The organism is Nitrosomonas sp. TNE100, from assembly GCF_055387135.1.
On record NZ_AP040997.1, the window covers coordinates 2,371,003 to 2,428,673 of the forward strand.

Genomic DNA, 57,671 nt, shown 5'->3' on the forward strand with positions numbered 1-57,671 from the left:
TGGTATTCAATGCCTTGCCGATCTTTCATTCTTTTGGCTTGACGGGTGGCACATTGCTGCCAGTGTTGTCCGGTATCCGGGTCTTTTTGTATCCATCACCGCTGCATTACCGGATCATTCCCGAGCTGATCTACGATACCAACGCCACCCTGATGTTTGGCACAGATACCTTTCTTGCTGGCTATGCGCGCTATGCCAATGCTTACGATTTTTACAGCATTCGTTATGTATTCGCCGGTGCTGAAAAATTGCGGGAAAGCACACGCAGACTATGGTCGGAAAATTTTGGTGTACGTATTTTTGAAGGCTACGGCACGACGGAGACTGCCCCTATCCTCAGTTTAAATACGCCGATGCATAACCATCCCGGCTCAGTGGGTCGCCTGTTGCCAGGTATTCACAGCAGACTGGAACCGGTTGCGGGAATCAGCCAGGGTGGCAGATTGCTGGTATCTGGCCCGAATGTGATGCTGGGCTATTATCTGGCCGCCAATCCCGGCATGATCGTACCGCCCGCCGAAGGCTGGCATGATACAGGCGACATCGTTGAAATCAACGAGGAAGGTTATGTTTTCATTAAGGGGCGCGCCAAACGGTTTGCCAAAATTGGTGGAGAAATGATCTCGTTGACAGCGGTGGAGGAAGCCATCAATCGGCTGTGGCCAGGTTATGGTCATGCCGTAATCCAGCGTCCTGATGCGAAAAAAGGTGAGCAGATTGTGCTGATTACCACCCGCCAGCAAGCAGATCGAAGTGAAATCATCACTTATTTCAGCAAAAATGATCTGGGCGAACTGGGAATCCCACAGAACATTTTGTACATTGACAAACTGCCGTTACTGGCGACGGGTAAAATCGATTATGTACTGTTGCACGAATGGGTGCAGCAGCCAGGCACAAGCCCTGGTTAGAGATTTATTGATAAAACAGATCATCCTTTCATTATGCGGTACGCCCGGATCGTCGGGAATATAGCTGTTTTATAGCGAATCATGCTATGAACAACAGATATCTGGCCAATTATGGCCGTACTACCTGCTCTTCCGGCAAGTGCTATTTGTTTCAGCTTGTTTGAGCGCTATAATCAGCGGCTTGAAAAAATCCTGGCCGGACAGAGTGCAGCCAGCGTTGCTTGCTTACAGTGCTGTACAGCAACGAAATGAAGGCTTGGCAACGTGACCGGCGACACGCCTTCCTGTCTATTTACATGCTACAAAAGTTACATAGCAAGCGGATAACGAATTTCGTGCTGCAAAAAGCTTGCTGGTTCTGCTGACCAAGTAAAAGAAAAGGGAGTTATATCCATGAATACTATGATTACCGTTACATCCATGCCATCTACCGTTAAGCGCAGTGCAATGGGTTTGCATTTGATTGGTGATTTATACGGTTGTTCATGCGATGAACGCTTGATGCTGGATGCTGATTTTCTGGAAACGTTCTGCAAGCAATGCGTAACTGCAGCTGGTTTAACCATCGTTGGCAGTCTTTTCCACAGTTTTGGCGAAGGAGGCGGTGTGACTGGTGTAGTGGTACTGGCAGAATCCCATTTATCCATTCACACCTGGCCGGAATCCGGTTATGTGACCCTGGATGTGTATGTCTGTAACTATTCATCCGACAATCGCCCCAAAGCACAGCAACTGTTCGACAGCATTCTGGAAGCCTTCAATCCGGCTGATCCGCATCTGCACCGGGTTGAGCGTGCGTGATGGAAGAATCCGGCAATGCTTATAAAGCGCGTTATGTAGCAGAGCGTCTGAGCCCGGATTTTGGTTTTTATCTGCGTGCAAGCCGACAACTGGCAAAGGTAAACTCAGCCTGGCAAAAAATTGAGATTTTTGAGAATCCACTGTTTGGCCGGGTGATGCGCATCGATGGCTGTTTCATGACCTCGGAGCGTGATGAATTTTTTTATCATGAACCCATGGTGCATTTGCCTGCCATCAGCCATGGTGCACCGCGCCACGCCCTGATTGTTGGTGGTGGCGATGGCGGCGCGGCAGAAGAGTTACTCAAATATCCCGGGGTGCAGCGCCTGGTACTGGCTGAACTGGATGGTGAGGTGATCCGGATGGCGCGAGAATGGTTGCCAACTATTCATCGCGGGGCATTTGATGATCCGCGCCTGGAGCTGCTCCTGGGCGATGCGCTGCCTTTTATTGAAAGTAGCGTTGAACGCTTCGATCAGATCATTCTCGACTTGACCGACCCGTTCGGGCCAGCAACCGATCTTTACACAGTTGAATTTTATCGTGCCTGCCAAAAGCTGTTGAATCCCGGTGGGGTAATTTCGCTGCATATCGGATCACCCATTCATTTGCAGATACCCATGGCAAGAATTGCCGCTTCGTTACGGAAAGTGTTTGCCATCGTTCGGCCCTATTTGCAGTATGTCCCGCTCTACGGCACGTTATGGTGTATGGCCATGGCTTCCGACACGACTGATCCTCTACTTCTGAGCTCAGAAGAAGTTAATGCACGTCTAGATAAACAGGGATTGCAGGATTTGCAGCTCTACAACGGAGCGACTCACCATGCCCTGCTCGCACAACCTAATTTTGTACGCGAGATCCTGCAGCGACCGGTTAAATTAATTCACCGGGGTGAAATACTTGAAGGAATCAACGACCCCGAATCGTTGCCTGGCGTTACCGTCATCCCGGACTGAACATACTGGACGTGCTGTATATCGCTACCAGCGGCAGTAACAGAATCATTTTTTGCTGTTTTTCGCAGGCGGAGTGTGCTTCACCCTCTGCATAGCCGTCAGGTAAGCAATAATTTCTTCCAAAACTTTCTCTCGCTCCGGTATTTCTGCAGCTAGCGCCGGCATGGTCGTGTTGTAGCGTAGACTGGCCGGATCATCAATCCAGCGTTTCAGGTATTCTGGTTTGAAGTATTCGGTTACGCTGATGGGATAATTTAATTCAGGCGCTTTCCCTCCTCCTTGCCCGTTGATGGTATGGCACGCCATGCAATATTTGCGGAAATGTAAAAAACCACGTTTGACCTCAGCAGAAACACGCGCTGGAGGAAACATTCCCGGGAAACGGGTGGCAAAAGCAGCGAGCTCAATGCCAATGATCTGATACGGCATATCGGCAGCGCCTTCTGCAAGCAGGATGGGGAATTTCAGGTTGTCCCATACCAGATAAACCGGCCCCAATTCCACCACTTCATGATTTTGCAGTGTGTTATCCAGTATAAAAGGGGAACCATCTGCGCTGGCAACAGCAAGATAGGCGTCATAAGTGAGAAACTTCGCAACCGGAATACTGGGCTGATAGCCATCTTTGCAGCTAAAAACAATCTCGTCCGCAGCTCTCCAGCCTTGTCCAAAAATCTGATCCAAAACGGGCCGCACAGGATAAGCCTTATATTGACGTTCCCTATGCTCGTGCACTTCAAAAACATTCAATATTGTCCGCCTGGTAAAGGTATCGAGCTCCTCTGGTTTTAGCGATTGGACGATGCTATCCTGATTTTTGAATTTGATGAGGGTATCCATTGCATCAGCTTGTGCATGCGCCGGATGGATAAGGCCGATCATCAAACACACACTCAGTATCAAGCATCTGCAATAGAGCATAATGCGAATATGTTGATTGCAATACCGATTAAGAAAATGTTTGGGATCTTGTTCCATTTATTCAACCAGAAATCCGTTTGTCTGCCGGGTCCACAATTGGGTGTAGGCGCCATTGGCAGCCAGCAGTTCGGCATGGCTGCCGTCTTCAATAATACGCCCGTGGCGGAACACCAGAATGCGATCCAGGTGTGCGATGGTGGAAAGGCGGTGAGCGACTACGATAACGGTTTTGTTTTGCATGAGTGTATCCAGGCTGTTCTGGATGGCTTGTTCGGTCACCGAATCCAGGCTGGAAGTGGCCTCATCCATGATCAGAATCGGCGCATTTTTTACGATCACCCGGGCGATGGAGATACGCTGCCGCTGGCCACCAGAGAGCTTTACACCACGCTCGCCCACCAGTGATTCATACTGGCTGGGCATGCGCTCGATAAATTCATGCGCATCTGCGCCGCGTGCCGCCAGTTCAATTTCTTCCTGGTTGGCATCAGGGCGACCATAACGGATGTTCTCCAGCAGTGTGCGGTGAAACAGTCCCGGATCTTGCGGAATCAGGCTGATTTGTGCATGCAGGGATTGCTGGGTAATGTTCCGGATATCCTGGCCATCAATCAGAATACTGCCTTGCTGGGGATCGTACAGCCGCAAAATCAGGTTCAGCAAGGTAGATTTACCGGAACCGGAATATCCCACCAGCCCAACACGCTGCCCGCCTTCAATCCGCAAATTGAGATTTTCAAATACCGGGCTGCCAGGAACATAACTGAAATTGACATCACGCAATTCAATACAACCCTGGGTAACCTGCAGTGGTTTTGCTCCGGGGGAATCGGTAATTTCGTGTTCGCGCACGATGGTATACACCCCATTGGTGATATTACCGATGTATTCAAACAGATCAATAAAACGACGACTGATGTTGCGCACTTCATTGATGATCAGCAATGAAAGGCTGATGCTCATCACAAAATCAGCAACTGATATTTGATCCTGCTGCCACAGCCATAGCGCAAACAGCAATGTCCCCACTTTGAGAATCAGCGCTAGCGAATATTGAAACCAGAGGATTCTCTCGTTGGACCAGAGCCAGCGTCGCGCCGCAGTAATTTCATTATTCAGAAAATTTTTCAGATAACTGCGCTCGAAGCCCAGCATGGCAAACAATCGCACACTGGCAAGATTGGTAACGGCATCTACCACTTTGCCAATTGTAATACTGCGTGCCTCGGCCGATTTATGCGCCAATGGCCGGCAACGTCGCGCCAGCCGGTAAGAAACACTCAGAAAGAGTAATGCCCATACCAGCGTAAACAAGGCCAGCGGTATGCTGGCATACCACAGCAGAGCAACTGATACCGTCAGTGTGACGACAATCGGCAGAAAATCAAATACCAGCGTCCACAATGTCATGTTAACGCTGGTGGAAGTTTCTGAAATACGGCTGGCCAGCGCACCGGCAAAATTGTTGCTGAGAAAACGATGCGAATGATGTTGCAGGTATGCATACAGCTCGCTGGTTACCTGTGCACGCAAACGCGGGGCAACAACAATCCGGCAAGAGGCGCTGGCACGGCTGAACAGCACTTCACTCAAGTTAAGCACGATGTAAAGCCCGAGTGGGAAGGCAACGGCGGTAAAGATCTGTTCCCGCACATTGATCGCATCCGTTACCCCGCCGACAATCTGTCCGATGGCATACGGCGTCAGAATACCGCTGGCCGAAGAACCGATTTCCAACAGCACAACCAGCGCACACCAGCCGGTGTAATGCCTGAAAAAATGCAGCAGAAAAGGAATCGGTTCGCCCGGCAACGCTGGTGCATGCGGGGAAAAGTGGGTTTCATTCATCAGAAACGACAGGAAAAGAGTATTTGGGCCTCATGGTAATAAGATATGAGGCTTGTACAACTGACAAAGCAAGATGGCGATGTACAGATGCAGTGATCAAACCAACTGACACGTTAGGGTCAGTGTGTGGAAGATAAAAACCGGAGCCCGGACGAGCGATAAGTTTGCCCGGGTTTATTTGCATTTACCTGATAGGTACTGGCTAAAACGGGATATCGTCTTCCATATCGTCAAAACCTGTGCTGCTACCTGTAGTGCCAGTTTTAGCAGGTGTGTTACTTGAATATTCGTTACCTTGGTCGGCTGGTGGATCATAGTTACCACCGCTGCCACCACCTGAGCGGCCACCAAGCATTTGCATACGGTCGGCAACGATTTCGGTGGTATAGCGTTCCACGTTGGATTTATCAGTCCATTTGCGCGTTTGTAAGCGACCTTCGATATAAATCTGTGAGCCTTTTTTCAGATATTCTCCAGTAATCTCAGCCAGCTTGCCAAACATAACGATCCGGTGCCATTCGGTGCGCTCCTGTTTCTCGCCCCCCTTGTCTTTCCAGGTATCGGTAGTGGCAATATTCAGATTTGCCATGGCATCGCCGCTGGGCATGTAACGGATTTCCGGATCGCGGCCAAGATTGCCAATCAACATAACTTTATTTAGTGAAGCCATTTATCTATTTCCTTCCAATAACTGAACCACTTTTTCTTCATCAAAACCCTTGAGATCAACCTTCAGGTAAGCCACCTGTTCATTGGCCAGTACAAGCGCCTCATATACTCCCGGCAGGGCTGCCAATTCGCGTGATAAGGCATTGGCCTGTTCGGAATTCATTTCTCCAACCTGATACATTTTGGAACGGACAGCTGCCGGTGCCTGCATGGTGGTGGCCAGTATCAACCAAATAATCAACAACCCGCTGCACATGATCGCCATGGCGTAAAAGCCAAAATGCTGGAACAAGTAACCGCCCAAGGCGGAGCCAACAAACGCACCTAGAAACTGGGTGCTGCTGTAAACGCCAATGGCAGTTCCCTTGGCACCAACGGGTGCAATTTTAGAGATCAGTGAGGGCAGTGTTGCTTCGAGCAGATTAAACGCGGTGAAAAAGACCAGTAACGCGAAAACCAGTCCCCAAAAGGAAGTGTTGAAGATCGCCAGTAACACCTGTGCCAGTAACAATAACGCCACAGCAGCGATGAAAACCGGTTTCATCCGGGCTTTTTTCTCGGCATAAATAATGGCAGGCACCATCAATATCACCGCGCCTACCATGACGGGCAAATAAACTTGCCAATGGTGGGCAGCGGCCAGGCCGGTTTCCCGCAGGGATACTGGTACCACCAGCCAGAGTGCCATCAGGACCGCATGCAGGGCAAAAATGCCATAGTTCAATCGCAACAGTTGCGGATCACGCAACACGTTACCAAAGCGGCTGGTAGTAACCTCGGTGTCCGAGTGAAAACGGCTGATAACCGGATCAGGTACTACCTTGTACATGACCAGCATTGCCAATATGGCCAGACAGCCGGTAATGGCGAAAATACCCGGGACACCGACCCATTGATTCAGGATAGGCGCAGATATCAGTGACAGTGCGAATACTGCGCCGATGCTGACTCCAATCATTGCCATCGCCTTGGTGCGATGTTCTTCCCGTGTCAAATCAGCTGCCAGCGCCATGACTGCGGCTGAAATAGCACCGGCACCCTGGATGACGCGCCCGAAAATAACCCAATAAATATCGGTTGCTGATGCTGCGACAAAACTGCCCACGGCAAACAAGATCAGGCCGAGATACACCACCGGCTTGCGCCCGATGCGATCAGACAGCCAGCCGAATGGAATCTGCAGAATCGCCTGCGTCAATCCGTAAGCACCCAGCGCGATACCGATCAGTGTGTAACTGTCTCCTCCTGGCAGATCTTTGGCGAAAAAAGTAAAAACCGGAAGAATAATGAACAGACCGAACATGCGAAGTGCATAGACGCCTGCCAGACTGATGGATGCGCGCAGCTCCACCCGGGACATTTTTTCAGGAAGTTTGGTTGCTGTTCTGGATGCAGATGTTGCGGACATGAAGCGTAATTGTGAATTGTGATAAAAGCGGGAAGTTGGGTATATTATCAGGTTGACTCTTTCTTAGGTAGCCGATGGAATTCATCAGGATCCGTGGTGCACGGACACATAATCTTAAAAACGTAGACCTTGATCTGCCGCGCAACCGGCTGATTGTGATCACAGGGCTATCCGGCTCCGGCAAATCTTCGCTGGCTTTCGATACGCTGTATGCGGAAGGCCAGCGGCGTTATGTTGAATCACTTTCTGCGTATGCACGGCAGTTTTTGCAATTGATGGAAAAACCGGATGTCGATCTGATCGAAGGGTTATCACCCGCCATTTCCATCGAGCAAAAAGCCACTTCGCACAACCCGCGCTCCACCGTGGGGACAGTCACCGAAATACATGATTATCTGCGCTTGCTGTTCGCCCGGACGGGGGAGCCGCATTGCCCAGAGCATGGCATTGCGCTGGCGGCACAAAGTGTTTCGCAAATGGTTGATCAGGTACTGGCATTACCGGCAGATACCCGGTTGATGATTCTTTCACCAGTAATAACCGGGCGCAAGGGCGAGCAGCTGGAATTGTTTGATCAGCTGCGTTCGCAAGGGTTTGTGCGCGTCCGGCTGGATGGGGAAGTGCATGATATCGACGCCCTGCCGAAGTTGCAGAAAAATAGGAAGCATACGATCGAAGTGGTGATAGATCGTCTCAAGATTTCACTGGAGATCAAACAGCGCCTAGCAGAATCTTTTGAAACGGCCTTGCACTATGCTGAGGGCAAGGCAATAGCGGTAGAAATGGATACCGGTAAGGAATACCTATTCTCTGCCAGATTCAGTTGTCCGGTATGTAGCTATGCCTTATCCGAGCTTGAACCGCGTCTATTTTCCTTCAATAATCCTGCTGGTGCGTGTCATCGCTGTGACGGGCTGGGGCAGATCACTTTTTTCGATCCGGCGCGGGTGGTGGCTTTTCCGTATTTATCACTGGCCACAGGCGCTATCAAAAGCTGGGATCGGCGTAATCAGTTCTATTTCCAGATGTTGCAGGCAGTGGCAACGCATTACCACTTCAATCTTGAAGTTCCATTCGAGCAATTGAGTGAGGCTGCACAACAGGTTGTGTTGTATGGTTCCGGCAAGGAAAAAGTTACCTTTACTTACTTCAATGAGCAAGGCAAAGCCAATCAGCAAACGCATGTGTTCGAGGGCATTATCCCCAGCCTGGAGCGCCGTTATCGGGAAACTGAATCACAAACTGTACGCGAAGAGCTGGCCAAATTTATCAATGCGCGCGTCTGCCCGGAATGTGAAGGTACACGCCTGCGCCGTGAGGCCCGCCACGTTACAGTGAATGGTGAGACAATTTTTGCAATCAGTGCCTGGCCGTTGCGGCAGGCCAAACAGTTTTTTGATGAAATGAAGCTGGAAGGCCATAAGCAGGCCATCGCAGAGCGTATTGTCAAGGAAATATCCAGCCGTCTGCAGTTTCTCAACAATGTCGGGCTGGACTATCTTTCACTTAATCGATCCGCCGATACGCTTTCCGGCGGAGAGGCGCAGCGTATTCGCCTTGCCAGCCAGATCGGCTCTGGCTTGACCGGTGTCATGTATGTGCTGGATGAACCTTCGATTGGTCTGCATCAGCGTGATAATGAACGTTTACTGGAAACCCTCAAACATCTACGCGATCTCGGCAATAGCGTTATCGTGGTGGAGCATGATCAGGACGCCATCCTGCTGGCAGATCATGTCGTCGATATGGGCCCCGGCGCCGGTGAACATGGTGGACGTGTGGTTGCGGAGGGCACGCCCGCAGCTATTCAGGAAAATCCTGCCTCATTGACCGGGCAGTATCTTTCCGGAAAGTTAGCCATTGCTATCCCAGCTGCGCGTACACCTCCTGATCCGGAAAGAATACTGATCATACGCGGAGCAAGTGGTAACAATCTCAAACAGGTTGCGCTTGATTTGCCGGTCGGACTGCTGGTGTGTGTGACGGGTGTTTCAGGCTCGGGAAAATCCACTTTGATTAACGATACGCTGTATCGCGCTGTGGCGCGGCATTTGTACGGCAGCTTGACTGACCCGGCGGCTTACCGGGAAATTGATGGGCTGGGCTTTTTCGATAAGGTGATTGATATCAACCAAAACCCGATCGGACGTACCCCCCGTTCCAATCCCGCCACCTACACCGGCCTGTTCACCCCAGTGCGTGAATTATTCGCCGGTGTGCCGCAAGCCAGAGAACGTGGTTATCTGCCAGGCCGATTTTCGTTTAATGTCAAAGGCGGACGCTGTGAAGCCTGCCAGGGGGATGGTGTCATTAAGGTGGAAATGCATTTTTTACCGGATATTTATGTTGCCTGCGATGTGTGTCATGGACAGCGTTACAACCGGGAAACATTGGAGATTCAATACAAGGGTAAAAATATCCACGAAATTCTGCAAATGACCGTTGAAAACGCACATATATTTTTTGAAGCAGTGCCGGTGATTGCCCGCAAGCTGCAAACCTTGCTGGATGTGGGACTGGGATATATCACGCTGGGACAATCTGCCACCACGCTATCTGGTGGTGAGGCGCAGCGCGTTAAACTTTCTCTGGAATTATCCAAACGTGATACTGGCCGCACACTCTATATTCTGGATGAGCCAACGACTGGTCTGCATTTTCAGGATATCGATCTGTTGCTCAAAGTGCTACACCGCCTGCGTGATAACGGGAATACTGTGGTTATTATCGAACATAATCTGGACGTTATTAAAACGGCTGACTGGATTATTGATCTTGGTCCGGAAGGTGGTGCCGGAGGCGGTAGAATCATCGCCGAGGGCACACCGGAAGCCGTGGCAGCGATGCCTGGCAGTTTTACCGGACAGTTTCTCCAGCCATTGCTTTCCAGTACTACCCAAACCTCTTCATGAATCCGCGCGAACTTCTGCTTGATAGTTTTCATGCTGCTGTTAATGCAGCTGATCCGCTGAAAATTGTGCCTTGTCATCTGCCTGAACCGCCACGCGGGAACACGCTGGTGGTTGGTGCTGGCAAAGCGGCTGCCGCCATGGCGCGCGCAGTGGAAGAGAACTGGCCAGCAGATCATCCCCTGGAAGGGATTGTGGTGACGCCTTATGGTCATGGTCTGGCGACGAACAACATCATGGTGATTGAGGCCAGTCATCCGGTACCGGATACACAAGGTGAAATGGCAGCGCGCGCCATGCTGGAATCGGCACGCATACTCACGCCAAATGATCTGCTGCTGGGACTGTTCAGTGGCGGGGGGTCCAGTCTGCTGTCTGCGCCCATTCCCGGAGTAACGCTGGATGAACTGAAATCAATTACCCGCCAGTTATTGCGTTGTGGCGCGGCAATCCAGGAAATCAATATCGTGCGCAAGCATTTATCTGTCGTACTGGGTGGCAGATTGGCAGCCGCCAGCCGGGCACCGGTACACAGTCTGATCATCTCGGATGTCACCAATAACGATCCTTCCTCCATCGCATCCGGACCCTGTGCGCCAGATCCCTCCACCTGGCAGGATGTACTGGCACTGATAGAGCGTTATGCAATTAACATTGCTCCGCAAACCATGGGAATCCTGCAGAAAAATGTCAATACAGGCAGTAACGAAACCCCCAAACTAGGCGATCCGGTTTTCAGGAACGTGAAAAACCGGATAATCGCTACGGCGCGGCAATCACTCGCGGCGGCTGCACAGTTTTTTCGTGCACAAGGCATTACACCGCTGATTCTCGGTGACACCGTAACTGGGGAGGCAAAGGAAATCGCCAAAATGCATGCAGCCATTGCGCGGGAAATACGCCATTACAGCAACCCGTTTAAACCGCCTGTAGCCTTGATTTCCGGTGGAGAAACCACGGTAACGGTAACAGGTTCTGGCAGGGGCGGGCGCAATGCCGAGTTTCTGCTCTCGCTCGCCATCGCACTCAATGGACTGGAAGAAGTTTACGCATTGGCTTGCGATACTGACGGAATCGACGGCAACGGAACCAACGCCGGTGCAGTAATCACACCAGATACCCTCAATCGAGTAGAGCAGGCCGACGTTAATCCAGTAAGATTGCTTGATGACAATGATGCCTGGACTTTCTTTGACCAACTGGATGATCTGATTGTCACCGGCCCAACCCGCACCAATGTTAATGACTACCGGGTTGTTCTGGTTTTGTAGCCCTAAATATTGGATAGGTTTATGTCTTGGTACATGAATCAAGTATCCGGCCCACTGGAAAAAGGGCTGGATACCCAGGATATCAAATCCTGTAGAGATACCTACTGGTTTTAAAGCAATTTACGCGTAAGTTTTTCTTAACACATACTGCAAAATGCCGCCGTGACGATAATAATCCACTTCAATCGCGGTATCGATACGGCTGCGTAATCTGACTTCCCGGCGCGAACCATCCTGGCTGTGAATGACCAGTGTAATTTCTTGTTGCGGTTGAAGATCACCCAGCTCCAGAATATCAAATCGTTCATCGCCCTGAATACCCAGAGAAGCCATGCTATCCCCTTCTTTGAATTGCAGCGGGAGCACGCCCATGCCAATCAGGTTGCTGCGGTGGATACGTTCGTAACTCTCCGCGATTACTGCTTTGACGCCCAACAATTGTGGGCCTTTAGCTGCCCAATCACGGCTTGAACCAGCGCCATATTCTTTACCGGCAAATACTATGGTTGGTATGCCATCCTGAATATACTGCATGGCTGCATCAAAGATACTCATTTCCTTCCCGTCACGATCACCATCGTTATAGTACAACGTAACGCTGCCTTCACTGCCAGGCACCATCAGATTTCTGATACGCACATTAGCAAATGTGCCGCGCATCATGACGCGATGATCCCCTCGACGCGAGCCATAACTATTGAAATCTGCCCGGGCAACGCCATGTGCCAGTAAATATTGCCCTGCAGGCGAAGATTCCATGATGGCGCCGGCAGGGCTGATATGGTCGGTTGTAACTGAATTACCGAGAATTGCCAGCGTACGTGCGCCATGAATGGCATCTGGTGCTTTGGTTTGATCTATTTCCAGGGAAAAATCTTCAAAAAAGGGTGGTTCGGCGATGTAAGTGGAATCCGGCCAGTCATACAACTTACCGGTAGCCGAGGTGATATCGTTCCAAAGTGTATGATCCCGAGTGAAATCGCTGTATAAGCGACGGAAAGTTTCCGCCTGGGTCGCAAATTTCATCATGGATTCGATTTCTACGTTAGTTGGCCAGATATCGCGCAACCAAACAGGTTTGCCATCTTTATCCTCTCCCAGTGGTTCGCTTGTCGGATCCCTCAGTACCGTTCCAGCAATAGCATAGGCCACCACCAGTGGAGGAGATGCAAGAAAGTTGGCGCGAATATTGGAGTGAATCCTCGCCTCGAAATTGCGGTTACCGGATAATACCGCTGCGCATACCAGATCATCCTTGACAACGGTTTCTTCGATCACTTTTCGCAGTGGTCCTGAGTTTCCGATACAGGTTGTGCAACCATAACCGGCCACGTTAAAACCGAGCTGTTCAAGATAAGGTAACAAACCGGCAGTACGAAGATACTCTGTAACGACACGTGATCCAGGTGCAAGTGAAGTCTTGATATGTTTTTTGACTGCCAGGCCTTTTTCCACTGCCTTTTTTGCCAGTAAACCGGCAGCAATTAGCACACTTGGATTGGAAGTATTGGTGCAGGAAGTAATGGCAGCAATCAGTATGTCACCGTGGCGCAACTCGATTGGTTGGATCGGTGTGCCGTTGGTGGCAGTTTGAGGGGTAGGGCGGTTATTGGCCATCTCGACCACATTGCGCGCACTTCCAGGTAGTAATGCAGATTCACTTTGACTGCTGTCGGGTGCAACGCAAAGGTTGGATTGTGCATGCTTGTCGCGGGTGGTATAAGTATTTCCCAATACTTCTGCCGCTTTGCCGTAGCCATTTTCCTTGATAGGTTTGCTGAATAATTCAGTGAAAGTAGATTTTAGATCTTTGAGTGCAATGCGATCCTGCGGGCGCTTCGGCCCAGCCAATGAAGGTGTGATAGTACTTAGATCCAAGGCGAGCTCCTGGCTGTAATCGATATCCCCATGACGTGGCATGCCGAACAGCCCTTGCGCCTTGAAATAGCGTTCGAAAGCATCGATTTCTTCTTCTGTACGACCGGTATATCGGAAATAGGCAAGTGTTGCATCATCTACTGGAAAAAAGCCCATGGTTGCACCGTATTCAGGAGCCATGTTGGCAATCGTGGCGCGATCCGGCAAACTCAGCAAAGTAACACCTTCACCAAAAAATTCAACAAACTTGCCCACTACATTGGCTCTCCGTAGCATTTCTGTGACTGTCAGCACTAGATCAGTCGCGGTAACTCCCTCCTGCAGATGCCCTGTTAGATTGACGCCGACTACATCTGGCGTCAGGAAATAGATCGGTTGCCCAAGCATACCCGCTTCGGCTTCGATTCCTCCCACCCCCCATCCCACCACGCCAATACCGTTGATCATTGTGGTGTGTGAATCAGTTCCAACCAGTGTATCCGGATAAATAAATCCATCCTTTTGATGTACGCCACGCGCAAGATATTCCAGATTGACCTGATGTACGATACCAATTCCGGGAGGAACCACGCCGAATGTATCGAATGCTTGCATACCCCATTTAATGAACTGGTAGCGTTCCCGATTGCGCTGGAATTCGATTTCCATGTTCCGTGCGAGTGCTTGGCTATCACCGTAATAATCTATCTGAATTGAATGATCCACCACCAGATCTACCGGTACTAGCGGTTCGATCAACTCCGGATTTTTTCCCAATCTCTTGGCTACACTGCGCATTGCGGCCAGATCAACCAACAACGGTATCCCGGTGAAATCTTGTAATACGATACGCGCCACGACAAACGGTATTTCCTGAGTGCGTTCTGCTCTTGGCTGCCAACTAGCAAGTTGTTTGACATGAGCCTCAGTGATTTTCTTGTCATCGTAATTACGCAGAATAGATTCCAGTATGATCCGGATGGAAACTGGCAAACGCGAGATGGTTCCCAACCCGGCTGCCTCAAGCGCAGGAAGCGAATAAAACTGGATTGTTTCACCGTTAGATAGAGGTAACGTACTTAAGCTATTGAATAAATTGTGGGCCATGATGATTCCTTGAGTAAGAGACGACGGGCATTTTGTATTTATGCAGTAACCGTTTAAGTTTATCATTCGCCACTGGCTGCGACCAAATACTTGACCTGACACCGATGGTTACAGCTTTTTTGTATTTTTAAACGGGAGAATAATGAATATCGAACAACTAAATCAAAAATACGGAATTGGGGAGCAGGTAGTTTTTAAAGAGGGGGAAGGGGGTTTACCCTTTATTCATATCAAGAATGAAAAGGCCAATGCACTGATCTCGATTTACGGCGGACAGGTGCTTGCATTCCGGCCGATACATGCGCAAGATGATCTTCTGTTTTTAAGCAAGCGCGCCTATTATCAACAGGGCAAGGCAATCAAAGGCGGTGTGCCGATTTGCTGGCCATGGTTTGGCCCGGATCCGGAAGGTAAAGGGCGATCAGCACATGGTTTTATGCGCAATCGCATGTGGGATATCATCGAAACATCCACAACCCCGGAAAACGGCACTCGAATCGTACTGGGATCAACCGATACCGAAGAAACACGATCCATCTGGCCACGCGCATTCATTTTGAGACTGGAAATTACCATTAGCGATACGCTCAATCTAGAGCTGATCACTCGCAATCCGGGCTCACAAGTATGTACGATCACACAGGCTTTTCATACCTACTTCAACGTAGGGGATATTCGGCAGACACATGTATCCAGCCTGGAAAACACTCGCTATATTGATAAAGTGCACGATAACCTGGAAAAAAACCAGATCGGTGCTGTCACCATTGAGGCGGAAGTGGACCGAATTTACCAGTCAGTCGATAGCAATCTCATCATTCACGATACAGCTCGCAAACGCCGTATCCGCATCACTTCTAAAGGGAACAGAACCGCCGTTGTGTGGAATCCCTGGGCAAAGATCTCGACAGAAATGGCAGATCTGGAAGATGATGATTACCTGCGTTTTATTTGTGTGGAAACCACCAATGCCGCGACAGACCGGGTTCATATCCAGCCCGGCAGTGAGTTCCGGTTGGTTGCCAATTACCGGATTGAGCAGGACTGACAGAAAATCTCCAGAATTTTCTGTTTGAAAACAAGGAAAAACAATGGCTCTAAAACTTAACATTATCACCTGTAGTACTCGCCCCGGGCGCATCGGGCCTCATGTCGCACAATGGTTCTGCGAAGCCGCTGTCCAGCATGGCAAATTTGACGTGGTACCGGTAGACCTGGCGGAATTTAATCTGCCGGTGTACAACGAGCCGGAACACCCAGTACGCCAGCAATATCAGCACGCGCATACCAAAGACTGGGCAGTCAGTGTCCACGCAGCTGATGCCTATGTATTTGTGACTCCGGAATACAATTTCGGCCCACCGCCCTCACTGCTCAACGCGCTCAACTACGTTTACAAGGAATGGAATTACAAACCTGCTGGGATTGTGAGTTATGGCGGTGTATCAGGCGGATTGCGTGCGGCCCAGATTCTGAAACAAACGCTGACTACCCTGAAAATCATGCCAATAGTGGAAGCCGTCACCATCCAGAATGTTTCCACACACGTTGATGAAAGCAAACACTTCATCCCAATTGATTCTCATCTCCGTGCTGCGACAACCTTGCTGGATGAACTGTACAAATGGGCGCAGGCGCTTAAAACACTGCGGTAATACCGCTTGCTGCCAGCAGTCTCTGTTCAGGGTGGACCTGATCTGCTCTGAATAACTAGCTGGATGCGCGGCAGCTGGTGATGAATCTCCCTTGACATCGTCGTCAACCTTCCATTTTGGGAATATCCCAGCCCGCTTCTCACGCCAACCCAAAATACCGCTCGAAGAAGGCTGCCAGCCTGTCGAGCACCGTCCGCTTTTTGGCCGCGTGGCCGTTGTTCTTGGTGAATCGCGATACCGGCGGCAGAATCCTCGTGATAGCCGTGCCCGAGGTCGGGATGCTCCCGTCGCGGAAGGCGTTGTCGATGAAACTGCGCGCGCCCTCGGCGTTGAGGTTCTCCTCGGCGATGATGCGCTCCAGTTCCTCCACCTTCTTCGCTGCCACGAAGGCCTGCCACTGCGCATCCACCTTGGCCTTGGTGTTCACCGAATCGACGAACTGTTCGATTAGGTCTTTCTTGTTGCGCAAGGATGGACTGGAATTGATGGCGCGCTCGATGGTGGCGCGGATTTCTTTGTCGTCGCCGCTGCCTTTTTTCTTCAGGTACTGCTCAACCAGCAGCAGGATGTAATCGACGTTGATTTCCACCTGCTTGATGAGCTCGATCTCGAACACCACATCGTCGTTGATCGATTCCTTCTCAGCAGCCGACGTGGCGCGAAACTCCGCGTACAGGTTCAGGTACAGACTCTGGTAATCCTGAAACTCGCGCTCGGTCAGGATTTCGTGCCCGGCAAAATCGTCGAAGGCCGTGAGGATGTTTTTCAGCCGCAAGATCGAGCCGAACAACTTGATGAACGCCTTCTGCGCCGCCTCGCCAACGATGGCTTTGCCAAGAGGGAAGCCTGCCACCAGCTCACCCACGTGCTTCTCATAATCCTTGTAGTACTCGGCGTAGGGCTTGAGCAGCACGATCCCCTTGGCGTCCTTGTTGCCGAACAGGGCAAGCGCGTCGTTGGTCTCCTGCTCCAGATTGCGGAAGGAAACGATGTTGCCGTAGGTCTTGACCGAATTGAGGATGCGGTTGGTGCGCGAATAGGCCTGGATCAAGCCGTGGGCCTTCAGGTTCTTGTCCACCCACAGGGTGTTGAGCGTGGTGGCGTCAAAGCCAGTCAGGAACATGTTGACCACGATGACGATGTCCAGCTCACGTTTTTTCAGGCGCTGCGACAAATCCTTGTAGTAGTTCTGGAACTTGTCTGCCGAGGTGTCGAAGGAGGTAGAGAACAGCCCGTTGTAGTCCTGGATCGCGGCTTCCAGGAAATCGCGCGAGCTGGCATCCAGGCCATCGGTTTCAAACGCCTCCTCGCCCAAGAGGCCATCGGATTCCTCCTCGTTGGCGGCAAAGCTGTAGATCAGGCCAACCTTGAGCCTCTGCGCCTCGGGTACCGATTTCTGCTGCTCGGTGAACTCTGCGTAGTAGCGTTTGGCCGCGTCGATGGAAGCACAGGCGAACAGTGAGTTGAAGCCGATCAGGCGCTTGCCATCAAAGCGGTAGCTGCTGGCACGCTTGGTTTTCTGGTCGAAGTGCTCGCGGATGTAGCCCGCGATTTGTGTGATGCGCTCGGGTGCCAACAGCGCCCGTTCGGTGTCGATGGCCGATACCTGTTTGTCCTTGATCCCCGCAGGCAGTTTGATCGTGTTGATGTAGTCGATGCGAAACGGCAGCACGTTCTTGTCGTTGATGGCGTCGACAATGGTGTAGGTGTGCAGCTTGTCGCCAAACGCCTGCTGCGTGGTGCGCCGCCGTGGGTCGCCACCCGTGCCCGAGTTCTCGGCAAAGATGGGCGTGCCGGTAAAGCCGAACAGGTGGTAGCGCTGGAACACCCGGGTGATTTCGGCGTGCATGTCGCCGAACTGGCTGCGATGACACTCGTCGAAGATCACCACCACATGGGCCTCATACACCGGGTGCTTCTTGTTCCTGGCGACGAAGCGGGAAAGCTTCTGGATGGTGGTGATGATGATGCGGGTGTTGGGGTCTTCCAACTGCCGTTGCAGCACCGCCGTAGAGGTGTTCGAGTTGGCCGCGCCTTTCTCGAAGCGCTCGTACTCGCGCATGGTCTGATAGTCCAGATCCTTGCGATCCACCACGAACAGCACCTTGTCGATGTCCGGCAAGCCCCGGGCCAACTGCGCCGCCTTGAAGCTGGTCAGCGTCTTGCCGCTGCCCGTGGTGTGCCAGATATAGCCACCCGCCGCCACGGTGCCGAGCTGCTTGTGGTTGGTGGCCGTGCCGATGCGCTGCAAGATGCGCTCGGCCGCCACGATCTGGTAGGGCCGCATCACCAGCAGCTTGCGATCCACATCGAACACGCAGTATTTGGTAAGGACGTTCAGCAGCGAATGCTTGGCGAAGAAAGTCTTGGTGAAGCCCGTCAGCTCGGTGATGGGCTGGTTTTTCGCGTCGGCCCACCAGCTGGTGAAGGCGAAGCTGTTGGAGGTTTTGTTCTTGCTGCGCTTACTGGACTGCTCCTTCAAATGCCCGTCGCGCACGGTGTTGCTGTAGTACTTGGTCAGCGTGCCGTTACTGATGACGAAAAGCTGCACGTACTCGAACAAGCCCGTGCCCGCCCAGAAGCTATCGCGCTGGTAGCGATTGATCTGGTTGAAGGCCTCGCGGATGTCCACACCCCGGCGCTTCAGCTCGACGTGCACCATGGGCAGGCCGTTGACCAGCACCGTCACGTCATAGCGGTTGGCGCGCGCCCCTTCGACTTCGTACTGGTTGATGACCTGCAAGGCGTTGTTGTGGATGTTGGCCTTGTCTACAAGATAGATGTTCTTGGTGCTGCCGTCGTCGCGCTTCAGTACCTGGATGTGGTCTTCCTGGATGCGTGCGGTCTTTTCCAGAATGCCATCGTTGGCTCCGGCGATGCTGGCGTTGAAAAACCGCTCCCACTCTGCGTCGGAGAAGGCGATCTTGTTGAGCCGCTCCAGCTGACGGCGCAGGTTGACCAGCAGTTCAACTTCCGAGGTGATGGTCAGGTAGTCATAGGCCTGCATCTGCAAAGCTTTGATGAAGGACTTTTCCAGCTCGGCTTCGGACTGGTACGCAGCCTCACGCACACCCGGTGCATCGGGCAGAAACTCGGCGACAACGGTGCTCTCGTTGGACAGCGCAATCGGTTCATAGCGAAATGTGCCCGGCTGGTTATTCATATCCAGTGTCAGATTCTATCAAGGGTGATTTAGTGCATCAGGAATAAATCCTTCAGAATACAAGGCTGAAATAACACCGCGAATCAAAACATTGTTGGCAAACCCGATGGTATATTGCCGTGCGCCTTCACGCACTGGCATCAGCATACCGCACTCAACCAGCTTGCCAAGTTGATAAGTACGCTGGCGCTCTGTCAGGTGAGACATGGCAGATTTCAGGTCGCTAGCCTTGGCAACACCCAGCTTGGCTGTTGCCTGCAACACTCGCGCCTCTTGTTCTGTCAGTAATTGGCGATTTTGGGCGTAGTTCAGTGCGGGTATCAGTATGTGCTCAAGCAGGTAGTCCGCACGAGTGAGTTGATCCACCTTGCGCAACTCAGCTAGCATGCCGCTAAGCACATACACACACCAGGTTTCCAACCCTTGCGGCGTGCCTGTATCCGCCTGTCCAAGCATTGCGTAATAGCGATCACGGTCATTGCAGAACACAGCGGTAGGGTTCAGTACGCGGCCACCCGCTTTCACATTAAAGCCATACTTAATCAGTAATGCGTAAGTCAATAACCGCACGGTGCGGCCATTGCCATTGCCAAAGGGGTGAATCCAGGCAAAACGATGGTGCGCTAACGCCACCTTGATGAGGTCATACTTACCCGGATCATTTTGATTGATGAAGCGCACCAGCTCGGCCATATAATCTGGCACGAACAAAGCCTCGGGCGGCAAGTGTTCGGCCTGTGCAATTTTTACATTGGTTGTGCGATAGCTACCGGGAGTGGAGTCACCCTCGCGCTCAAGATTTTTGACTGCCAGCGCATGCAGCTCGCGGATAAAGTGCTCGGTTAACTCTTGGCTCGGCTTAAAATCCGTCTCGATATAGCCCATGGCTGCTTCAATATTGGCCATTTCTCGCAGCGCATCATTCTCCGGTGCGCTTGATGCCCCCATGCGGCTTTCCACATAATCAGCCAGCGTGGTGTGGTTGCCCTCAATGCGTGCCGATCCCAGACTTTCTAGCATGTGAAAGATATGCTTTAGTTGGAAAAATACCGGTGCCGGGGTGCTGCCTTCCAGGCGCAGGCGCCGCAAATGCTCAAGCTCAGTTACCACATCTACCAGCGGTGAGTCAAACGCAGGATTCAGCAAAATAAGATCGTGGTGTTGAAAGCTTGGCATCAGCAACCCCTGAACCGTGAAACAAGAAAGGTTAATTACAATATGAATTGGTATTATCTACGATAATTTGAATTTATTTAAACAAAAACATATGTTTACTTAATTTAAGCATAATTTATATCTACAAAATACAGATATGAACATCTCCAAATAGAGAAACCAAAACAGTTGAGCGCCAGTCGCCACAACCTACGAAATGTCAAGACGCCTCCTGAAAGCTCAGCAACCGGTCGCGATAATGCGCGTACTGCTGGCGGCGGGCCTTGATCTCGGCAGGCAGGCCGCTGCTGATGTCGTTTACCAGAGCGTCGAATTTGTCGAGAATGGCGACGATGCGGGCTTGTTCTTCGAGCGGTGGAATTGGTATTTCATATCGAAGGATTGCTTCTTTATCGCCGCGTGGCATCTTGGCACCCTTGGTATATTGCATGTTGTATGCAAAAAACTGTTCAGAAGCCAAAAGGTGATACAGAAATCTTGGTTTGATGTCATTGCGCGATTCATCTCGCAAGCGAACAACCAAGACATCTTGATTGGTACCACCAGCTGCCACAGAATGCCAGATTTTTTTGAGGTACGGACGAATGTTGCCAATCAGAATGTCATTAGCTTCATAGCCAATAGATGAGCCAGTTGTTGGCACATAGCTGGATTGAGTACGCCCACGCATCTCTGGAAGTAAGTTATCTACGCCAACATAAGAATCTGCATCAAGCTCTGACGATGCGATTCGTGTATTCGAATAGATTGCAACTTTACCCAAGGTCGTCCACCTTATATTTGCTTGCTTGCTTGCTTCAGCGTCGGTGCGCTCGCCGAAGGTCAAGAGTGCGTCGCGGTAGTACTGGTACTGCCGCCGGCGCGCCTCCAGTTCCGCCTCCAGTTCCGCCTCCAGTTCCGTGAAATTGTCAAGAACTTTCACGATTTCGCGCTGCACTTCGAGTGGAGGTAACGGGTAACGGAATTTCTTGAATCCATTCATCTCGACCGACGCAAAACTGGATGTGGTTGTGTTGCTGCGACACCAGTCATCGAGCACGAAGCAATAGTAGAAGACAAACTTCATGTCGAGTCGCCCGGCGAACTCCGACTTCAGCGCAAGCGACGTGAACCTTTGGTTCGACAGATGTGGAATTGTGATAAGCGCGTGCTCGCCGATGGTTGCCGAAGTTGCAACGATGATTGAGTTGGCGGGAAATAGCCTGCCGCCCTTTACGGCTTCTTCGGTAATCTGCTGCAACGATTCGCCGAGGATTCGCCCATTTTCGCGGATGTCCTCCATTCGGAACCACGGCACGGTTCCGTCAGTCCAGTAGGCTTTGTTCGACGTCGAAGGCGTGTAGCCGTTCTTCGTAATGAAAAGCTCTTGAAGTTCTTTGAACTCCACTCCCTCCGGGCAAAGCTCGGCAATCAATTGCTCTATCCGGCTCATGCCTGCTCCCCTTCCAGCTCGGCCACGATGGCGTCGATGGCGGTACGCAGCTCGGCCTGGCGGGCGACGATGCGGGCGATGTCGGCGTTGAGCGCGCGGATGTCCACCACCTCGCGGGTGTCTTCCTGCGCGACGTAGCTGCTGACGGCGACGTTGTAGCCATTGGCGGCGATGTCGGCGTTATCGACCAGCGTGGCAAAGTGCGGAATGTCCTTGCGCGCGGTGAAGGCGTCCAGCACTTTCTTCTGGTTGTCGCCGGTGAGCTTGTTTTTGTTGCCGCTGCGCACGAATTCTGCAGACGCATCGATGAACAAGGTGGCGTTGTCGCGCTTGGATTTCTTCAGTACGATGATGCAGGTGGCAATGGTGGTGCCGAAGAACAGGTCGGGCGGCAACTGGATGACGGTGTCGACGTAGTTGTTGTCGATCAGGTACTGGCGAATCTTGGCTTCGGCCCCGCCGCGATAGAGCACGCCGGGAAACTCAACAATCGCTGCTGTGCCGTTGACCGCCAGCCACGCGAGGATGTGCAGGGTGAAGGCCAGATCGGCCTTGCTCTTGGGGGCGAGCACGCCCGCTGGGGCAAAGCGCGGGTCGTTGATCAGCAGCGGGTTGGCATCGCCATCCCATTTGATGGAGTACGGCGGATTGGAGACGATGGCTTCGAAGGGTTCGTCATCCCAGTGCGCCGGATCGGTTAGCGTGTCACCGTGGGCGATGTGGAACTTCTCAAAGTTCACATCGTGCAGAAACATGTTGATGCGGCACAGGTTGTAGGTGGTGAGGTTGATCTCCTGCCCGTAGAAGCCCTGGCGCACCGCATCGTGGCCCAAGACCTTGACGAAGTTGAGCAGCAGCGAGCCCGAGCCACAGGCCGGGTCATAGACCTTGTTGACCTCGGTCTTGCCGACCACGGTGATGCGCGCCAGCAGTTCGGAGACTTCCTGCGGGGTGTAGAACTCGCCGCCGGACTTGCCCGCCGTGGAGGCGTACATCTGCATCAGGTATTCGTAGGCGTCGCCGAACAGGTCGATGCTATTGGCGGAAAAATCGCCGCTGGATAGCGGTAGATCGCCGATGGCGTCGAGCAGCTTGACCAGCTTCTCGTTGCGCTTGGCCACGGTGGGGCCGAGCTTGCTGCTGTTGACGTCGAGATCGTCGAACAGCCCCTTGATGTCATCCTCGGAATCACTGCCCGTGGCCGAGCCTTCGATGTCGGCAAAGATGTTGCTCAGTGTCTCGTTGAGGTTGGCGTCATGCCGGGCGCGGGCGCGCACGTTGGCGAACAGCTCGGAAGGCAGGATGTAAAAGCCCTTTTCCTTCACCGTTTCGGTGCGGCCGAACTCGGCATCGGTATCGGTCAGCTTGGCGTAGTCGAAGTCGGCGCTGCCCGCACGGCGCTCCTGCTCGTTGAGGTAGCGGGTCAAGTTCTCCGAGATGAAGCGGTAGAACAGCATGCCGAGCACGTAGGTCTTGAAGTCCCAGCCATCGACGCTGCCGCGCAGGTCATTGGCGATGCGCCAGATGGTTTTGTGCAGCTCAGCGCGTTCGGTTTCTTTGGTGTTGTTATTCATGGAGCCGGATTTACAGACATTGCTGTCGCCTCAACGGTTTTATGAGCAATTTTGCTGTCAGGGATCATGCCCGCCATTGTGCTTATTTTTCTTCGCAAGGCAGACAGGTGAAGCAGGTTACCCGGACAACGCCGGGTATTCTGTGTATTTGTGCAACGATATCATACCAATTGCATGAAAACTGCAGGCGATCTACCGTCTTTTCGGCTTGGCCCGCTTTCAGAGGGGATTATTTATCCCGCAGGCGAGTTCTTAAACGCGAGATGGCCTGGGTGTGAAGCTGACAGATGCGTGATTCGCTGACGCCCAGCACATTACCAATTTCGCGCAGGTTCATTTCCTGTTCGTAGTACATACCCATGACCAGTTTTTCCTTGGCAGGCAATTTTTCAATGGCGGCGACCAGCAGTTCTCTCAGATTTTTTTCCAGCAATTGGTCTAGTGGCTCATTACCCTGGTCATTACATAGATGATCAAGAAAATGATCTTCTTCATCTACCTGAAAATCCTCGTAATAGATCAGTTGCCCGCCCCCCGCTTCTTGCAGCATTTCCTGATACTCGGCTAGTGGCAGGTTAAGTTCATCCGCGATTTCCTGTTCGCTGGGCGGGCAGCCAAGGCGTTGTTCCAGTGTGCGCATAGCGGTTTCGATCTGACGCATTTTTCTACGCAAGCTGCGAGGCAGCCAGTCCGCTTCGCGCAGTTCATCCAGCATCGAACCACGGATACGCTGGGCAGCGTAGCTTTCAAACTGACGTCCGTAGGAACCTTCGTAACGATTGATGGCATCCAATAGTCCGATCATTCCTGCCTGAATCAGATCATCCACCTGAACGCTGGCTGGCAGTCTGGCCATCATATGGTAGGCAATCCGTTTGACCAGGGGTGTAAATTCAATAACAAACTGGTCTTTATCAATGGTTCCTGCTTCGGTATACATAGATTCACTCACACCGTAAAATCTGCCGTATCAAGATGACTGGTTCGTATCAGTCTGCGCATGAAATTTTCCACACCGTCGTTATCTGTCCAAACGCCCGTGCATTGCATCAGTTTCTCAGCCAGTTGCCGGTAACCTGCAGCTGATTTGGATGCCGGGAAAATTTCCACTACCGGCTGGCAAAGCTGGGTGGAGCGGCGTAGTTTGTCATCCAGCAGAATGCATCCCATCCACTCCAGTCTGACAGCCAGGTTTTTTTGGGCAACGCTGGCAATGTTGTCGAAAATATCGCGCCCGATGTTTTCCGATGCCACTTTGTTGACCAGCACCAGGAAATTGCGCCGGGCGTATTCCTGGCTGATGAGCTTGATTAGCGCATATGCATCGGTAATGGCGGTACCGGAACCGGAAAGTACGATCAGCACCTGTTGGGAAGCCAGGCTCAGTGGCACGACCCGGCTGGTTTTCCCGGTAGCGGTATCGATCAATACCACATCCACTGACTGGGACAATTCATAGAAGCATTGAATCAACCTTTCCTGATCAATGAGTGAAAGTTTTGCCAGCGAGTGAATGCCACGCATTGCTGTTAAAACCATTACACCTTCCGGCCCTTGTGTCATCACCTGTTCAAGCGTCTTATCCTGATTAATCACATGCAGTAAATCGTAACGCGCATTCAGGCCAAGATTAGCATTGACGTCCTTGTGGCGCGGGTTTTCATCCAGAATCAGTACACGTTTGCCTGTTTTTGCCAATGCTGCAGCCAGGTTGATGACTGAACAGGTTTTTCCAACACCAGTTCGTCCACCGGCGACAGCAAACACGCGTACCCCGGTATTGGAAGCCAGCGCAGACAGCTCGCGCAGGCCGGATGCCTGGTCTTTCCTCACCTCAGCCATGATCTGCCTCGGCACGTTCTGGTTGTCTGATAGCTGGTTGATCGCCAGCACTACTTGCCATGATCAATGCAAATTCCGGGTCTTGCAGCGAAAAGGGAGAATTTTCCGGAGAAGGCTTGAAAATACGGTGCAGCAGGTAGCGGGAACTAGCTTCATGCAGATCTTCCGGAACCTTCTGGCCATTGGTGACGTAATGCAGCACCAGTTTACGCCGGATGATTGCATCTAGCGCAATACCCAGACTGGCTGACTCATCCACCTTGGTAATGATGCAGCCATGAATGTTATGTTTCTGGTAGGCGGAAATCACTTCGTCCAGCGTATCGCCGCTGCTGGTTGCACTGAGTAACAGTAGGTGCTTTATTTTTGTACCACATTGGCTCAACATGGCGATCTGTTCAGCCAGCATCTGATCGCGCTGGCTCATACCGACAGTATCAATCAGCACCATGTGTTTGCCGCGCAGTTCGTGCAACATTAACTGCAGATCCTCAATATCCTTGATGCTGCGTACCGATACCCCCAGCAACTTGCCGTAAATGCGCAGTTGCTCATGTCCACCAATACGGTAGCTGTCGGTGGTCAGCAGCGCCACTTTGTCAGCACCATGCCGGATAACAGCGCGTGCGGCCAGTTTTGCCGTGGTGGTAGTTTTACCTACACCGGTTGGTCCGATCAGTGCATAAATACCACCTTGTTCAATGATTTCGTCAGCGGTTGCAGTGCGTAAATTAAGCGTGAGCAGTGAGATGGTTTTTTTCAGGCTTTGCTCGAAATCACGGTCGGCCGGCAGTTTTTCCAGCAAATGACGTGACAGTAACGGGCTGAAGCCTGCACTCAGTAGTGTGCGCAGTACTTTCATGCCGCCCGGATCCCGTTGTGAAAAATTGCTCCAGCCCATGGTGGTCAGTTGCTCTTCCAGCATTTGCCGCATGGCCTGGATTTCCTGGATGATGTGCGCGCCCGGGCTATCCATCGCAGGTGGCTGTGTTTCCGGCTGTTTGCGGATAGTCGCTGTCTGCTCTGTTCCGGAAGCAGTTGGCTTAACTGCTGAAGAAGGTGCAGTCGCTTCGTGCGGCGTATCGCTGGTGAGTATGGAAATATCCTTGCCTGCCAACGCCATGATTTCAATCCCGCCCGGTACTTGTTTGTTTGACAAAATCACGGCATCCGCGCCCAGTTCTTCCTTGACTTTGCGTAACACCTCATGGGAGGTGGCGGCTAAAAATTTTCTTACTTTCATTTTTTGTTACCTCCAATGATCGATATGAATTTTATTTTTCTGGTATCCGGAATTTCGGAATGAGCCAGCACCCGTAATTGAGACAGCGATCGACGCAGGAAACGGGACAGCAGCAGGCGGATTGCGTCCGGCACTACCAGCACAACCGGTAATCCGAGTTGTTCCAGCCGCTTGACCGAGCTGCTGGCTTCACGTGTCAGGGTGTTGGCCAGGCCGGGTTCGATGCCGCCGTCTGCCACTGGATCGGATTGCACCACCTGTATCAGGATGTTTTCTAGTTCAGGGTGCAAACTCATGACCTGCATTTCAGCGTCAGACGGGAAACATTGCTCCACGATCATCCGGCCCAGCGCTACTCTCACCAGCGCCAGCAGTTCGCTGACATCCTGGGTGCGCCCTGCATGTTCTGTCAGCGTGTCGATAATGGTGCGCATATCGCGGATATTCACGCCCTCTTCCAGCAGGTGTTGCAATATTTTTTGTACCGTTGCCAGTGGCAGCAGCTTGGGAATCAAATCATCCGTCAGCTTGGGAATTCTTTGCTCCAGATGATCAAGCAACTTCTGCAATTCCTCCCGTCCGAGCAGTTCGGAGGCATGCATACGGATTAGATGATTCAGGTGTGTTGTAACGACTGTGCTGGCATCGACCACGGTATAGCCGCTGGTTTGCGCCAGTTCACGCTGTTCTGTTTCGATCCAGACGGCGGGCAACCCGAATGCCGGATCTTCGGTACGATTACCCGGCAACGCCATGGTGACCTGGCCGGGATTAATCGCCAGATGCATGCCGTTGTAGGATTCTCCCTGGCCGATTACCGAACCTTTCATGGTGATGCGGTAGCCATTGGGGCGCAATTCCAGGTTATCCCGAATATGTACCACTGGCGGGAGAAAGCCGATTTCCTGGGCAAATTTCTTGCGGATGCTGTTGATGCGTTTTAGCAGATCCCCCTGACGGTGCTTATCCACCAGCGGGATGAGACGATAGCCGACTTCCAGTCCGAGCGTATCGACTTGGACTACATCTTCCCAACTGGCATCCTGAGTTTCAGTGGTAGCGACTTCCGGCACTTCCAGTGTGGCATCCGGTGCAGTGGCACGGTTGGATACATAATAGGCAAGCGTACTGATCATTCCGGCCAGTAGCAGGAAAACGAAGTGCGGCATACCTGGCACCAGGCCCAGCGCGCCGAGGATACCCGCTGTCAGCCATAGTGCCTGTGGCTTGTTAAGTAGCTGGCTCACAAATTGTTGACCGAGGTCTTCATCGGTGCTGACCCGGCTGACCACCAGACCAGCGGCAGTGGAAATGATGAGTGCGGGAATCTGTGCGACCAGACCGTCGCCGATAGTCAGCAGCGTGTAGTTTTTGGCAGCATCACCCATGTTCATATCATGTTGCAGCACGCCCACGATCAAGCCACCAATAATGGTGATCAGCATGATCAGAATGCCGGCAATCGCATCGCCCCGCACGAATTTGCTGGCGCCATCCATTGAGCCGTAGAAATTGGCTTCCTGTGCAACCCGTTCGCGCCGTTTGCGCGCTTCATCTTCCCGGATCAGCCCGGCATTAAGATCGGCATCAATTGCCATTTGTTTTCCGGGGATGGCATCCAGGGTGAAGCGGGCGCTGACTTCTGCAATACGCCCGGCCCCCTTGGTAATAACAACAAAATTGATCACAATCAGAATAATGAACACCACCAAACCCACTGCATAGTTTCCACCCACCAGAAAATGGCCGAATGCCTCGATAACCTTGCCGGCGGCATCCGGGCCGTTATGGCCGTGCATCAGCACTACCCTGGTTGAGGCGACATTGAGTGAAAGTCGTAACAGTGTCGTGATCAGCAAAACAGTAGGGAAAACTGCAAATTCGAGTGCATCACGCGAATAAAGGCTCACCAGCAGCACAATCACTGCCAGTGCGATGTTGAACGTAAACAGCACATCCAGGACGAATGGCGGCAGTGGCAGCACCATCATCGAGAGGATCATGATGATCAGCATTGGCCCAGCCAGGCTGCGCATTTGGCCGTCTCGTACCAAAGCTGCTAAAGATAGAATATTATTCATTCAGCATTCATTCCAATAATAGGTATTTATTCACCTGTAAATCTGTTTCAGGCATGATCCAGTTCCACTGGCACCGCTATCTCCGGTGATAGTTGTGGCGCGGTACCACCCGCCGTCTGATATCTTCTCAGCTGGAAAACGTAGGCCAACACATGCGCTACCGCGGTATAGAGCGTCTCGGGAATCTCGGTATCCAGTTCCACGTGGTGATACAGTGCCCGTGCCAGCGGCGGCACTTCCAGCACCGGAATATGGTGTTCATCTGCCAATTCACGAATGCGGGCGGCGATCAGTTGCGACCCTTTTGCCACTACTTTCGGTGCACGCATTGAGTGATCCTGATACTTCAATGCGACGGCGTAGTGCGTCGGGTTGGTCACCACGACATCTGCCCTGGGTACTTCTGCCATCATGCGTCGGCGTGCCATTTCACGCTGCATACTGCGGATGCGCGCCTTGACCTGGGGATCACCTTCATCCTCCTTGGCTTCCTTGCGCAGATCTTCTTTGGACATCCGTAACTGGCGTGCGTGATTCCAGAGCTGGAAAGGTACATCGATTACGACGAGCAGCAGCATGGCACCAACAATCAGCATAAAGGTCAGGCCGATCAGTCTGCCCATGCTGGTTAGTCCTGTGTCCAGCGGCATACCAATCAGATCAAGCACGTCTTGTTTGTGACTCCAGATAATCCCGGCCGCAACGCCACCAATGACTGCAGCCTTGGCGATTGCCTTGACCAGTTCAATCAGGCCGTGTGACGAAAATATCCTTTTAAATCCATTAACCGGATTGAGACGTTTGAAGTCAGGAAACAACGCCTTGGAGCTGAACAGCCATCCACTCAACAGCATGGGCGATACCAGCGCCACAATCACTAGCCATCCCAGTAAGGGTGCGATAGCCAATAGCCCATCAAGCGCCAGTTGAAATAACCTGGGCAACAACAGCGCCGGATTGAATGCAACTTCCCGTTCTATTTGCAGGCCGCTTTCCAGCAGGGCGGACAGTTTCTGAATAATGAGCGAACCGATCACCCACAAGCTGCCGGAAGCTGCCATCAGCATAGTGAACGTGGTTAATTCCTGCGAGCGCGCTACCTGCCCCTCCTCCCGGGATTTTTCCAGGCGCCTGGGGGAAGCAGGTTCAGTACGTTCAAGATCGTTATCGTCTGCCATAGCGGATTCCTCTCGATGAACCAGGATTATCCGTGTTCACGCTGAAATCGATGTCGTAAACAAGCAACGATTTAGGCGGCTAATCAGATAATCCTGGAGAGAAAGCCGGGTGAGAGAATGTTGAGAGCCTATTTACCGTTGAAGCTGTTTAGGTAACAGGAAAAACAAACCGGGGAAAGGCAGCGAGTGAATTAAATCATCTGCTGCCTAAATGGCTTTTTAGTAGGGATTGGGTTGATTCTGCTGGGAAATCAGCTTGCTGTCTGAAACAACAGGCCAGCATGTTCCCGCATTTTGTGGAAGCGGATGCCGGGCCAGTTTTCTTCAGCCACGCTGATTTCGGCAGAGAAAGAAGCCAGAAAAGTGGGGGCATCCACTGCATCGTAGGCGATACGATGCGTATTGGCATCAATAAAACGCTGCAATTCCCGGGGCATTTCGGCAGTTACCCACCTTGCCAGTTGGTATTTGGCAGGAGCGACACGTGCCTCGACACCGTATTCATGCTTGAGACGATGGGTGACGACTTCAAACTGTAGCTGGCCCACCGCACCCAGCAGCAGGATACTGCCGAGATGCGGACGGAACACCTGGATGGCGCCTTCTTCACCCAGCTGAGTCAATCCCAACTTGAGTTGCTTGCTGCGTAATGGATCGGCAATTTCGACTGTCTGGAAAATTTCCGGCGCAAAAAATGGCAAACCGGTAAATTGCAGGTTGTCTCCCTCGGTCAGAGTATCGGCCAGTTGTAGCGTCCCATGATTGGGAATGCCGATAATGTCACCTGCATAAGCTGTTTCCAGCAATTCACGCCGTTGTGAAAGAAAGGAAACTACCGTGCTGGTGCGCACATCCTTGCCGCTGCGGACTACCTTGAGACTCATTCCACGCCTGAATTCACCCGAGCAGATGCGCACAAAGGCAATGCGATCCCGATGAGCAGGGTTCATGTTTGCCTGAATCTTGAAAACCACCCCGGAAAATTTATTTTCAGTCGGCAGGATTTCTCGCTGAATGGCTTTGCGTGTACCGGGTGGTGGCGCCAGATCAACCAGTGTATCCAGCACTTCCTGTACGCCGAAATTGTTGATTGCCGAGCCAAAAAATACGGGTGTTTGCTGCCCGGCAAGAAACGCTGCCTGATCAAATTCCGGTGCAGCACCCTTGATCAGATCAATTTCCTGCCGAGCCTGTTCCAGGTTTGCTCCGAAGCGTTTTGTAACTGCCGGATCGCCCAGATCGGTAATGATGGTTGTATCTTTCTGCTCGGCATGATCCATACCAGGCCGAAAGACGCGCATCAGTTCGTGCCGCAAATCGTACACGCCATGAAAGCGTTTGCCCGAGCCGACCGGCCAGGTGAATGGAACTACGTCCATTCCCAGTGTGCACTCGATTTCATCAATCAGATCGAGTGGTTCGCGTACTTCTCGATCCAGTTTGTTGACGAAAGTAATGATCGGGGTGTTGCGGGCGCGGCAGACCTGCAGCAGGCGCAAGGTTTGTGATTCCACGCCGTTGGCGGCATCGATGACCATTAGTGCTGCATCGACAGCGGTCAGCACGCGGTAGGTATCTTCGGAAAAATCCTGGTGACCGGGCGTGTCCAGCAAGTTGATGACACAGCCCCGGTACTCCATCTGCATGACAGAGCTGGCAACAGAGATACCGCGCTGTTTTTCGATTTCCATCCAATCGGAAGTGGCGTGGCGACTGGCTTTACGCGCTTTGACACTGCCGGCGATGTGAATGGCGCCAGCAAACAGCAGTAATTTTTCCGTCAACGTGGTTTTACCGGCGTCCGGATGGGAAATAATGGCAAACGTCCGACGACGTTTAACCTCATGATCGATCGTCATTGAAAATCCTGTGGTTCTTGAGAAACTGAATGATAAAGATGGCAATAAGTGGTGTGGGTAGCGCTGAACCGGCTGGTCGCCGGATAAATTTCCCGGCAGATCGGCATGACATGGGGACAGCGCGGATGAAAATAACAGCCTTGTGGTACATCAGCCGGTGAAGGCGGCTCACCTTGCAAACGTATGACTTCACGTTGGGTGCCGGGTTCATATATTGGTACCGCAGACAACAGCGCCTGGGTGTAGGGATGTTTCGGGGCATCCAGCACTTCTTCAGTGCGCCCGTTTTCCACAATTCTGCCCAGATACATAACAGCTACTTCATCCGCAAGATAGTCCACGACAGCTATATTATGGGTGATCAGCAGATAAGCAAGTTTTCGCTCCTGTTGTAGCGTTTTCAACAGATTGAGGATTTGTGCCTGTACCGAAACATCCAGTGCGCTGGTTGGTTCATCACAGATCAGCAGCTGTGGATTAACTGCCAGCGCACGTGCAATGGCAATCCGCTGACGTTGGCCACCGGAAAATTCATGTGGATAACGCCATTTGGCTTCTACAGGCAAACCCACCTGCATCAGCAGAGTATCAATGTTGTGTTCATTCTTTTTCTGCGTAGATAATTTATCCGAGTACCGGCCAAGTGCCTGCATGCCTTCTTCGATAATCTCAATAATGCGCATGCGTGGATTAAGTGATGAATAAGGATCCTGGAAGATGATCTGGAATTCAGTGCGTTTTTTCAGTAATTGCTTCCGATTCAGTTTAGATAACTCTTCATCCTGCACACGGATACTGCCTGATGTAACCGTGATGAGTTGCATGATACCTTTACCCACCGTGGTTTTGCCGCAACCGGATTCTCCCACCAGCGCCAGTGTTCTGCCGTGGTTAATTTGCAGCGACACACCATCAACCGCTTTGACATAGCCTGCTGCTCGCTTGAATAACCCTTTATGCACCGGGAAATGCACTTTCAGATCATTCACGTTTAACAGAAGATTATCTGAATCCAAACCAGGAGCGTCAACACTGGCTGGAAGATTATCGGTTGTTGCATGAGCAATGTCGGACAATGCTTCCACGGAATGCTCCGGATAAAGGTGACATCGGACACGGTGTTGAGGTGAAATTTCCACCCAGGGTGGAATAATCTTGTGACATTTTTCCCAGGCATGATCACAACGATCAGCAAAACGGCAGCCGGTAAAAACATGTGAAAGGGCTGGCACATTTCCCTGAATGACGATCAGTTTCTGATTGCGTTTTTTTCTCGTTGGTAAAGCAGCGAACAATTTATGGGAATAAGGATGGGCCGGTGATTGAAAAAAACTTTCCTGATCCGCGGTTTCAATGATTTCTCCAGCATACATCACGGCAATGCGCTGCGCTATTTCTGCAACCACTCCCAGATCATGGGTGATCAGAAGAATAGCCATGTTTTCCTGTCGCTGCAAATTGCGCATGAGATCCAGCACCTGCGCCTGAATCGTGACATCCAATGCAGTTGTGGGTTCATCCGCAATCAGCAGCTCTGGTTTGCTTGCCAGTGCCATAGCAATCATGACGCGCTGCTTCATGCCACCCGAAAACTGGAACGGATATTCCTTGATACGACGCGCCGGATCAGGAATACCAACCTGACGCAGGAGCTCCAGAATGCGTGTTTGTGCCGCTGCACCACGCAGATTAGAATGTTGCAGCAATACTTCTTCAATTTGTGCACCGGTGGTCATGACCGGGTTCAGGCTCAACATCGGTTCCTGGAAAATCATGCCGATACGATTGCCGCGCACCTCACGCATGGCGGATTCCGGCAAGGCCAGTAGTTCATCACCATTCAGGCAGATGCTGCCATGCGTGATTTCTCCAGCTTCCGGCAACAGGCGCATGATAGATAAAGCAGTCATGGATTTCCCACAACCGGATTCTCCCAGTAATGCAAATGTTTCGCCTGGCCGAATGGCAAGTGATAATCCATCCACGGCACGTACCGGCTGCCGGCCGGTATGCAGCTGCACTTTGAGCTCATTTATTTCAAGTAATGCGGTCATGTGCGGGGTATGTTTTTGTCTGGGGAGGCCATTTCTTCTGTTTCATTCTGATTCTTGAGATATCTGGCTGAATCATTGCTGAGGGTTCGGCTGTGCGGATTGAATGCATTTTGTACCGCATCTGAAAAAAGATTGGCGCTTAATACCAGCGCGAACATGAAGGTGAATGCTGCAAATAATGTCCACCAGACCATCGGTTCACGCGCCATTTCCAGCCTGGAGGCATTGATCATCGTTCCAAAGCTGATGGTAGAGGGATCCACGCCCACTCCGACATAGGAAAGAACAGCTTCGGCCAGTACCAGGCTGCTGAAATCCATTACGGTGGTAATCAGTACGATATGGATGACATTCGGCAAAATATGGCGAGTGATGATACGCCAATGAGAAACGCCAAACGCATGTGCTGCCTGGATGTATTCCATTTCACGCAGTTTTAGTGTCTCTCCGCGCAATACTCTGCACAGCCCCGTCCAGCTGGTGATGCCCAGAATAATACAAAGAAACAGCAAACGCAGATCAGCGCGTGCGGCGGTTGTATCGAGCAGATCGGCATGCGTTTCAATATAAACCTGCATCATCAGCACGGCTGCTGCAATCAGCAATACACTGGGGATAGAGCTGAGCGTGGTGTACACGTACTGGATAACATCATCAACCCAGCCGCGAAAGTAACCTGCTGCAATCCCCAGCAGCAGGGCGAATGGCAGCATGATCAAGGTTGTCAATGTTCCGATAACAAGCCCGGTGCGAATACTTTTGAGTGACAGGTACAAAACATCCTGGCCTACCTTGTCTGTTCCTAGGACATGGTAGTGTGTGGTCAGTGCTGCGACGGCGCCCCCCATGGCCAGAATAACAGCCAGCGTGATCAATATGGCGCGCCAGGGAACTTCAGTTGTACCGTGCCATATAGCTGTTTGTATACGAAAAAATGAAGTGCGATACTGCTTGGCCTGCATACTGCCCAAGCCGAGAACCAACCCGGCCCAGATTAGCAATCCTGCTCCCGCTCCCGAAACGGATCGCCACCAAATATCACTGGTCAGCTCCGTTCTTGGATCATCCAAATGCGCGCCGCCGAAGGTTAATCGGGCAAAATCCCATACCTGCTCTCCTTCAGTGGTGATAATCATCTGCTTTGCATATAGATGGGCAGATAGGGGGGCGGAGTAGGTTTTTTCCATCTGTGAGCGTAGCGGAGTAGCCAACAGATCGAACACGCTGAGTACTTCAGCGCTATAGATATTTTCCCCGGTGGCGCGAGTTTGTTCCAGTGCCGGGCGAAAGTGAATCGTGTCGAGCAAACCGATCAGGATGAAGCATAACAGGATGGTCAGTGCAGACATTCCGCTGGCGTTGTGTATAACCTTGCACCAGGAAGCCAGCATGTGTTCATGCCGCCTGGCATAAATACCAAGAATAATACCTGTTGCCAGCAGCAGATAAATCAGAGCGTCTGTCCAGAGTATAACGGGATGGAAAGGCATTATGACGAAGATCAAAGTTCAAGTTGTAATAATGCGGTATTGTAGCGTAGTGACAACAGGCAATTGCATCGAAGAAAAAAGTGGATATCGTAATGATAAATATAGCCTGGTTGACCAGAATGTTTATTCTGCTGGCTGTTTTTATTTGTAATGACACAACGCAACCATGCCATCATCGAAAATGACAAAAAAATATTCCGGTTTTGCTAAAGTTCCTGAATGGATGGTCGTTAGACGAGCGTAACATATGCAAATATTTATTTTAGAAGGAATTCCGTCGTGAAAATAAACCAGATATCTCCGGGGCATACAGAGCTTGCTGCCGGGGTAGCTCAAAAAAAAGTGGACAGAACGGATAATGCCAAAGTGAGTACTGCAGGTAAAAATAACAGTATACATATCAGCACACTTTTATCAGGAGCTCAGGCATCGAATGCTGGCAGCGAAACTGTTAATGCTGCGAAAGTTGCCGAAATCAAGCAAGCCATTAGCGAAGGTCGTTTCAAGGTGAATCCTGATGTGGTTGCGGATCGTCTGCTGGAAACCGTGAAAGAACTGATTCAAAGCAAACGTTCAACCTAAAATGGACGGTAATCCTCAGGCAATTCTGCAGAAAGGCGATACGCTAGCCTCGACTTTGCGACTTCAGCTGGAAAGCACTTACTTGTTTCTTGAGCTTCTTGAGCGCGAACGAAACCTGCTGGCTTCAGGAAGTATTGATGATTTGCCCCCGCTGGTTGCAGACAAGGATCGGGTCGTGAGTCAACTTTCACGATTGGATGCACAACTTAACCAGCTTCTCGCTGCAGCTGGCTTGCCTGGTGATGCGCAAGGAATAAGCGCCTGGCTGGCTGCCAATCATTCAAAATCAGCTGTTGCCCGCGACTGGGAGGAGCTGCTTAACCTTACCCGTCTTGCTCGGCAGCGTAATCAAACGAATGCAAATATCGTTTCCACCTGGTTGCAATATACACGACAGACGCTCTATGCACTGCATGGTGCGACAGGGCGCATCACACTTTATGATCCCAAAGGCCAGATGGCTTGACATCTCCTGAAGGCACCACCAAAATTGGTTTTTAGACGAGCCGTGGCCGCGTGATATTCGCTGTCGCGACTATCCATTTGACATGCCGGGCTGTTGCATCCCGTGCACAAGATTTTAGAGGCGTTCATGGCACGCTTATTACAAAGATGTTTCACGTGAAACATCTTTGTAATTACCACTTGTCCTTGTTCCGCGCCTACCAACCAGACACTGTCTCGCAGTCGTTGCCGGGCAAGATTAAGGCACACTAAAATCCTAATTGGCCGCGTATCGGTGCCAGCTTGATCAATTTCATATAAAATACCTCCAACTCCTTAAGCAATCTTCATCATATGACTGTCCAAGTCTGTTTAGGCGCACTGCGAACTGGCATCTGTATTTATGCATTTTTCAAGAGATTTTGACATTATCGTTGTTGGTGGCGGACATGCCGGAACGGAAGCGGCTCTGGCAGCTGCACGCATGGGTCAAAAAACATTACTTCTGACGCAAAATCTGGACACATTGGGGCAAATGTCATGCAATCCATCCATTGGAGGAATCGGCAAAGGCCACCTGGTTAAGGAAATTGATGCACTGGGTGGGGCTATGGCTGCAGCAATTGATGAAGCAGGCATTCAATTTCGCACGCTCAATTCAAGCAAAGGCCCGGCGGTTCGAGCAACACGCGCCCAGGCCGATCGTGTACTGTATCGCCAGGCCATACGCAAACGGCTGGAAGCACAACCCAATCTGCTGATATTACAATCTACTGTTGATGATCTGCTACTGCTGGACGACAAGATTACAGGCGTTGCCACGCATCTTGGAATTACCTTCTCGGCGCGCGCCGTGGTGTTGACGGTTGGTACCTTTTTGGGGGGGCTGGCGCATGTCGGTGACCAGAATTTTCAGGCGGGTAGAGCGGGTGATCCGGCATCAATCAGGCTTGCGCATCGCTTGCGTGAAATGAATCTGTCGGTGGGAAGACTTAAAACCGGCACACCGCCCCGTATTGATGCACGCACTATTGATTTTCAGTTTTTGCGCGAGCAGCCAGGAGATGAGCCAATACCAATATTTTCATTCCTGGGAAATACTGCACAACACCCTCGACAAGTGTCATGCTGGATGACACGCACCAATGAGAAAACGCATGAAATCATTCGCGCCGGGTTGGATCATTCTCCCTTGTATACCGGGAAAATAGAAGGTATCGGGCCACGCTACTGTCCATCGATCGAAGACAAGGTGGTGCGTTTTTCTGACAGAGACTCGCATACCGTCTTTTTGGAGCCGGAGGGTTTGGAAACCTGCGAAATTTATCCGAATGGAATTTCAACGAGCCTTTCTTTTGAGGTACAGGTCGAACTGGTGCGTTCAATCGCCGGCCTGGAAAATGCACACATAACCCGGCCGGGTTATGCAATTGAATATGATTATTTCGATCCACGGGCACTCAAAAGATCTTTGGAGACAAAAGCGATCGACGGATTGTTTTTTGCCGGGCAGATCAATGGCACTACCGGCTATGAAGAAGCAGCTGCTCAAGGTTTGCTCGCCGGTTTAAACGCCAGTCTCAAGATAAAGGAACAAGAATCCTGGTGTCCGAGCCGTGATGAGGCTTACCTTGGAGTGCTAGTGGATGATCTGGTTACCCGTGGTGTAACAGAGCCTTACCGTATGTTTACCAGCCGTGCTGAATTCCGCTTGCAATTAAGGGAAGACAATGCTGACATGCGATTGACGGAAGCCGGGCATCAATTTGGTCTTGTTGATGAGAAGCGCTGGCAGATTTTTGCTGCCAAGCGGGAAGCAATCGAAACCGAAAAAGCAAGATTACGGCGTACCTGGGTGCCCGCTGGTGTCTTGCATAAATTACAAACACTGCAAACATCCGGCCAATCTGACGATCGCTCCTATTCATTATACGAGCTGTTACGACGCCCCGGAATCAGTTATACAGAGCTGGTGTCATTGTCTGAAGTTGAACCGTCGATGATTGACGGCCAGATCGCCCAGCAGTTGGAAATTGATGTCAAATATGAAGGTTACGTAGAACGACAAAGACAGGAAGTTGTTCGTCATACACAGCATGAAACCATGGTTTTACCAAAAAACCTGGATTACAGTACCGTGCGAGGCCTTTCTAACGAAGTCACGCAGAAATTGAATCAGCATCAACCGGAAACAATTGGCCAGGCAGCACGGATTTCTGGTATTACACCGGCAGCCATATCCTTATTACTGGTACATCTAAAGCGTGGTATGGCACGCCAGGCAGCCAAACAGGAAGAAACGCATGAATCTGGAAAAACAGTTGCATGAAGGTCTGGAAGCAATTTCAGGGTTGTCCGCTGATGTGGCACATTTAAGCAGTCAGTTATTACGCTACATTGAACTCATCACGAAGTGGAACAGTACTCATAATCTGACTTCGGTAAGAAATCCCGAATCGATGATTACTCGTCATATGCTGGACAGCCTGGTCGTATTACCACATATCAGTGGACCAAATATTGTTGATGTCGGTAGTGGCGCCGGCTTGCCGGGCATTCCCATTGCGCTGGCGCGTCCCGAATGGCAGGTGGTCATGGTAGAAAGTAATCAGAAGAAAGCTGTTTTTATGCAACAGGTTGTGGTTGAACTGCGTTTGCAGAATGTTTCAATCAGGCAAGAGCGTGTGGAAAAAATAAAGCCGGGAGACAAGGTAGATACTGTTATCTCACGCGCGTTTTCCAGTCTCGAACGTTTCATGCGCTTGTCGAAACATCTGTGTGAAAACAACGTTGATCATTGTCGTTTCATTGCCATGAAAGGAGCGTTCCCGGATATGGAGTTGATGCAACTCCCTCCGGAATTTTCCGTTGAGCAGATTATTCCCGTTGCGGTTCCTGGCCTGAGAGCCAAGCGTCATCTGGTCGTGATGCGGTGTCACTCCGAATGAGATTTATTGAGTGGAATATAAGCGTATTCCATAATCTTCTTGCCAGAACAGAGACGTAATTTAATGGTCAGGATACTTGCCATTGCCAACCAGAAGGGAGGGGTGGGTAAAACAACGACCAGTATTAATCTGGCCGCCAGTTTGGCAAGTATCGGCAAACGAGTATTGCTCGTTGATCTGGATCCGCAAGGTAATACCACGATGGGAAGTGGCGTAGACAAGCGCCTGTTGGATCATACTGTTTACCAAATACTGCTGGGCGAACAGACCATCGCCAAGGTTCGTTTATCGACAAAACCAGGGAAATACGACCTGCTCCCGGCCAATCAGGAACTGGCAGGCGCAGAAGTGGAAATGGTGTCGCTGGAACAGCGTGAATCCCGCCTGAAGGAGGCTTTGCAGGCAATACAGGCAGATTATGATTTTATTCTGATCGATTGTCCTCCAGCCCTTAACCTGCTGACATTAAACGGATTATGTGCAGCACACGCTGTTATCATTCCCATGCAATGTGAGTATTATGCGCTGGAAGGCCTGAGTGATCTGGTCAACACGATTAAAAGGGTACGGATGGGTTTTAATCCATCCATCAGGATAGAAGGCCTATTGAGAACCATGTTTGATCCGCGCAATCTGCTGGCGCAGCAGGTGTCTGATCAATTGAAACAACACTTTGGCAACAAAGTTTATCAGACCATCATTCCTCGTAATATCCGGTTGGCAGAAGCACCTGGGTTTGGATTACCGGTGCTTTATCACGATCGACAATCCCGGGGTGCCCGGGCTTATCTTGAATTGGCCAACGAAATTCTGGCAACAGCTAGCTAGCTGATGATCTGGCCAGAAATTCATAATATTTTTGATTGGGTACCGTAACTATGGCAAAACCTAAAGGATTGGGGCGAGGTTTGGACGCGCTACTGGCAGACAATTCCCAGGAAACAGATTCGCTACAAAATCTTGCTGTGGATTTATTGCAGGCCGGGAAATACCAGCCCCGGACGAGGATGGATGAAACATCCCTGCATGATTTGGCAGAATCGGTCAAGGCGCAAGGGGTTATGCAGCCAATACTGGTACGACCGCTTGTGGCGGGTGGCTATGAAATTATTGCTGGGGAACGCCGCTGGCGTGCTGCTCGGATTGCTGGACTGGAGCAGATTCCAGCCATTGTGCGCGAAGTGCCGGATGAATCCGCACTTGCGCTTTCTCTGATTGAAAATATTCAGCGCGAGGATCTTAACCCTCTAGAGGCAGCAGCGGGAATTCAGCGTCTGATCGAAGAATTTGGTATGACGCATCAAACAGCTGGTCAGGCATTGGGTTATTCGCGCAGTGCGATCTCAAATTTGCTGCGTCTGCTTAATCTGGCTGCCCCAGTGCAGGATCTGATTATGCAGGGGAAAATCGATATGGGACACGGGCGCGCCCTGCTCGCGCTGGAGGCCGGGAAACAACTGGAAATTGCGCATCTGATTATGCAAAGGCAACTATCCGTGCGTGAAACCGAAAATCTGCTCAAGCGAATGAGTCAAGCATCTTCAGTAAGGAAACCGTCATTTCCGGATAGAGACCTGCTACGCCTGCAGGAAGATATGTCTGCACGGCTGGGCGCCAATGTTGTAATCAAACAAGGGAAAAAAGGTGCTGGTAATGTCATCATTCATTACGCCAGTCTTGAGCAATTGGACGGAATTCTTGCGAAATTCTGAAGAACCTTGCGACAATCGCTCTGCTGGGATTGGTTTACATTCTGTAATCTTATCGCGTAACTTTTCTAACAGAGTGGTGAGGATTATCCAAGTTGTTATAATCACGTTAAAAACAAGCTCAAAGTACTCATTTGTCGCACACAAACCACTACGCTTTTTGCCTGTTTTTGCCTCGCTCTGATGGGCCTTTTGCCCATGTTTTCATCACCCTGCTAGTGGCAACCTAGATGCCAGCTTGCTTACCTCCTGATTGATTTGCGTCAAAAAATCAAACCATTCTTAACAGAATGTATGTTGTAATGAGAAAAAATCATCACTTCATGGAGTAAGCCATGTGAGTACATTACGTGAAACCGGAGTATGGAAGGCGCTGCATTCACACTATCTATCTTTTCAAAGGATACAGTTGCGCGGGCTGTTTGCGCGAGATAAGAAACGTGCCGAGCGTTACACCGTAGAAGCAGCAGGCTGGCGCCTGGATTACTCCAAGCATCGTATCAATGACAAAACCCTGAAATTGTTATTTGAGCTGGCACGTGAATGTAGCCTGGAATCGCGGCGTGATGCCATGTTCTCGGGCAAGGAAGTCAACACCACTGAGCAGCGCGCCGCCCTGCACATCGCGCTACGTGCCCCTGCTGATTCAGTAATAAATGTGGCAGGCGTGAATGTAGTACCTGAAGTACAGGCAATACTCAAACGTATGGCTGAATGCGCCGAGTTGATCCGCGCGGGAGAATGGAAAGGCTACAGTGGCCGACCGATCCGTAACATCGTTAATATTGGTATTGGCGGGTCGGATCTGGGCTCGGTAATGGCCTGCGGGGCGCTGTGCCATTATGGCGAACGCAAGTTGAGATTACGCTTCGTTTCCAATGTGGATGGAACGGATTTTGTAGAGGCAGTACACGGATTGAGGCCGGATGAAACCTTATTCATTATAGCTTCCAAAACGTTTACCACACTCGAAACCATGACTAATGCGCACACTGCGCGTCATTGGCTGCAAACCGCTGCAGGACGTGACAGGAAAGCCATCACACCCCACTTTGTAGCGCTCTCGACCAATGAGAAAGCTGTCAATGATTTTGGTATCCCCTCCAAACAGATGTTTGGTTTCCAGGAATGGGTAGGTGGGCGTTATTCCATGGATTCTGCTATTGGCTTATCCATTATGATTGCCATCGGGCCGGAAGCTTTCTGCGAAATGCTTGCTGGTTTTCACGCCATGGACGAACATTTTCGCAGTGCACCACTTGAACAGAATCTGCCTGTCATCATGGGGCTTCTGAACGTATGGTATGCGGACTTCTTTGATGCGGGTACCGTCGCAGTATTACCTTATGCACATTCTCTCAAGCGGTTTCCTGCCTATCTACAGCAGCTCACCATGGAATCCAACGGCAAGCATGTGACACTTGACGGAAAAAGTGTGGATTACCATACCGGCTCCGTGTTCTGGGGCGAACCAGGTACCAATGGACAGCATTCGTTTTATCAGTTGATTCATCAGGGCACACATTTGATTCCTTGTGACTTCATTGCTTTTGCTGAATCGCTCAATCCGGTTGGACGACATCAGGATCTGTTGTTCGCCAACGTAATCGCGCAGGCCGAGGCGCTTGCCATGGGCAAAACACTTACAGAAGTGCAAAAGGAAGGGGTATCGGCCGAATTGGCACCTCATAAGGTTATGAAAGGCAACCAACCGTCGAGTCTATTGTTTGCTAAACGACTTACACCAACATCATTGGGAGCACTAGTAGCACTGTATGAGCACAGTGTATTTACACAAGCCACAATATGGGATATCAACCCCTTTGATCAATGGGGGGTGGAATTGGGCAAACGGCTTGCATCGCGCATAGCAGAGGAAATAGAAACACCGGATGTGACGCTGGCACACGATGCTTCAACTAATGCCTCAATTCGCTGGTACTGTTACATGCGCGGACAGAATAACAGCCAAGAAAAACAAGAAAAACGCTGTGTACTGGCGCTGGATGTAGGCGGCAGTAACGTCAAGGCAAGAATAAGCGGCGAGAAATTAAAAATTAAAATCCCATCTGGTTCAGACATGACACCAGAACTTATGCTCACGCAGCTGGATAAATGTTTACACGGATGGCATTACGATGCAGTAAGCGTTGGTTTTCCAGCATTGGTTGTACATGGGCGTATTGCAAACGAACCAGCTAATCTTGGCACTGGTTGGGTAGGGTTCGACTTTGCCAAGGCATTTAGCTGCCCGGTCAGGATTATGAATGACGCTGCCATGCAGGCACTTGGCAGTTACGAAGGCGGGTACATGCTATTCCTTGGCCTTGGCACCGGTCTTGGTTCCGCTGTCATTGTGGATGGACGGATTGAGCCAATGGAACTGGCGCACCTTCCATACAAACAGCATACCTATGAATATTACGTTGGTAAACATGCGCTCCAACGCTTGGGAAAGCGTAAATGGCGAGCTGAAGTGCTCGCAGAAGTTGAAATGCTGCGCATTGCACTTGAACCTGATTACATCGTACTGGGTGGTGGTAACGCACGACTTTTGAAAAAACTACCGACCGGTGTTCGCCGTGGAAAAAACGCCAATGCATTCACTGGTGGTTTTCGCCTGTGGGAGGATGAGTATGAATGATTCAACAAATGCTGATCATACGATACAACTCGGTTTTATCGGCTTGGGGCGTATGGGCCTTAATATGGTGGAGCGATTGCAGAAAGCCGGTATAGGTTGCGTGGTATTTGATACCAATTCTGAAGCATGTATTGCCGCTACAAAATCGGGAGCAGAGACAGCGATCTCGCTTGATGATCTGGTTAATAAGCTTGCCTTACCTCGTGCAGTATGGCTCATGCTGCCCACCGCAGTAGTGGATAAAGTGCTCACAGTGTTGACACCCCTTCTCAGTGCCGGCGATGTCGTGATTGATGGGGGAAATTCGCACTATGTGGCAGATCTACGCCGTGCTGCATCACTCGCAACCAGACAAATTTATTACCTGGATGTGGGTGTCAGCGGCGGTGTGTGGGGGCGAGAACGCGGTTATTGCCAGATGATCGGCGGTCCTGATGCGGCCTATCAGCGGCTTGAGCCTGTATTTCGCACATTGGCACCTGGTGTGGAAGCCGCGACACGCTCGCCGGGCCGCAGCGGCGAGCCGACACCTGCCGAACATGGCTATTTGCATTGCGGGCCGAATGGCGCCGGACATTTCGTCAAGATGGTGCACAACGGCATAGAGTATGGATTAATGGCAGCCTATGCTGAGGGGTTGAATATACTGCATCAGGCGAACGCTGGAAATGTCCGGCAGGAAATAAATGCCGAAACTGCGCCACTCGAACATCCCGCACGCTATCAGTACGATTTTCCGCTCAATGACGTGGTGGAGTTGTGGCGCCGTGGCAGCGTGATTGGTTCCTGGTTGCTGGATTTGACAGCCATTGAGATGAATGAGGATATGACGCTTTCACGTTATACCGGACGTGTATCTGATTCTGGTGAAGGCCGCTGGGCGGCACTCGCGGCAATTGAAGAAGGCGTCCCGGTTCCGGTACTTGCCGCAGCACTTTTTGGCCGCTTCACATCACGCGGGCATGATGAGTTTGCCGATAAGGTAATGTCTGCGATGCGCCACGGATTTGGGGGGCATGATGAAAAAACCGCTCCGGATGACAAATAAAAGAAAAAGGAGGAGGTGTGTCTGATACAAACCTTGTGATTCTTGGTGCAACCGGAGACTTGACGCAACGTTTGCTCATGCCGGCATTGTATCGCCTGCACCAGTCGGGATATACGCGGGATCTTAAGATTACGGGGTATGCCATTGAGGACTGGAGCAAGGAGCATTTTCGCGATCATATTCAAGAGGCATTACGTACATTTGTATCGGATGACAAGATTGAGGATAAACACCAGACAGAATTTTGTGCGGGCCTAGATTACATTACCGGTAGTCTTGAAGCCGGGCAGATGAAAGAAATCGGGCGTCGCGTGAAAGGGTCGATACTTTTTTACCTGGCGTTACCTCCACCCTTGTTCGGTGCTGCAGCTGTAGCGCTAGGTGAAGCAGGACTTGCGCAAACTACTGAAGGCTGGCGACGTCTGGTAATCGAAAAACCTTTTGGTACTGATCTCGCCAGTGCTGAAATGTTGCGTAAACAGATTCACAGTCAATGGGCCGAGGAAAATGTGTTGCGTATCGACCATTTCCTGGGCAAGGAAACTACGCAGAATCTGATGGTGTTCCGCTTTGCCAACCGTTTCCTCGAACCACTCTGGAACAGCGCGCATATTGCGCAAGTGCAGATCAGCTGCCCGGAAACGTTGGGAGTAGAGCATCGTGCCGCCTATTACGATCACGCAGGGGCATTACGCGACATGTTGCAAAATCACCTGATGCAATTATTTTGTCTCACCGCTATGGAGCCGCCGTCAAGCTGGGATGCTGAAGTGTTGCGTGATCACAAAGTCGAAGTATTGCGCGCGGTAGTGCCATTCAATGAACACACAGTGTGTAACCGAGTTGCGCGCGGCCAATATACTGCTGGCAGCATTGACAGTAAAAATGTACCTGCTTATCGTCAGGAATCTGGTATCCCTGTTAACTCAAATACTGAAACTTTCGCGGCACTGCGTTTCGAAATCAACAACTGGCGCTGGCAAGGTGTTCCCTTCTACCTGCGCAGCGGCAAGCGCATGGCTAGTGATTACTCAGAGATCGCGATACAGTTCAGGCAAGTGCCAGACGCGCTGCCTGATGGCAGCGCTGCGCCGAATAACTGGATGATATTCCGCCTGCAACCACAGGAAAGTCTCAATCTGGTAGCGACAGCCAAAAAGCCCGGTATGGAATTTGCCACGCACACCGTGGTACTTACTGCACCTTATGCACAAGAAGGTGTCAGAGAATTTTCAGCGTATGAACAGTTGCTGATGGACGCAATCAATGGTAATTGTTCGCACTTCCTGCGTTTTGATGAGGTTGAATGGTCATGGCGCTTGCTTGATCCGGTGTTGCATGCGTGGCGCACAGGCAGTCCTGAAGAATATGCTTCCGGCTCGGAAGGACCGCCATCACAGAACCAGTTGCTTACAGCTGGCCACAGCTGGCGGCCAGTACAGATGCATTCGGAAAATTGACTATAAATGTACTTGACTGATCAGAATTCTGATCAGTCAAATACGAATGCTATTATTGATTTATTGCATAATGAATGGGTAAATCGGGTTGAATTTTGTAAATATCATCCTGAGCACCCCTATTCCTGGTTGCGCACATTTTCGGCATAAGCCACTGTTGCCGCGTCGCAGATATTGTTTATGTGTTGTGCGTGGACTGTTTACTAAAGGTACGTGTCTTGAACGCCAGACTCACAAGCAGGATACCAAAGATGATGGCATAAGCACCAATCAGCCAAAGCAAGGCAAGAGCACCGACCGCTGGCTGCGCCATGAGGAGAATGCCAAAGACAAGTGATGCAAGGCCACCCAAAATGAGCAACCATTCGCCCGTCATTTCTTTGCGCAGGCGAATCGCAGCTACAATCTGAAGAGTACCAGTGGCGACTGCCCAGATTGCAATATAAAACAGTAGCGCTAATGCGGTGACACCAGGAACCACAAATGTCAGGACCCCCACACCAACGCCAATAAATCCCCAAAGGAGCAATACCCACCAATGCTCGTGTATCTTGCGCCCTATGACTGCGGTCCAGATACCAAGGATACCGTCCATCAGAGCAAAGGTTCCGAAAAGCAACAACATCGCTACCAGTGAAATCTCGGGTTGAAACCAAAGCAAGATGCCAAACAAGATAGCGATGATGCCGCGCAGTAATAATATCCACCAACTCCGGGAAAAAATAGTGGTTAGTTGATTTTCTACAATGTTCATTGTCGGCTCTCCTCTCAGATGAAGATCAAAGTTGATTGACTGGATTCGATTGATAAAGTTATTTTGTCAAATGATTTTACGTTAAGAACGAAACTGTATCGGACTATCCGTATTTCACATGGAATCCGGATACTGGTTTATAGTTTTTCATCGATCTTTTATGATGACTATACGTGAAGAATAAGGTACACAGAACGTGGCAACAAGATATATCAACCGGATAAGCAAGGTAGTGAGCATCGCGATTCACCTGGAAAGCCTGCCCGTTACAACCTTGTACGTTAACTACTTTGATACAGAGTTTATTCAAATAATTCAGAAAATGGATTATTCCCTGCATAAGGAAACGTTTGAGCATGGATATTCCTGGCTTGATTCAATCGTATGGTTACCTGGCTGTTGCCGTGGGAACTTTTCTTGAAGGTGAAAGTGTGTTGTTAACCGCCGGTGCAGCAGCCTTTCATGGCTATCTCTGGATGCCTGCAGTCATTTTGATAGCAGCCGTATCGGGTTTTCTGGGTGATCAAATCTCTTTTTGTGTAGGACGCAGATACGGCAACAGATTACTGGCAAAATTCCCTTCCTTGCGGCGACGAGCTGCACGTGTAAGCGCACTACTGGAGCGTCATAACGTGTTGTTTATCCTTGCTGTTCGTTTTATGTACGGGCTACGTGTTGCCGGACCTATGGCGATGGGTATGAGTGGTATTTACTGGTCTCGGTTTCTGGTTCTGAACCTGGCGGGAGCAATTATCTGGGCGATTACGATTGCCAGTATTGGCTATGGACTCGGCCAAGGTTTTGTCTATCTGCTCGCTCATTTTGATGCTGAAGAAATCTGGTTACTGGTCGCTCTCCTGCTTCCAGCGACCATCTGGAGATTGATTGTGCGCAGGAAACACTCGGTACGTTCAAAACATTCTTAAATTTGAGCGATATCCAGTTGTCGTATCTGGATAAATATTTGTTATAAAGAGGCACGAAAATTCGAGGTATAAGACCCTTAGTGCATATGTTCTGATAGCAAATCTTTGGTATTTCTCGATATTTTCGTCACCACATCTTTCTGTGCAGACGACTGCCAGAATTCGCTGATAGCATGACAACTTAAATAGTTGTAGTCATGAGGCTAAAGATATGAAATCCTTTTATCTTTTAAAAGGATTTCATATGACGCCATCCCATTGCAGGCATGATATTTCAGATAAGGTATGGTCACTACTTGAGGAGCATTTACCAGGTAGAGAAGGGGCATGGGGAGATAATCAGGAGATGAATCGGGCGAGAAAGGGAGCTCAACACCAAGATACATCTGGCCGTGGATGCGCATGGTATGCCGCTCAGAATCCTTGTTACACAAGGTACCACTGCTGATTACACGCAAGTTGGCCGCCTGATCGAAGGGATGGATGCAGATCATCTACTGGCAGATCGTGGCATGACAGTAATGCCATTATTGAGCAGGCAGAAAAACGGGGAGTGGAGGTTGTTATTCCTCCAAAGAAGAACCGGAAGACGCAAAGACATTATGATCAAGCGCTGTATAAACTGAGGCATTTCGTCGAAAATGCTTTCCTCCATCTCAAAAGGTGGTGTTACTACAAAACACACCAAAAACACCTCTTCTTTCCTTGCCGCCGTACAAATTAGATGTCCGCCCTCCGGACAGGTATCTTGTGACTATACTATCTAGGATCAATCAGAAATGATGCAACGTTTATCTGTCAGCAAATGGTCACGTCGTTTCTCCGCATTATTCTGGGATGGTGTTGCTGCATTGCTGGTGCTCGGTCTGGTGGTTTTTCTTGCCCAGGCCAGCCGCGACTTTATGCAGCCTCTGGTGGAATCAGGGCACGATGTCATCAGTCTTGATCCATCCGCCTTACCGGAGTACGCACTGCGAACATCACTCAGGATGTTGCTGGCAATGGTGCTATCGCTGATTTTTACCTTTACGTATGCAACCTGGGCGGCCAAGAGTTGGCGCGCTGAACAGATTCTCATCCCGCTGCTCGATATCCTTCAGTCGGTACCGGTATTGGGTTTTATCTCGATTACGGTGGTGTTCTTCCTGTCCTTTGCACCTGGAAAAATGCTGGGTGCCGAACTGGCTTCAGTTTTTGCTATCTTTACCAGCCAAGCCTGGAACATGGCGTTCAGTTTTTATCAATCACTGCACACGGTTCCGAGAGAGCTGGATGAAGTATCGCGCTCGTTTCGGCTCAGTCCTTGGATGCGTTTCTGGAAGCTGGAAGTGCCTTTTGCAATGCCGGCACTCATCTGGAACATGATGATGTCCATGTCGGGCAGCTGGTTTTTTGTCGTGGCATCCGAAGCAATCAGTGTGGGTGATACGATCGTCACCCTCCCGGGGATCGGCTCTTATATTGCGTTGGCGATTGATCAGCGCGATCTTGGCGCGATCGGCTGGGCAATTGCAGTCATGTTGATAGTGATCCTGATTTACGATCAGCTCCTGTTCCGGCCATTGGTGGCCTGGGCAGATCGTTTTCGCTTTGAGCAGGAAACCGGAGGAATGCCACCGCCGCACTCCTGGGTGCTGACTGTGCTACATCGTTCACAATGGATAACGTTTACCACAGCTTTGTTTGCCAGAATCTGGCGATGGACTTACCGGAAATCGCAACAACCTGCTCGAAAAAAAGCATTTACCTGGAAAGGAACAGGAACAAACCTGAAGCCGTGGGTAGATTGGCTGTGGTATGGAACAATTACCGTAGTTTGTGCCATCATTTCATGGAAAATTACGTTCTTTATTTTGCAGGAAGTGGCGCTGGCAGAAGTGGGAACGGCCATGTTCCTGGGTTTTATAACCATGGTGCGTGTTTTTGTGCTGATCGCGGTTGCCAGTGTTATTTGGGTACCGGTGGGTGTCTGGCTTGGACTGAGGCCAGGCGCAGCGCGTATTGCCCAGCCAATTGCCCAATTCATGGCGGCATTCCCAGCTAATCTACTGTTTCCGCCTGCGGTGTATGGGATCGTAGTACTGCAGCTTGATCCAGATATCTGGCTGAGTCCGTTGATGATCCTGGGAACGCAGTGGTATATGTTTAGTCCCACGGTGTGCTGGTGTAACATATAACCAGCTACGGAGGGATGATTTATGGGACAGATATTACACGGAAGCGCCCGCACGACAGCGGCGGTACGTCGAGCGATACAAAATAGTCAAGAGAGTCTGAATGTTCTGGCCAAGCGGCATGGGATTAATCCAAAAACGGTAGCGAAGTGGCGGAAGCGGGAATTCACCCACGATGCACCGATGGGCCCCAAAGAGTCGCACTCGACTGTTTTAAGTCTGGAAGAAGAAGCCGCTGTTGTGGCGTTTCGCAAACATACGCTTCTACCGCTGGATGATTGTCTATATGCCTTGCAACCAAGCATTCCGCATTTAACCCGCTCAAGCCTGCATCGCTGCTTTCAACGGCATGGCATCAGTCGGTTGCCGGAGGTTGATGGTGACAAGCCAAAGAAAAAGTTTAATGCCTATCCAATTGGCTACTTCCATATTGATATTGCCGAAGTTCGTACGAAGGAAGGTAAACTCTATCTTTTTGTAGCCATTGACCGGACATCAAAGTTCGTTTTTGTTCAACTCCAGAACAAAGCCAACCGCAACACGGCAACCGCCTTCTTGAAGGCCGTGATCGAGACTGTTCCCTACAAGATCCATACAATCCTGACTGATAACGGTATCCAGTTTACGTTCCCGGCGCGTTATCGGAATGGGCCAACGGCTCAGTATGTAACGCATATGTTCGATAGGTGTTGTCAGATCAACGGCATCGAGCACCGTCTCACCAAACCCAACCATCCCTGGACCAATGGTCAGGTTGAACGCATGAATCGAACCATCAAGGATGCGACTGTAAAACGGTATTATTACGACTCACACGATCAGTTGAAGGCCCATCTCCATCGCTTTGTGATGGCTTATAACTTCGCCAAAAGACTAAAAGCTCTCAAAGGCCTAACACCCTATGAATACATCTGCAAAATCTGGAAAAATGAGCCAGATCGTTTTATCTTTGACCCATTCCAGCACACCGTGGGACTAAACAGGTATATCCTGTTCAACGTTATTGCAGGCGCATCAACTATTCCAGGCGAGTTGCACGATATCAGCGCTAATCTTGGTGTCCGAGGATGGTTGTGGTGGCGACGCATTGCGCTGCCAGCAGTGTTTCCTTTTTATGTGACAGGCGCCATTACTGCCTCGGGTGGATCATGGAACGCCAGCATTGTTGCCGAAATAGTCAGTTGGGGAAGTACTACATTGCAAGCACATGGCCTGGGCGCCTATATTACGGAAGCGACTGTTGCTGGGGATTTTCATCGTGTCGCACTCGGGATCGCAGTCATGAGCGCGTTCGTCGTCGTGATTAATCGCCTGTTCTGGCGCCCGCTGTATGCATTGGCTGAGCGCAAATTCCGTTTAGGGTGAAAGGAGAATCACATCGATACCGTGTTGCTAGATATTCACGAGATTCACAAATCATTTCGCAAACCGGATGGCAGTGAATTGCTCGTGCTTGATGGCATCAACCTTGCTGTTAACAAAGGTGAAATCATCGGCTTGCTGGGTCGTTCAGGTTCCGGTAAATCCACGTTGTTACGCTTAATCGCTGGACTTGCGCCGCCGTCGGCAGGCTCGATTATCTATCTTGGCAACGAAGTGACCGCCCCTCCACCTGGCGTCGCAATGGTTTTTCAAAATCCGGCTTTGTTTCCCTGGCTTACCGTGCTGGAAAACGTGCAACTCGGTCTGGAGGCACTAGGGTTGCCGATCAATGAAGTGCGCCAGCGCGCTATTAAAGCGATTGATCTGATCGGGCTTGACGGGTTTGAATCAGCCTATCCGCGTGAATTGTCGGGTGGTATGCGGCAACGTGTCGGCTTTGCACGCGCATTGGTCGTTCACCCTAATATCCTGCTCATGGATGAACCCTTCTCAGCACTCGATGTGCTGACAGCGGAAACACTGCGTACCGATTTTCTTGATCTCTGGTCGGAAGGCCAGCTTCCCATCAAGGGCGTGATCCTCGTTACCCACAATATTGAGGAAGCTGTGCTGATGTGTGACCGTATCTTCATTTTTGGCAGCAATCCTGGTCGGATTATTAATGAGATCAAGGTTGAACTGCCACACCCGCGCGCCCGTCTTGATCCCACCTTTCGCGATCTGGTCGAGTGCATTTATGTGGAGATGACAACCCGCGCGGTTTCAACATCTGCCGGCAAACGCACAGAATATTTCCCCGGTACGGGAATCGGGACGATTCTGCCATCTGTAACCTCGAACTCGCTTTCCGGTTTGATTGAAGCCGTAGCAGCCCCGCCCTATAACGGCGAAGTGGATCTTCCTGTCATTGCATCCTCCCTGCTTATGGAAATTGATGATTTATTTCCAGTGGCTGAAACACTTCAGATGCTGCGTTTTGCCGAAGTAGTCGGGGGCGATATTAAACTGACCACGGAAGGTCTGCAGTTCGCGGAATTTGATACCGATCAGCGCAAACGCCTGTTTGCCTGGCATTTACTGACCTATGTTGCGCTGGCAGCGCATATCCGGCGCGTACTGGATGAACGACCAACACACCGCGCGCCCTGGAGCCGGTTTTCAAGTGAGCTGGAAGATTACATGCCACAAACAGCCGCTGAGCGAACTCTGCGAACCATCATCACCTTGGGGCGTTATGCGGAAATTTTCTCATATGACGACAAAAAGCATATCTTCAGTCTGGATAATCCTTAAAGAGTTGCTGACTGATTTCTGCTGTAATCATGGACTCCATTTTTGACAACACACCTCACCCGGTGGCGGAGGCTGAAGAACGATACCATCGTACACTTGCAGAGCAGACTTCAGAGCCTGTTTTGCTTTAACCAAACAGCCTCCGCGATTTCTCCCAGAAATTCAAAACCCGACGCCACCGCATCCAGGCCCGGATATCTGGCTTCTGCCACCGGTTTGCGGGGTTACCTGGATCTGCGTGCTGATCCGCTCCTTTAAGGCGGGCACGTGTGAAATAACGCCTATCAGCTTGCCGTCCTGCTGCAAACCTGCGAGGGTTTCCAAAGCAGTGTCGAGGGCTTCCTCGTCCAGGGTGCCGAAGCCTTCATCCAGAAACAGCGAATCCACCCGGACATTCTTGCTGGCCATATGGGACAACCCTAATGCCAGGGACAGGCTGACAATAAAACTTTCCCCGCCGGAAAGGTTTTTCGTGGACCGAATCTCCCCAGCTTGATAGTTGTCGACCACGTTGAGCTCCAGAGGCTGAGCATCGTCTCGAACCAGCAAGTAGCGGTCGGTCATTTTTTGCAGTTGCCGATTGGCGTGACCAACCATCATTTCGAAGGTCAGCCCTTGAGCGAAATTGCGGTACTTCTTGCCGTCTGCGGAGCCAATCAATTCGTGCAGATTTTCCCACCTGCGGCACTCTTTTTTCTGGGCCTCGGTAGCCGCTTGCTTCTCCTTTATCCGCTCTTTGGCAGCGGCATTTTCACTCAACTTGTGTTTGAGACCGGCAAGGATATCCCGTAGCTCTTTCAGGGCATCTTCTTGCTCTTTGAATTGGGGCTCGAGCTCCTCCAACGATTTGTCGGTAACTTGCCGAGCTATTTCCGTGGCCAAGCGCATTTCCCGATCCTTCTGACGGGCGTGGAGATCGGTTTGACGTTCATCCAGATTCCTGGCCGTCGCCGTCAACTCAGCCTTCCGTTCAGAGGGAAGCCTGGCTGCCAAAAACTGTTCTTCAGTTGAAAAGCCCACGAGCGCAAGATCTGCAGAGAATTCGGTTTCAAGACCTCTCAGTTCCGGCGCTCGTAGGTCGATACGTTTCTTCAGAGATTCGACATTGGCCTGCGTGGTATTCCATTTTTGTTGGCGCTCATTGTGCCGTTCTCTGGCCTGCTTTTCGGCACCTTCGGCATCCAAAATCGCTTTGTTCAAACGGCGCTCCTCATCGTCGGGATGCTTGTCGCCGTACAGTGCATTACGTTCATCACTTCCAGCGGCGAGTTCCTTTTTCAAGGTACCCAGGCGCTCCCGTTTTTCGGCCAGGGCGGTGCTTTGCGTTTCGATCACCGCATCCAGCCGCTTCACCTCGCTGTCGATGGCGGCAATTTGTTTCTCGATGTCCGCCTTTTTCTTGACCTGGGCTTGCCATGCCTCCAGCCGCTTCTTAAGGGTTTCGATCAGTGATGAAATGTCCGTTTCAGGGATGCCCACAATACCAAGCGACAGGAATTTGGTAGAAACAGCCTGCCTGCGCTCAGCAAAATCGGCCCGGAGCTTTACCAGGCCGTCCTTCATCTCGGCCAGGGCTTTCTCGGCAGCCTTCTTGTCATTAGCCGCTGCTGACTCCAGCTTTTCAGCCTCCGTCAGGTTTGTGCGGGCCAGGCTTTCAGCATCGAAGAGTTTCTTGATAGCGACTTCCTGATCCTCGGCTTTACTGATCAGACTGGTCAGGGAATCAATCTTCTTTTCGGCTTCATCGGGGACAGGAACATTCCCTTCCGCGAAGGGGTGTTCGGTTGCGCCGCAAAGAGGACAGGGCTTGCCGTCTTCCAGTTTTCCTCGGTGACCTTCAAGCTCCGCAATTTTCACAAGGTACGCCATCTCACGCAGCAGCGTTTCCTTCTCGGCGCGGTATTCTCGCAATAAGCGGTCTCCCAGCAACTGGCTCAATGCGTCTTTGCCCTGCTGAATCTGTTTCGAGGCGTCCTCCAGTTCCTGCTTCCGAATGCCGGATTGTTTCTGACGGTCGCCGAGTGACTTTGTCGCCTGTTCCAGAGTCGTCGTGGCCGTTTGTTGATCAACCTCTTTTTGAACGATTTCTTTTTGCTTGGAAAGCAGGCTGTTCAATTGTTCTTCAACACCGGCCAAACCGCTGATCAGCCATTCATCCCGTGCATGCTCCTTGAGGTAGCCGTCCACAAGCTCCAGCGTCTCCTGAGCCATGGATCGTTTTTTCTGCTCTTCGAGCCAGGCTTTTTGGTCTGCATCAATCTTTGCTGCATCCTTCTTACAGCCCTCATCGCCTTCCGAAACTGCCTTTTTTTGATCGGCAAGTTTTTGATCCAGGGAACGCACCTTCTGCAATGTCGGCGCGGCCGCTTTCAGCGCTTCTTTGGCTCGAACGGTTTGTTGCTCCGCCGATTTCAGTGCTTCGGCCTGTTCCTTGGCGGAGGATGTCAGTTCCGGAAGCGCCTCTTCCTCAGCTTTCAAGCCTGCTCTATCATCCGCCTGCTGTTTGCGGGTGGCGGTGAGCGTTGCGAATGCACCGTCCAGTGAGGCGGCACTCAAAGCCCGGCCCAGCTTTTCACGATCCGGCTTGAACGCCTCGATATCGTTTTGCAGCTTGCTCGCCTCGTCAGTCAGGTTGCCAATTTCCTTCTTCAGGCCATCGATGGTGATAAGCCAGACAATGCCCTTCCCGGTATCAGCGGATTTAGCAGCAAGATCTATCTCTTCCTTCTGCTTTGTCGCGAGTGCCTGCCCAATCGCTTGTTCCTGCTCCGGATCAAGCATCACGATACCCGCCGTTTCAGCCTGGAGCAGGTTCAGCTTTTCCCGCTCTTCGCGCTGGCGCTCATGAACACGGATGGATATCTGACTGTAGATCTCTGTACCCGTTATCTGCTCCAGGATTGGAGCCCGATCATCCGGCGCCGCCTGGAGGAACGCGGCAAAGTCGCCCTGGGCCAGCAACATGGAGCGAGTGAAACGGTCAAAATCCATGCCGGTAGCCGACTCGATCTGCTCGGCTACCCCTCTGATTTTGGATTCAAAAATCTCGCCAGAATCGGCATTGGCCATTTCGTGTTTCGGGGCCTGGAGCTCGCCATCCGGCTTCTTGCGTGCCCGGTGTTGGCTCCAGTGACAGCGAAAGCGCCCAGACCGGGTTTCGAAGGTCACCTCGGCGAAGCATTCGCCGGTCTGGCGGGACATAATTTCGTTTCCGCTCTTGGTAACCTTGCTCAGGCGCGGCGTTCGCCCGTAAAGGGCGAGGCAAATAGCATCGAGGATGGTGGTTTTCCCCGCACCGGTGGGGCCGGTGATGGCAAAGATGCCGTCAGAAGCGAAGGCCGGGTGCGTCAGGTCGATTTGCCATTCGCCGACCAGCGAATTCAGATTTTTGAAGCGTATCTGCAATATTCTCATCGATAGCCGCTCTACTCCGCCTGTACGTCATCTTCATAGAGAGACAAGAGCGTCTCCTGATAGGCTCGGTGCAATTCCGGCCGCTGCGCTTCAGGCACGTCATGAACGGCGAGACATCGCTCGAACACGTCGTTCACGTTCAGATCGTCGAGTGTTTCCTCTGCATGCATTTGTCCCAGCACGCGGTCGATGATGCGGTTGTTCTTTATCCGCAGAATTTCCATTTGAGTGCCGGAAATTGCAGCCTCCAGGCGCTCACGCAGGTCGCCAATGACCTCAATGCCATCGTAAATGATTTCGAGCCAGGCTTTGTCCGTTGCCGACAATTCGAGGAGACGGCTTGAGATGCCATCCCAGTCTCCCTTGACACGCTCGAGTTTCTGAAACACCGGCACGTTGATCAATTGTACGGATGCAGTTGTGCTGTGGCCATCGTGCTGCCCAAAGGCAACATGGCAAACGCTCTTCTGCTGTTTGGCTTCTCCGAACCCCATGGGTAATGGAGAACCGCTGTACCGTATGGTCTCAAGGCCGTTCACCTTTTGCGGGACGTGGAGATGCCCAAGCGCCAGGTAATCAAAACTCGCAGGGAAAATCCCCGCCGTCACATGCGCCAGGGAGCCAACGTAGAGTTCGCGCACGCCATCGCCGTCAATAGTTTGTCCACCAGCAGTAAACAGATGTCCCATGCCTACAATGGGAAGATCAACCCCAAACTCCTCGCGCTTCTGTTCAGCCAGAGTGGCGACAGCGGCATAATGCGTGCGGATGCCGTCAATCAATTTCCGCTCCTTGTCCTCGACACTTTCACCCGCTTCCGCCACGCGGATATCCCTGTCGCGGAGATAGGGCACGGCACAGACAATCAGTTCCGGCGCCCCCTGCTCATTACGCAACACCAGCACTTCGTCTTCTGGGCGCTCGATCGCCGCACTTCCAACCACGTGGACATCAAGAGCCTTGAGCAGCTCCCTGGGGGCATTGAGGAATGAAGGAGAATCGTGATTGCCTGCGATGACAACAACGTGGCGACAAGATGAGGCAGCCACCTGGCACAGGAAACGATAATAAAGCTCCTGGGCACGATTGCTCGGAACGCTGGTGTCAAAAATATCACCCGCCACCAGCAGGGCGTCAATTTCATTCTGCTGGATCGTCTCCACCAGCCAGATCAGAAAAGCCTCGAACTCCTCGTGGCGTTTTCTGCCGTAGAGCGTGCGGCCGATATGCCAGTCAGAGGTGTGGAGGATTTTCATTGAGCTTCTTCAATTGCTACAGCTTTTTCTTCGAGAGACTCCTCGTTCACTCCAACACTTTTGAGCAAAGCCGAATACTGACCCTTATCTTCTTTCAGTCTTCCAATGATTTGCCGCGCTGTAGTCTGCATCTCCGGCACCTCCACCGGTGTTGATCCGCGCTCGAACACCCCGCATAAATGCGAATATTCGTTATTGATTCTGTTCGTTAATACAGCTGGTATCTTT

General features: G+C 51.2%; 40 protein-coding genes and 3 pseudogenes (2 of these 43 only partly in view). 22 read left to right on the top strand and 21 right to left on the bottom strand.

From position 1 onward, the window contains the following. The 3 genes from ACZ5EJ_RS11375 to speE form a co-directional block, all read left to right on the top strand. Positions 1-911, top strand: partial view of an acyl-[ACP]--phospholipid O-acyltransferase gene (locus ACZ5EJ_RS11375; RefSeq protein ID WP_464557107.1) — the end only. It extends 2,530 nt beyond the left edge of the window; 911 of the gene's 3,441 nt are visible here — the last part of the coding sequence; its start codon lies beyond the left edge, outside the window; the stop codon is at positions 909-911. Positions 912-1,304: 393 nt separating this feature from the next. Next, positions 1,305-1,712 carry an adenosylmethionine decarboxylase gene (gene speD / locus ACZ5EJ_RS11380; RefSeq protein WP_011635434.1) on the top strand — a complete coding sequence of 136 codons (408 nt, stop codon included), beginning with the start codon at positions 1,305-1,307 and terminating at the stop codon, positions 1,710-1,712. After that, on the top strand, positions 1,712-2,671 hold the full coding sequence (gene speE, locus ACZ5EJ_RS11385) for a polyamine aminopropyltransferase (RefSeq protein ID WP_074684983.1): 960 nt from the start codon (positions 1,712-1,714) through the stop codon (positions 2,669-2,671). The genes speD and speE overlap by 1 nt, the downstream gene beginning before the upstream one ends. A 45-nt stretch (positions 2,672-2,716) precedes the next feature. On the opposite strand, the gene ACZ5EJ_RS11390 is transcribed toward speE, so the two are convergent. The 4 genes from ACZ5EJ_RS11390 to ACZ5EJ_RS11405 all read right to left on the bottom strand — a co-directional run bounded on the left by ACZ5EJ_RS11390 (position 2,717) and on the right by ACZ5EJ_RS11405 (position 7,517). Next, positions 2,717-3,553, bottom strand: coding sequence for a c-type cytochrome (locus tag ACZ5EJ_RS11390; RefSeq protein ID WP_464557108.1), 837 nt, complete (start codon positions 3,551-3,553; stop codon positions 2,717-2,719). A 96-nt stretch (positions 3,554-3,649) separates the two neighbouring features. Then, positions 3,650-5,440: an ABC transporter ATP-binding protein gene (locus ACZ5EJ_RS11395; RefSeq protein ID WP_464557110.1), complete on the bottom strand. Its 1,791-nt coding sequence runs from the start codon at positions 5,438-5,440 to the stop codon at positions 3,650-3,652. Between the two features lie 202 nt (positions 5,441-5,642). Further along, positions 5,643-6,110 carry a single-stranded DNA-binding protein gene (locus tag ACZ5EJ_RS11400; RefSeq protein WP_011635430.1) on the bottom strand — a complete coding sequence of 156 codons (468 nt, stop codon included), beginning with the start codon at positions 6,108-6,110 and terminating at the stop codon, positions 5,643-5,645. Beyond that, the gene (locus ACZ5EJ_RS11405) at positions 6,111-7,517 is read right to left on the bottom strand and encodes an MFS transporter (RefSeq protein WP_464557111.1); all 1,407 of its coding nucleotides are present in this window, start codon (positions 7,515-7,517) and stop codon (positions 6,111-6,113) included. A gap of 74 nt (positions 7,518-7,591) precedes the next feature. On the opposite strand from ACZ5EJ_RS11405, the gene uvrA reads away from it, so the two are divergent. Next, on the top strand, positions 7,592-10,429 hold the full coding sequence (uvrA, locus tag ACZ5EJ_RS11410; RefSeq protein WP_464557113.1) for an excinuclease ABC subunit UvrA: 2,838 nt from the start codon (positions 7,592-7,594) through the stop codon (positions 10,427-10,429). Further along, positions 10,426-11,697, top strand: a complete 1,272-nt coding sequence (locus ACZ5EJ_RS11415; RefSeq protein WP_074684979.1) for a glycerate kinase type-2 family protein — start codon at positions 10,426-10,428, stop codon at positions 11,695-11,697. Before uvrA ends, ACZ5EJ_RS11415 begins: the two co-directional genes overlap by 4 nt. A 120-nt stretch (positions 11,698-11,817) precedes the next feature. On the opposite strand, the gene ACZ5EJ_RS11420 is transcribed toward ACZ5EJ_RS11415, so the two are convergent. Continuing rightward, positions 11,818-14,661, bottom strand: a complete 2,844-nt coding sequence (locus ACZ5EJ_RS11420) for an aconitate hydratase (RefSeq protein WP_074456043.1) — start codon at positions 14,659-14,661, stop codon at positions 11,818-11,820. Between the two features lie 142 nt (positions 14,662-14,803). Between ACZ5EJ_RS11420 and ACZ5EJ_RS11425 the strand changes: the two genes are divergently transcribed. Together ACZ5EJ_RS11425 and ACZ5EJ_RS11430 are read left to right on the top strand one after the other, a co-directional pair. Continuing rightward, positions 14,804-15,709, top strand: a complete 906-nt coding sequence (locus ACZ5EJ_RS11425) for a D-hexose-6-phosphate mutarotase (RefSeq protein WP_074684978.1) — start codon at positions 14,804-14,806, stop codon at positions 15,707-15,709. 43 nt (positions 15,710-15,752) lie between these two features. Continuing rightward, the gene (locus ACZ5EJ_RS11430) at positions 15,753-16,316 is read left to right on the top strand and encodes an NADPH-dependent FMN reductase (RefSeq protein ID WP_011635424.1); all 564 of its coding nucleotides are present in this window, start codon (positions 15,753-15,755) and stop codon (positions 16,314-16,316) included. Positions 16,317-16,455: 139 nt separating this feature from the next. On the opposite strand, the gene ACZ5EJ_RS11435 is transcribed toward ACZ5EJ_RS11430, so the two are convergent. From ACZ5EJ_RS11435 to ACZ5EJ_RS11490, 12 genes are all read right to left on the bottom strand, one after another. After that, positions 16,456-19,479 carry a type I restriction endonuclease subunit R gene (locus tag ACZ5EJ_RS11435; RefSeq protein WP_464557115.1) on the bottom strand — a complete coding sequence of 1,008 codons (3,024 nt, stop codon included), beginning with the start codon at positions 19,477-19,479 and terminating at the stop codon, positions 16,456-16,458. Between the two features lie 18 nt (positions 19,480-19,497). After that, positions 19,498-20,655 (bottom strand): Fic family protein, encoded by a 1,158-nt coding sequence (locus ACZ5EJ_RS11440; protein WP_464557116.1) that lies wholly within the window; start codon positions 20,653-20,655, stop codon positions 19,498-19,500. Positions 20,656-20,854: 199 nt separating this feature from the next. Continuing rightward, positions 20,855-22,087: a restriction endonuclease subunit S gene (locus tag ACZ5EJ_RS11445; RefSeq protein ID WP_464557118.1), complete on the bottom strand. Its 1,233-nt coding sequence runs from the start codon at positions 22,085-22,087 to the stop codon at positions 20,855-20,857. Further along, positions 22,084-23,661 (bottom strand): type I restriction-modification system subunit M, encoded by a 1,578-nt coding sequence (locus tag ACZ5EJ_RS11450; RefSeq protein ID WP_464557119.1) that lies wholly within the window; start codon positions 23,659-23,661, stop codon positions 22,084-22,086. Before ACZ5EJ_RS11450 ends, ACZ5EJ_RS11445 begins: the two co-directional genes overlap by 4 nt. Positions 23,662-23,890: 229 nt before the next feature. Beyond that, positions 23,891-24,601 (bottom strand): RNA polymerase sigma factor FliA, encoded by a 711-nt coding sequence (locus ACZ5EJ_RS11455; RefSeq protein ID WP_464557742.1) that lies wholly within the window; start codon positions 24,599-24,601, stop codon positions 23,891-23,893. Positions 24,602-24,609: 8 nt separating this feature from the next. Next, positions 24,610-25,503: a MinD/ParA family ATP-binding protein gene (locus ACZ5EJ_RS11460; RefSeq protein ID WP_464557121.1), complete on the bottom strand. Its 894-nt coding sequence runs from the start codon at positions 25,501-25,503 to the stop codon at positions 24,610-24,612. Beyond that, positions 25,496-26,746: a flagellar biosynthesis protein FlhF gene (flhF, locus tag ACZ5EJ_RS11465; RefSeq protein WP_074685535.1), complete on the bottom strand. Its 1,251-nt coding sequence runs from the start codon at positions 26,744-26,746 to the stop codon at positions 25,496-25,498. The genes ACZ5EJ_RS11460 and flhF overlap by 8 nt, the downstream gene beginning before the upstream one ends. Continuing rightward, a complete protein-coding gene (gene flhA / locus ACZ5EJ_RS11470) occupies positions 26,743-28,827 on the bottom strand; it encodes a flagellar biosynthesis protein FlhA (RefSeq protein WP_464557122.1) in 2,085 nt (694 codons plus the stop codon). The genes flhF and flhA overlap by 4 nt, the downstream gene beginning before the upstream one ends. A gap of 47 nt (positions 28,828-28,874) precedes the next feature. Continuing rightward, positions 28,875-30,005 (bottom strand): flagellar biosynthesis protein FlhB, encoded by a 1,131-nt coding sequence (gene flhB / locus ACZ5EJ_RS11475; RefSeq protein WP_011635417.1) that lies wholly within the window; start codon positions 30,003-30,005, stop codon positions 28,875-28,877. 251 nt (positions 30,006-30,256) lie between these two features. Beyond that, a complete protein-coding gene (locus ACZ5EJ_RS11480) occupies positions 30,257-31,864 on the bottom strand; it encodes a peptide chain release factor 3 (protein WP_464557124.1) in 1,608 nt (535 codons plus the stop codon). Continuing rightward, the gene (locus ACZ5EJ_RS11485; protein ID WP_464557125.1) at positions 31,861-33,918 is read right to left on the bottom strand and encodes a dipeptide ABC transporter ATP-binding protein; all 2,058 of its coding nucleotides are present in this window, start codon (positions 33,916-33,918) and stop codon (positions 31,861-31,863) included. The genes ACZ5EJ_RS11480 and ACZ5EJ_RS11485 overlap by 4 nt, the downstream gene beginning before the upstream one ends. Next, entirely contained in the window at positions 33,915-35,408 is a 1,494-nt protein-coding gene (locus tag ACZ5EJ_RS11490) for an ABC transporter permease (RefSeq protein ID WP_464557126.1), read from the bottom strand. The genes ACZ5EJ_RS11485 and ACZ5EJ_RS11490 overlap by 4 nt, the downstream gene beginning before the upstream one ends. 279 nt (positions 35,409-35,687) lie before the next feature. Here ACZ5EJ_RS11490 and flgM point away from each other — a divergent pair, with 279 nt between their 5' ends. The 9 genes from flgM to zwf all read left to right on the top strand — a co-directional run bounded on the left by flgM (position 35,688) and on the right by zwf (position 46,243). Beyond that, complete coding sequence (gene flgM / locus ACZ5EJ_RS11495) at positions 35,688-35,990, top strand: flagellar biosynthesis anti-sigma factor FlgM (RefSeq protein WP_011635413.1); 303 nt, start codon at positions 35,688-35,690, stop codon at positions 35,988-35,990. Between the two features lies 1 nt (position 35,991). After that, positions 35,992-36,456, top strand: coding sequence for a flagella synthesis protein FlgN (locus ACZ5EJ_RS11500; protein ID WP_011635412.1), 465 nt, complete (start codon positions 35,992-35,994; stop codon positions 36,454-36,456). A gap of 381 nt (positions 36,457-36,837) precedes the next feature. Next, a complete protein-coding gene (mnmG, locus tag ACZ5EJ_RS11505) occupies positions 36,838-38,763 on the top strand; it encodes a tRNA uridine-5-carboxymethylaminomethyl(34) synthesis enzyme MnmG (protein WP_074456381.1) in 1,926 nt (641 codons plus the stop codon). Next, entirely contained in the window at positions 38,738-39,382 is a 645-nt protein-coding gene (gene rsmG, locus ACZ5EJ_RS11510; protein ID WP_074456380.1) for a 16S rRNA (guanine(527)-N(7))-methyltransferase RsmG, read from the top strand. The genes mnmG and rsmG overlap by 26 nt, the downstream gene beginning before the upstream one ends. Before the next feature lie 63 nt (positions 39,383-39,445). Further along, complete coding sequence (locus ACZ5EJ_RS11515; RefSeq protein WP_011635409.1) at positions 39,446-40,210, top strand: ParA family protein; 765 nt, start codon at positions 39,446-39,448, stop codon at positions 40,208-40,210. Between the two features lie 50 nt (positions 40,211-40,260). Then, the gene (locus ACZ5EJ_RS11520) at positions 40,261-41,094 is read left to right on the top strand and encodes a ParB/RepB/Spo0J family partition protein (protein WP_074685529.1); all 834 of its coding nucleotides are present in this window, start codon (positions 40,261-40,263) and stop codon (positions 41,092-41,094) included. Positions 41,095-41,428: 334 nt separating this feature from the next. Then, complete coding sequence (gene pgi / locus ACZ5EJ_RS11525) at positions 41,429-43,735, top strand: glucose-6-phosphate isomerase (protein WP_464557128.1); 2,307 nt, start codon at positions 41,429-41,431, stop codon at positions 43,733-43,735. Further along, positions 43,728-44,783 carry a phosphogluconate dehydrogenase (NAD(+)-dependent, decarboxylating) gene (gene gnd, locus ACZ5EJ_RS11530; protein WP_464557129.1) on the top strand — a complete coding sequence of 352 codons (1,056 nt, stop codon included), beginning with the start codon at positions 43,728-43,730 and terminating at the stop codon, positions 44,781-44,783. The genes pgi and gnd overlap by 8 nt, the downstream gene beginning before the upstream one ends. 17 nt (positions 44,784-44,800) lie before the next feature. After that, a complete protein-coding gene (gene zwf, locus ACZ5EJ_RS11535) occupies positions 44,801-46,243 on the top strand; it encodes a glucose-6-phosphate dehydrogenase (RefSeq protein WP_011635405.1) in 1,443 nt (480 codons plus the stop codon). 178 nt (positions 46,244-46,421) lie between these two features. On the opposite strand, the gene ACZ5EJ_RS11540 is transcribed toward zwf, so the two are convergent. Continuing rightward, positions 46,422-46,997 (bottom strand): HdeD family acid-resistance protein, encoded by a 576-nt coding sequence (locus ACZ5EJ_RS11540; protein ID WP_074456376.1) that lies wholly within the window; start codon positions 46,995-46,997, stop codon positions 46,422-46,424. Positions 46,998-47,353: 356 nt separating this feature from the next. On the opposite strand from ACZ5EJ_RS11540, the gene ACZ5EJ_RS11545 reads away from it, so the two are divergent. The 6 genes and pseudogenes from ACZ5EJ_RS11545 to ACZ5EJ_RS11570 all read left to right on the top strand — a co-directional run bounded on the left by ACZ5EJ_RS11545 (position 47,354) and on the right by ACZ5EJ_RS11570 (position 52,773). Beyond that, on the top strand, positions 47,354-47,923 hold the full coding sequence (locus ACZ5EJ_RS11545) for a DedA family protein (protein WP_464557131.1): 570 nt from the start codon (positions 47,354-47,356) through the stop codon (positions 47,921-47,923). A 244-nt stretch (positions 47,924-48,167) separates the two neighbouring features. Beyond that, positions 48,168-48,690 (top strand): annotated as a pseudogene (locus ACZ5EJ_RS11550) (IS5 family transposase). A 12-nt stretch (positions 48,691-48,702) separates the two neighbouring features. After that, the gene (locus ACZ5EJ_RS11555) at positions 48,703-50,100 is read left to right on the top strand and encodes an ABC transporter permease (RefSeq protein ID WP_464557133.1); all 1,398 of its coding nucleotides are present in this window, start codon (positions 48,703-48,705) and stop codon (positions 50,098-50,100) included. 21 nt (positions 50,101-50,121) lie between these two features. Continuing rightward, positions 50,122-51,078 (top strand): annotated as a pseudogene (locus ACZ5EJ_RS11560) (IS481 family transposase); the annotation flags it as partial. 9 nt (positions 51,079-51,087) lie between these two features. After that, positions 51,088-51,462 (top strand): annotated as a pseudogene (locus tag ACZ5EJ_RS11565) (ABC transporter permease subunit); the annotation flags it as partial. Between the two features lie 21 nt (positions 51,463-51,483). Next, positions 51,484-52,773: an ABC transporter ATP-binding protein gene (locus ACZ5EJ_RS11570; RefSeq protein WP_464557135.1), complete on the top strand. Its 1,290-nt coding sequence runs from the start codon at positions 51,484-51,486 to the stop codon at positions 52,771-52,773. Between the two features lie 162 nt (positions 52,774-52,935). Here the strand turns inward: ACZ5EJ_RS11570 and ACZ5EJ_RS11575 are convergent, their stop codons facing one another. The 3 genes in view from ACZ5EJ_RS11575 to ACZ5EJ_RS11585 are tightly spaced (at most 11 nt apart) and all read right to left on the bottom strand, a layout consistent with a single transcriptional unit that may run on beyond the window. After that, a complete protein-coding gene (locus ACZ5EJ_RS11575; RefSeq protein WP_464557136.1) occupies positions 52,936-56,187 on the bottom strand; it encodes an AAA family ATPase in 3,252 nt (1,083 codons plus the stop codon). A gap of 11 nt (positions 56,188-56,198) precedes the next feature. Then, the gene (locus tag ACZ5EJ_RS11580) at positions 56,199-57,443 is read right to left on the bottom strand and encodes an exonuclease SbcCD subunit D C-terminal domain-containing protein (RefSeq protein WP_074685569.1); all 1,245 of its coding nucleotides are present in this window, start codon (positions 57,441-57,443) and stop codon (positions 56,199-56,201) included. Beyond that, on the bottom strand, positions 57,440-57,671 hold the 3' portion of the coding sequence (locus ACZ5EJ_RS11585) for an AAA family ATPase (protein WP_083341465.1). 467 nt of this gene lie beyond the right edge of the window; only the last 232 of its 699 coding nucleotides appear in the window; the start codon falls outside the window, past its right edge — the gene reads right to left on this strand; its stop codon occupies positions 57,440-57,442. Before ACZ5EJ_RS11585 ends, ACZ5EJ_RS11580 begins: the two co-directional genes overlap by 4 nt.

Coding starts and splice junctions, on each gene's coding strand:
- ACZ5EJ_RS11425 (WP_074684978.1), top strand. CDS start 14,804: ATGAATATCGAACAACTAAATCAAAAATACGGAATTGGGGAGCAGGTA.
- ACZ5EJ_RS11440 (WP_464557116.1), bottom strand. CDS start 20,655: ATGCCAAGCTTTCAACACCACGATCTTATTTTGCTGAATCCTGCGTTT.
- mnmG (WP_074456381.1), top strand. CDS start 36,838: ATGCATTTTTCAAGAGATTTTGACATTATCGTTGTTGGTGGCGGACAT.
- ACZ5EJ_RS11540 (WP_074456376.1), bottom strand. CDS start 46,997: ATGAACATTGTAGAAAATCAACTAACCACTATTTTTTCCCGGAGTTGG.
- rsmG (WP_074456380.1), top strand. CDS start 38,738: ATGAATCTGGAAAAACAGTTGCATGAAGGTCTGGAAGCAATTTCAGGG.
- ACZ5EJ_RS11435 (WP_464557115.1), bottom strand. CDS start 19,479: ATGAATAACCAGCCGGGCACATTTCGCTATGAACCGATTGCGCTGTCC.
- ACZ5EJ_RS11545 (WP_464557131.1), top strand. CDS start 47,354: ATGGATATTCCTGGCTTGATTCAATCGTATGGTTACCTGGCTGTTGCC.
- flhA (WP_464557122.1), bottom strand. CDS start 28,827: ATGAATAATATTCTATCTTTAGCAGCTTTGGTACGAGACGGCCAAATG.
- uvrA (WP_464557113.1), top strand. CDS start 7,592: ATGGAATTCATCAGGATCCGTGGTGCACGGACACATAATCTTAAAAAC.
- flhF (WP_074685535.1), bottom strand. CDS start 26,746: ATGAAAGTAAGAAAATTTTTAGCCGCCACCTCCCATGAGGTGTTACGC.
- speD (WP_011635434.1), top strand. CDS start 1,305: ATGAATACTATGATTACCGTTACATCCATGCCATCTACCGTTAAGCGC.
- ACZ5EJ_RS11460 (WP_464557121.1), bottom strand. CDS start 25,503: ATGGCTGAGGTGAGGAAAGACCAGGCATCCGGCCTGCGCGAGCTGTCT.
- ACZ5EJ_RS11450 (WP_464557119.1), bottom strand. CDS start 23,661: ATGAATAACAACACCAAAGAAACCGAACGCGCTGAGCTGCACAAAACC.
- speE (WP_074684983.1), top strand. CDS start 1,712: ATGGAAGAATCCGGCAATGCTTATAAAGCGCGTTATGTAGCAGAGCGT.
- ACZ5EJ_RS11500 (WP_011635412.1), top strand. CDS start 35,992: ATGGACGGTAATCCTCAGGCAATTCTGCAGAAAGGCGATACGCTAGCC.
- ACZ5EJ_RS11520 (WP_074685529.1), top strand. CDS start 40,261: ATGGCAAAACCTAAAGGATTGGGGCGAGGTTTGGACGCGCTACTGGCA.
- ACZ5EJ_RS11455 (WP_464557742.1), bottom strand. CDS start 24,601: ATGTATACCGAAGCAGGAACCATTGATAAAGACCAGTTTGTTATTGAA.
- ACZ5EJ_RS11555 (WP_464557133.1), top strand. CDS start 48,703: ATGATGCAACGTTTATCTGTCAGCAAATGGTCACGTCGTTTCTCCGCA.
- ACZ5EJ_RS11515 (WP_011635409.1), top strand. CDS start 39,446: ATGGTCAGGATACTTGCCATTGCCAACCAGAAGGGAGGGGTGGGTAAA.
- ACZ5EJ_RS11400 (WP_011635430.1), bottom strand. CDS start 6,110: ATGGCTTCACTAAATAAAGTTATGTTGATTGGCAATCTTGGCCGCGAT.
- ACZ5EJ_RS11485 (WP_464557125.1), bottom strand. CDS start 33,918: ATGACCGCATTACTTGAAATAAATGAGCTCAAAGTGCAGCTGCATACC.
- gnd (WP_464557129.1), top strand. CDS start 43,728: ATGAATGATTCAACAAATGCTGATCATACGATACAACTCGGTTTTATC.
- ACZ5EJ_RS11415 (WP_074684979.1), top strand. CDS start 10,426: ATGAATCCGCGCGAACTTCTGCTTGATAGTTTTCATGCTGCTGTTAAT.
- ACZ5EJ_RS11395 (WP_464557110.1), bottom strand. CDS start 5,440: ATGAATGAAACCCACTTTTCCCCGCATGCACCAGCGTTGCCGGGCGAA.
- ACZ5EJ_RS11430 (WP_011635424.1), top strand. CDS start 15,753: ATGGCTCTAAAACTTAACATTATCACCTGTAGTACTCGCCCCGGGCGC.
- ACZ5EJ_RS11490 (WP_464557126.1), bottom strand. CDS start 35,408: ATGCCTTTCCATCCCGTTATACTCTGGACAGACGCTCTGATTTATCTG.
- ACZ5EJ_RS11420 (WP_074456043.1), bottom strand. CDS start 14,661: ATGGCCCACAATTTATTCAATAGCTTAAGTACGTTACCTCTATCTAAC.
- ACZ5EJ_RS11575 (WP_464557136.1), bottom strand. CDS start 56,187: ATGAGAATATTGCAGATACGCTTCAAAAATCTGAATTCGCTGGTCGGC.
- ACZ5EJ_RS11445 (WP_464557118.1), bottom strand. CDS start 22,087: ATGAGCCGGATAGAGCAATTGATTGCCGAGCTTTGCCCGGAGGGAGTG.
- ACZ5EJ_RS11405 (WP_464557111.1), bottom strand. CDS start 7,517: ATGTCCGCAACATCTGCATCCAGAACAGCAACCAAACTTCCTGAAAAA.
- ACZ5EJ_RS11580 (WP_074685569.1), bottom strand. CDS start 57,443: ATGAAAATCCTCCACACCTCTGACTGGCATATCGGCCGCACGCTCTAC.
- flhB (WP_011635417.1), bottom strand. CDS start 30,005: ATGGCAGACGATAACGATCTTGAACGTACTGAACCTGCTTCCCCCAGG.
- ACZ5EJ_RS11480 (WP_464557124.1), bottom strand. CDS start 31,864: ATGACGATCGATCATGAGGTTAAACGTCGTCGGACGTTTGCCATTATT.
- ACZ5EJ_RS11390 (WP_464557108.1), bottom strand. CDS start 3,553: ATGATCGGCCTTATCCATCCGGCGCATGCACAAGCTGATGCAATGGAT.